The following is a 50961-nucleotide window of genomic DNA, read 5'->3' on the forward strand; positions in this document are numbered from 1 at the left end:
GGACAGGGCCCGCGACCTTGCGGTGCGGGCCCTACCCGGTGGTGCGCGTCAGTGCTTAGGCGGGAACGATGTTCTCCGCCTGCGGGCCCTTCTGGCCCTGCGTGACGTCGAAGGAGACCTTCTGGCCTTCCTGGAGCTCACGGAAGCCCTGAGCGGCGATGTTCGAGTAGTGGGCGAAGACGTCAGCGCCGCCGCCGTCCTGCTCGATGAAGCCGAAGCCCTTTTCCGCGTTGAACCACTTCACGGTGCCAGTAGCCATGTGTGTCTCCTTTTAAGACAAGGCAGAACCGAAAACCGCACTGTGCGGAGTCCGCGTCGCCGCGATGAGCCCATCCGGAGATGACCGGCCAAACAAAAAATGCACCCACGGGTCGAGCCCGTCGAGTGCACACAAAGTTCATGGGTACCACAACTGCAACTGAGATCAAGATAGCACAGCCGGCGCCTCGGTGCAGGGATCCCGCGCTTCAGTCGGTCCTTCCTGAACGGGACTTGATGTGGGACTCTGGGCAGTGTCACCACCCCCCATCCTTACTGAGGCACTATGCGCTGCATCATCGCCGGCTTTCCCTTCGACCTGATGAAGAGCGAGGTGCTCGACAAGATGCAGGGCGTCAAGCCCGAGCCGGTCACTGGAGAGTGCGTGATCATCAGTCGCCGCACCTACCCCGTGAAACAGGTCGGCCAGATCCTCACCCGACAGGACCGGCGCGACTTCACCGCCGAGCAGATCACCCGGGCCATGACCCGACTCGGCTTCACCTGCCGCCCCGCGCCCGCCGCCGTCGTGCCCCCGGCCGCCTCGGCGCTCGGCCCGGACGAGCCCGAGGCAGCGATGCCGGGCAGCCAGCCCGTCTACAGCTGATCCCAGGCCCCGCGGCGCGCCGACAGGCGACTCGTCAGCCGGCGGTCCATCCCGGGATCGTCGGCAGCACCTTCTCGGCGACGCGGAACAACGCCGCGTCATCGGGCAGCACGTCGTCCTGGCGCCAGATGGCGACCTCGTAGGAGCCGCCGCCGTCCTTCGCGTCCTGGGCGACCACCAGATGGCGGGCGATGCCACCGGGGCCGGAGCTGGCCTTTCCGCCGCCACCGTCGAACGCGATGGCGAAGGTCCGGTCCGAGTAGAGAACAGCCGGATGGCCCAGGACCGTCCTGACCTGCGCAGTTCTGCCCAGAAGGGCAGCGAGCCGGGTGACCGGGAGCTGGTCGTAGGACGCCGAGACCTTCACGGAGTACGTCTCCAGCCGCACGTTGCCCTCCGGAGCGGCTGTCCTGACGCTCCCGGCAGGGGTGATCCATCCCCCGCCGCCCCAGGCGGTCTCCGCGTGGTCGGCCGGCGTTCCGAGCAGCGCCGGCAGGTCCGGACGGTTCAACGCCTCACACAGCCCTGCTCCGGAGACGTACTGCGGCGGAAGCGTCTGGTCCGCGGCGGAGCAGACGGCCGGACCCCGGTCGCCGGACGCGTCGGGGGCGGCTTCCACGGCCCGGATGCCACCCGCGACGACCGAGACCAGCACCACCGCTGCGACGGCCTGTGCGCCCGCGTTCATGCCCTGCTTGGATCCGGCGAAATCGTCGGCCATGTCCCCCACCCCGCTGTGCACGCCCGATGCGGGCTGGGGGATCCTAACCGGTGATCGTTTGGCGAGGAAGAGGTCTCACGCCGATGCTCACCGTCGAAGACAAGATCACCCTCCTTGCGCCCGACCGGCCGGGCACGGCGCACGTCATCGCGCCGGGTCGAACGTCTGCCGATACCGGTAGGGAGTGGTCCTGTTGATGCGCGTGAAGTGCACGCGCAGGCTCTGCGCCGACCCGAACCCGCAGCGTTCGGCGACGCGATCGACGGTGTCGTTCGTCGTCTCCAGCAAGTCGCGTGCCCGGGAGACGCGTTCGTGGACGAGCCACTGCAGCGGCGTGGTGCCGGTGCCGGCACGGAAGTGCCGCAGGAAGCTGCGTTTGCTCATCGCCGCCCGCACGGCCAGATCGTCGATCGTCAGGGGGCGGTGCAGCTGGGTGCGCGCCCAATCCAGCACCGGCGCAAGGCTCGTGGCCTCGCTGACCGGCACCGGCTGGTCGATGTACTGGGCCTGACCGCCTTCGCGGTGCGGTGAGATGACCATGCGGCGGGCGAGGGTGTTGGCGACGCGGCTGCCGTGGTCGAGGCGGACGAGGTGCAGGCACAGATCGAGGCCCGCGCACTCGCCCGCGGAGGTGAAGATCCCGTCGTCCTCGGTGTAGAGCACCTTCGGGTCCATGAGCACCGCCGGCCAACGCTGGGTCAGTTCGGCGGCGTGCATCCAGTGAGTGGTGGCGCGGCGGCCGTCCAGCAGGCCCGCGGCTGCCAGAGTGAACGCCCCGGTGCAGATCGAGGCGATCCTGGCCCCTCGCGCGTGGGCCCCGCGCAGCGCGTCGAGCAGTTCCGGCGGCGGATCGCCCTGCAGGTCGGCGCAGGCCGGGACGATCACGGTGTCGGCGCGCTCCAGTTCGGCGAGGCTCGCCCCGTCGAACGACAGGCCTTCCGCCGTGCGGACCGGGCCGTCGCCGACCATCGCGCACAGCGCCACGTCGTACCAGGGGACGGGAAAGTCCCGTCGGGCACGGCCGAACACCTCGAACGCGACAGCGGCTTCGAACACCGGGACGTTCGCGGTGAGCGGCACAACGACGCGATGGGGTTGCATGGCGCGAACCTAGCATCATGTGGCGTTCTTGCCACTGCCGCCGAGGGGCGCGCCGAGCCGAAAATGGTCACAGGCCAACCGGCCCGCAGGCCGTTCCATTTACCCCATGCCCAGGAGTTCCGCCATGACATCACATCCGACGGTCACCGTCTTCGGCGCTTACGGGCACACCGGGCGCTTCGTCGTCGCCGAGCTGATCCGCCGTGGCTGGACCCCCATCCTGTCCGGGCGCGACGCGGGGAAGCTGACGGACCTCGCCGCCTCGTACACGGGCCTGGAGATCCGGCCGGCGTCGATCGACGACCCGGAGTCCCTGGACCGCGCCCTCGTCGGCGCGACGGCCGTCATCAACGCCGCCGGCCCCTTCGCCGCCACGGCGGCGCCGGTGACCGATGCCGCGCTGCGGGCCAGGATCCCCTACCTGGACGTGGCCGCCGAGGTGGAGGTCGCCCTGTCCACCGTCGACCGGTATCCGGCGCTCGCGACCGCGGCGGGAATCGCGGTCGTTCCCGCGGCGGCATTCTACGGCGGGCTCGTCGACCTCCTCGCCACGGCGGCGATGGGTGACTGGGCCGCCGCGGACGAGGTGTCCATCGCCTACGCCCTCGACAGTTGGCTGCCCACGGCCGGCACCGTCGCCACCGGTCACGTCTCGGACGCGCGCCGGGACAGCAAGCGGCTGGTGTTCCGCCAGGGCAGGCTGGAACTGCGCTCCGACGACGCTCCGGTCACGGAATGGACGTTCCCCGAGCCGTTCGGACCGCAGCGCGTCCAGGCGGACTTCACCACCGCCGACAGCGTCACCCTTCCCCATCACCTGAAGGTCTCCGAGATCAGCAGCCATATGACGGTCGCCCCGCTGGAGGACCTGGGCGGCCCCCGCACGACGCCGCCCACCGGGATCCGGTCGGACCAGCAGTTCCTGGTCGAGGTCATCGTCCGGTCCGGGGACGAGCGGCGCCGCGCGGTCGCGCGCGGACAGGACATCTACGCGATCACCGCCCCCATCGTGGTGGAAGCGACGCGGCGCCTCCTGGAGAGCCCGACCCCGCCAGCCGGGGTCCTCACCGTCGGCCAGCTCTCCGACGCGGCGGACTTCCTGCGCTCACTCGGCTCCGAGCACTTCACGGTGGAGTTCTCGTAGCGCGGCGAGGGTGAACGTGAGGGCCCGTACGCGTGGAGCGGCCGGTGTGTCCCAGCCGTCCTGCAGAATCCAGGAAACGCGTCCGTTCTCACTTGGAGTTGTCGATGGCCGTTCGCCGTGTCGTGCCCAACGTTCGGTCGGAAGCCGTGCGGGAGAGCCGGGAGTTCTACGGTCTGCTGGGGTTCGAGGAGGTCATGAACCACGGTTGGATCATGACGCTCGCCTCCCCGTCCGCGCCGGCGGCGCAGATCAGCTTCATGGCCGACGACAAGACCGCACCGGTCACGCCCGACCTCAGCATCGAGGTGGACGACGTGGACGCGGTCCACGCGGCCCTGCGGGAGAGCGGCGCGGAGATCGTGCACCCGCTGCAGGACGAGGAGTGGGGAGTGCGCCGGTTCTTCGTCCGCGACCCCAACGGCCGGGTGGTCAACGTGCTGGGCCACCGCTGACGGCTCCAGCTGCGGTGGGCTCGGGGTCCAGGACCGGTACCCGCGGTCGACCCGTTCACCCACTCTTCGCCACGAGGTCGTCACCGGGGCCCCGGCGTGCACGAGTCCTTCGCCTAGCGTGCTCGGCGATCACCCGAAACGCGCCCCGCGGAGACGTCCATGTGCAGTCCGCTCCACCAGCCCGACGGCTCCCTCCCGGCCGGAGCCGGCCGCCGTACGTTCCTCCGTGCCACCGGCCTGGCCGGCGCCGCCGCGGCCGCGGCGGCCGGGGGGCTCGCCACCGGCACCACCACCGCCCATGCCCTGTCCGGGGCGCCCGGGGAGGCGACCCCGGACGAGGGTGCCGAGCGGCGTCCTGACCCCGACAGCCCCCGCTTCACCCTCGTCGTCATGCCGGACACCCAGTACCTCTTCGACGGCGCCAGCATCAATGCCGCGCCCGTCGAGGCGTCCCTGCGCTACATCCTCGATCACGGACGTGACGAGAACATCGCCTTCCTGTCCCACCTGGGCGATCTCACCGAGCACGGACTTCCGGAGGAGTTCGGGCCGCTGGGCAAGGCCTTCGAACTCCTCGACCGGCGGCGCGTCGGCTACAGCGTCCTGGCGGGCAACCACGACGTCGACTCCTCCACCGGCGACCAACGCGGTTCGACCCCCTACCTGGACACCTTCGGCCCGCGGCGCCTGCGGAAACTCCCCACCTTCGGCGGAGCGACGCCCGACGGGTACAACACGTACCACCTGTTCCGCGCCGCAGGCCGGGAGTGGCTGGTCCTCGCCCTCGACTGGCGGCCGTCCGCCGCCGGGCTGGCCTGGGCCCGGGACGTCATCAGGAAGCACCCGACGTCACCCGTCATCCTCACCACGCACGAGATCGTGTACGCCGACCGCGACGGTGACGAGGCCGAGTTCTCCGACCACGGCAAGCACTTGTGGGACGAGCTGATCGCCGGCAGCGACCAGATCTTCCTCACCCTCAACGGCCACTACTGGCCCGCCGCCCGCACCACGCGCAAGAACGCGGCGGGCCACGACGTGCATCTGCACCTCACCAACTACCAGAACCGCTACTACGGCGGCAGCGCGATGATCCGCCTCTACCGCTTCGACCTCGCCAGGAACACCATCGACGTGGAGACCGTCTCCCCGTGGATCCTCGGCCGCGCGGGCGAGGGACTCAACGAGCTGGAGCGCCGCGAGATCGAGCTGACCGGCCCGCAGGACGCCTTCTCCGTACCCCTCGACTTCGAGCAGCGCTTCGCCGGCTTCGCACCCGTCGCTCCGCGCCGCCCCCGCCCCGCCGCGCGGCTGCTGCTGCCCGGCACCGTCGCGTACTGGCGGTTCGACGGCCCGCACGGCGACGGCGCCGCGGCCGACCCCGCCCTGCGCGTCCCCGACCTGTCCGGTCTCGGCAACCACCTGATCAGGGGGCCGGTGGCGGGCTCCCCCGCGGAAGCCCTGCGCTGGTCCACCGATCACCACCCCGACCAGCCGGGCCACGGCAGCCTGTACTTCGACGGCGGCAAGCCCCCACTGCACGGCGGGTATCTGCAGACCGCCAAGGACGCCCCGCTCAACAGCAAGACCTTCCGCACGGGCTACACCGTCGAAGCCTTCCTGAAGCTTCCCGCCGACTGGGACGCCGGGCACCACGCCTGGGCGTCGATCCTCAGCCGACGCGGCACCCTCGGCGCGGCCGGAAGGACCACCGGCGACCCGCAGGAGTCCGTCGCCACCCTGTCGCTCTCCGACGGGCCGGGCCTCCAATGGGCCGCCGCGCCGCTCAACCAGAACAACCTGGTGACCAACTGGAGCCACGAGCTGCAGCGGGGCACGTGGTGGCACGTCGCCGTCGTCAACGACGGCCGGCACACCGCCCTCTATGTCGACGGCTGCCGGGTCGCCCGCAATCCCGCGACCCGCACCAACGGGCTCGCCACGCTCGGCCTGCCCTGGCTGCTCGGCGCCTACGAGTACGGGGGCGCCCTCGACCAGCTGATGCACGGCTGGATCGGCGACGTCAGGATCACCGAACGCGCCCTGCGCGTGGCCGACTTCATGAACGCCTGACGACCGTACCGACCGCACGGATCGCACGGACCCGCACCGCCGCTGAGAGCACCGCCGCCGACAGCACCACCCCTCAAGGAGACACCCCATGGCGCGACCGAACCAGCCCCTGCCGACCTGGGCGGACCCCGACGTACCGGTCGGCTCCCTCGACCCGCAGGGACTGTCGCGCCGCGGACTGCTGCGCAGCGCCGGCCTGTTCGGCGCGACCTTCGCCGGAGTCGGCCTGCTCGCCCCCACCCCGGCCGAGGCGCACACCGCCCACGGCGGCGACCCGGACCTCGCTTACCTCGTCGGCGACCACCACGTGCACTCGGTCTACAGCCACGACGCGAAGTACACCTTCTCCCAGCTGGCACGCGCCGCGTCCCGGTACGGTCTCGACTGGATGGTCCTCACCGAGCACAGCAACTTCGGGCACGCCCGGGCCGGCGGCGCCGAAGCCGAGCACCGCGAGATCCTCCAGGCCCGCCGCGACAACCGGCGCACGCTGATCTTCCAGGGCCTCGAGTGGTACATCCCCGGTGCCGAACACGCGACCGTCTTCTCTCCGCCGGGACGCCATGAGGTCGAGCTGCTGAAGCGCTTCGAGGAGGCGTACGACGGCAAACTCCTCGGGTACACCGCCGGTGCGCCGGGCCACCCCGACACCCCGCGCAACGAGGGCCACGCCGTCAAGGCCCTCCAGTGGCTCGACCAGCAGCGCCGCAGCGGCTACGTCGACGACGTCCTCGTCCTCGCCAACCACCCGCTGCGCCTGGGGATCGACTCCCCGCACGAGATGCGCGCCTGGCGCGACGCGGTGCCCGGGATCATGGTCGGCATGGAGGGCGCCCCGGGGGCCCAGGCCAGCGCCCTGCCCGGCTGGGGCGGGGCGACCAGCCGCCGCGGCGAGTACGTGAACTCCCCGTCCGAGCACTCCTGGCCCGGCTACCCGCGGGAGGCGTACCTGACGTACGGCGGCTTCGACTGGGCGACCGCGACGGTCGGCGGCCTCTGGGACGCGATGCTCGCCGAGGGCAAGCTCTTCTCCGTCACCTCCAACTCCGATGTCCACCGGGTCGCGTACGACACCTGGAAGAACGGCGACTGGCCGCCCGGCCAGAACTTCGACACCACCGGACGGCTCCCGGACCCGGTCGACACCACCGAGCCGCAGCCTGGCAGCGACTTCTGGCCCGGCCAGTTCAGCCGTACGCACGTCGGCGTCACCTGCTACGGCTACGGTCACGTGATGGCCGGCCTGCGGGCGGGCCGCGTCTGGGTCGACCACGGCCACCTCGTCGACGGCATCGACGTCCGCGTCGACACGGAGCACGGGACCGGCCGCGGAGTCACCCTCGGCGGCCGGCTGCGCGTGCGCCGCGGCGAGAAGCTCGTCCTCAAGGTCACCGTGACCACCGCCTCCCGCCCCACCCAGCGCGGCGAGGTGCCGCGCCTGGCCCACCTCGACGTGATCCGCGGCTCCGTCCGCGGCCCGGTCGTGGACCGCGACGCGTGGCGCGCACCCGACACCCGGGTCGTGCACACCGCGGACGTCTCGGGCCGCACCGGCCGCTTCACCCTGCGCATCCCGCTGGGCAGGGCCGAGGAGTCGTCCTACCTGCGGCTGCGCGGCAGCGACGGCAGGCGCAACGGGCCCGGCCTGCTGGGCGCGGCGATCGACCCGCACGGTCCCGTCACCCACGAGCCGGGCAACGGCGACCCGTGGCTGGACACCTGGCTCTACACCAACCCGGTCTTCGTGGACGTCGTGCGCTGACCGGGCGCCGTCAGCGGTGTCCGCCCCGCGCCGGGTCCTCCGGCGCGGTGTCGGCGCGCGTGTGGTCGGGGCGGCGCCGCAGCGAGGGAGAGCGTGCTTTCCGTCGGTGGCGGAGGGCGGCTCCGGCGCCCGGCGCCGCGGCCAGGATGATCGCGATGTGATCGGCGAAGTGCGGGCCCGGCAGTGGGATCTCGAAGTCGGGGTTGTCGACGTATCCGGCGGCGACGGCGCTGGGAACGTACTCCATCACGGCGGTCACGACCTCGGTCCTGGAGCGGTCGGCCGGGCTCAGCAGCCTGCCCAGGACACGCAGCACGGTCGGGGTGCTGGAGTCGAGGTCGAGGTTGTCGGCCGGATCCGCGTATCCGGGCAGGTTGACGGTCTCCGGCGCGGGCTGGGTGTCGATCCGGGTCTGCTCACCCCACCAGGCGGCGGCGTGGGTCTCCCCCAGGGCGAGGTGGTGCAGGTACAGGCAGTAGGAGGCGACGTCGTCCCCTGCCCCCGCGGCGTACTGCCACCAGAAGCGGGCGCCGTCCTCGGAGTCGGCCAGATGCAGGATGCAGCCCAGGACCCGCGCACCGCGCGGATCCGGCAGTTGCTCGGTGACGAAATCACTCAGCGACGTCGCGGCGGTCCGGGTCACGACGGTCTCGCAGAGCGTCCGCAGATCGTAGGCCGCGTCCCGCCCGGGATGGTTCCCGTCGAACGGGCTCGTCGACGGCCAGGACAGCACGTCCTGGGCACCGCCCGACGCGTGGCCGTCCTCGTACGTCACGACGTCACGCGGCACCCCGGGCTCCCTCATCAGCAGCGCACGGGCGAGGAGTTGATCGATCGACGTCATTGGGAAGCGCCTCCCGGGCGGTCGTGGAGGTTGAGGGTCTCGGTGAGCGTGCGTTTGGCGTGGCGCTCGTCGGAGCGCACCGAGGCCAGCGGGACGCCCAGCACCTCGGCCGCGGCGGTGGTGTCCATGCCGCACAGGTAGCGCAGGATCGTTACGTCCATCTGGTTGTCCGGCAGCCGGCTGACGGCGTCGAACAGCATCAGCGATTCGTCGATCTGGGCGAAGCGGGCCGCGGAGTCCGCGGCCCGCTCCTGGGCGAGGGTGGCGAAGGCGGCGGCGGCCAGCAGCGGATGGTGGTCGACGTGCGGGGTGCGCGCCATGACCCGGGCGCGCAGGAGCCTCCAGGCGAACCGCTGCACGTTGGAGCTCCCCAACGCGTCGTCCCAGCACAGCCACAGGACGTCGAAGGTCTCCAGCACCACGCAGGCGGCCCGCTCATCCGTGAGCAGCAGGGCTTTGGCGTACGAGGTGTAGGGGACCTGGTGGCCGGCGGTGAAGCCCTGGTGGTCCAGTGGCCGGACGTCGGGCCGTTTCGCGGGCGGAACCTCCGCTATGCAGCCCTCGATCCAGTCCTCCTTCTTCTGCGCCTCGCGCGCCGCCGCGGCCCACAGGCGCCGCATCGGACGGGCCGGTATGCCCAGCACGCGGATCACGCTGTAGGTGATCTCCCACCGCGGGTACAGTCCGGCGCCGCGCAGCAGCTCCGAGATCCGCGTCTTGGAGAATCCCGAGCGCTCCACCAGGTCGTCGAGGGTCAGGCCGCTGGTGAAGAGCCGGGTGCGCACCGGTTCGAGCCAGGCGCGGTGGGAGGTGCCGGCCTGCTCGGTGATCGCCTCCGGCTTCCTGCCGCGGCGGACAGGCGGCTCCCCCTCGGTCTGCTCGGGCGGAATCGCGTGCGGGCTCACCGGGCGACGCCTTCGTCCGGCCCTGCGGCAGCCCTGGGTCCCGCGGCGGTCGATTCGGGCTTTCCGCAGGTGGACGCATGGACGACCTGCTGCACCAGCAACCCGAGCGAGGGCACTAACGCGGCCACCGCGGCCACCTGTCCGAGGGCGGCCATGACCGCGCTCCACGAGCAGACCGACACCAACACGATGACGGTCAACACCTGCTTACTGGACATCGAGACCTTTCCCATTCCGACGACGGGGGGCATCCGGAAGGCCTCTTCGCGGCGGTGCTGACGCGCCGTCGAGGAGCCGGGACGCCAGCATGGTGGGCGGACCGACCGTTACGCCATGTGATCATGGGATTATGGAACAATGACCGCGCTTGTCCCGGCCGCCCGGCACCGTGTGCCGCCAAGGCGGGAGGAATGATGCCGTGTTGAGCGCTCTCGCGGGCCAACTTCCGTTATCTGCCCGCGCCCGCGGCGCCGGCGGCAGCCAATGGAAGACCGGACGCCTTTGGCGTCGGACCTTCCTTCCGGAAGGCCGTGCCGCCCCCGTGCTGAGCGACAAGGGGGGCCGCACACCGCTCCCGCCCCCTTCCCTGTCGGCGGGAGCGGTTCCGCGGGTGACCATCCGGCCGACGTATCGTGGCCGGAGGCGGTTGTCGATTCCGCCAGGAGCACCGCGCCCCGGGGTTCCACCCATCCACGGGCCGGGCAGGTCCGAATAGGAGGTACGGGGCACCCGCCCCGCGCCCCGACCAGGAGGTCCACGTGGCACAGGCACCGCCGTCGGCAGCGGTACTCATCCTGCACGGCGGTGGCGAGACGGGGCTCGGGCCGCCTCCGCGCGGCCTGCTCAACCTGCCCGCCGTACGGATGCGCCCGTTCACGAGGCGCCTCGCACGAGCCACCCGCGGTGCGACCAGCAGCCTTGGCGGGCCCGTGCTGCTCCGTACCACGCCTTACACCCACCGTGGCTGGAACGGCGCCCGCGAGGACCCGCTCCACGACGTCCTGCGCGCCCTCGACGCCCTCCGGAGCGAGGCCGGCGAGATACCGGTGGTGCTCCTGGGCCACTCCATGGGCGGCCGCGCCGCCCTGCGCGCGGCCGGTCACCCTCTGGTCACCGGAGTGGTCGGCCTCGCCCCGTGGTGCCCTGCGGGCGACCCGGTCACCCAACTCGCGGGCCGCGACGTGGTCCTGCTCCACGGCACCCGGGACCGGACGACCAGCCCCCGGGCCTCCCAGACCCTCACCGCCACGGCCCGTCGGGAGGGAGCTCGCAGCTGCCTCGTCACCATCGGGAACAGCGACCACGCGATGCTCCGCCGCGCACCGTCCTGGCACCGCCTGACAACCACCCTGGTCACCGGCCTCCTCGGTCTCGCACCCCTGCCGACCGGCGTCACGAAGGCTCTGGACCTACCCCTGGACGCCGAGGCCGCGGAGGGCACCGTGGACCTGGACCGATTGCGTGCCGTGGAAGACGCGGACACCTCACGCGACGCCACCGCGGCGCGGACCTAGGACGGGGCGACCGCCAGGAGCGACGAGCCCGCGGCGTGCCGCCAACCGACCGGCCCGCCAGGAGGGGACGTTCAGCCGACCTGGCCGTTGTCCTTCAAGCTGCCCCAGCCGTGCCAGCGGTCGATCTCGATCCACGCGCTGAACCGGCGGCGGTCCCGCGTGGGGTAGGGCTTGTCGAGATACTGCTGGGACAACCGGTCGATGTCGACCAGATCCTTGTCCTCGCGCACGTCGACGATGCGGCCGATGATGCTGATGTGGGTGTACCAGTTGCTCTCGTCGAGCACGGTCAGCGTCACCCGCGGATCGTTCCGTACATGCTCCAGACGCTTGCGGCCCTCATCCATGTTGACCAGCACCCGCCCCTCGTCCCAGAGGTACCAGGTAGCCGTCGACACGGGCTGACCATCCGAGCGCAGGGTCGTGACGACGGCCGGATTGGCCTTCGACAGCATCGCGACTGCCTCGTCGGGAAGCGGCGGTTTCGACATGGGACACCCTCCGTCACGCATTGTTGGTTGCCGGGGACGATCATCCTCCTGATCATCCGCACCGGGCCATCGCACGCGCGGCGCCACCGGGTTTTTTCATCGGCATGGCTCCGATCATGAGGATCACCCGAGGACGCCGGTCCCCGGGCTTGGCGAGCCCCCACCCGGAATCTACGCGGCCGCGTCGACAGGACTGCGGCGGGGACGTCCGGCCACGGTGGAATCCGCGGGGAAGGGCCCTGGCGCGAATCGATCTGAGTCGCCATCATGGAGATCGAGGGAACACCCCGGGGGCCGACGACGCGGACCGTCGAATCCGGGGCCGACGCCTACGCGTCAGAGTCCCGGAGAACGGATCCCTCTCATGGAGCTGATCCTCCTCACCGTGAACAGTGTCCTTGGCGTCCTCGCCGCCGCTCTGGCCTTGACCAGGGAAATCGTCCGCGCGCGACGCCGCGCGGTCGCGGCAGTCCCGCCTCCGGCGGCCTGTGGCTGCGCCGGCGGGACGAACGCGACAGCGGGCGGCAGGTCGCGCACCGGTGCCTGACCCGCGGAAAGCCGGGCGGCTCAGGGCCGGTCGGTCCGGCTCAGGAGGAATCGGATGAGCCGGAGGTTCCCGTCGCCGATGGAAGGGGCGGCGTGGAGCAGGGCGAGGAGGGTCTGCCGCTGTTCGTCCGAGAGTCGGGCGCGGCCTGCCGCGGCGGACCCGACCCACACGCGGATGTCCCGCCGCGCTGCGACGGCCAGATCGGGGTCGGCGTCGTGGAGCAGCCTCAGGTCGATTTCGAGTCGCTCCCAGGTACCGGTGGCCCGAAGGATCCGGGCCGCCCGAGCCCGGAGCGGGGCCGGGCGCCCGGGTGCCAGCAGGTCGTCGAGACGGCTCCGGGGGACGGTATCGGCCTCCGCCTCCAGCAGGGTTGCGGCCGTCCGCACGACTCTGGGGGCCGGGTCGTGCTCCATGAGGGTCAGGAGTTCCGCAGTGGTGACCGCGGCGGGCCGCATCGCGCCGAGCGCCCGGACGACGGCGGCCCGGACCCCGGGTCGCTGATGCGTCAGGTGCGGGCGCAACAGATCAGCGGCCGGGGGGACACCGACGTCACCCGATTCCGCCAGGCCGGCAACCGCACCGGGTGTGATCTCGACGGCCGGGCGCACGAGGCGGGCACGGCAGATCGGCGCGGGGTCCTGGCCGCTGCTGCGCAGAACCCAGCGCGCGATCTCACGCACTTGCTTGGAGCGGTCCGCGGTGAACGGTTCGGCCAGGTCAGGGCGCTGGGCGCGGCGCAGCACGGTAACGGTGACGGCCCGCACCGCCGAGACCCGCGAGGCCAGCAATCGACGGAGCACGGCCTCGGCTTGGGGAGTTGCCGGTATATCGGCTCCGGACGGGACGAGGGTCCCGAGGAGGTGTTCTGCCGCGGACCGAGCCACGACGACATCGGGGTCCGAGGCGGCGAGCCTCAGCAGCTGCGGCATGTCGCAGCGGTCTACGTCGACCGCCGCGCTCAGTGCGCGCCGCCGGACCCGATGGTCGGGGTCCGCGAACAGTCCCCGCCACAGTTCCGGAGGCGCACCGGCAAGGTGGCCGGCCACGATACGGACCGCGTCCTCGCCGCGCCGGCGTTGCTCGCAGGACCACGCCATGGCCGCCGCTCGCGGGAGCTCCGCAGGACCGGAGCGTGCCAGCACGTCGGCGAGCGCCACCCGGGCGGCAGCCCGCACCGGCGCGGCCCAGTCCGAGCAGCGCACAACGAGCAGCGGGATCGCGGCGGGCTCCCCGACGGGGAGCTCCCCGCTCGCGAGCGCGCGCTGGCGGATCCGTCCGTCAGCGGCGCAGACGGCCAGCGCCCATTTCCAGCCCGGCAGCAACTCCTGCGGCGCCGGCGACCCCACCGCAGACGCGGTGACACGCGACAGCGACTGATCAATACCTCGGGCGTGCTCGTCGAAGGCACTCCACCAGTGCGGCCCTGTCGCGGAGAACTCGGTACTGTCAGCCAGTTCGTTCAGCGCCCGAACCAGTTCGGCGCCGCGGTCCGCCGTGAGGTACCCCGGCCGGCCGAGCAGGTGCAGCACCACCGTCGATCGAGCGGTCGCCGTTGGGGCAGTCATGGGAGGTCTCCTCGCACCGGTACGCCGACGGTCGGCGACACGGCGAACGACCCCGACCCTACCGACCTCTTGAACGGCCTCACCAGCGCTTTAACGGAGCAGGCGACAAACCGGCAGGCGTGCTCGGTGGTCAGGGGGTGAGGGTGATGCCGGCCGTGATCGGGAGGTGGTCGCTGCCGGTGCCGGGGAGGGTTCGGACGGTGGTGACGGATGCTGAGCGGGTCATGATCTGGTCGATCCGGGAGACGGGGAAGGCCGCCGGCCAGCTGAAGGCGAGATCGCGTGGCGGCAGGGTCATCCACGAGGTGACGGGGTCCAGTCCGCGATCGTCCACGGTTCCGTTGAAGTCACCCAGCAGGATCACCCTGTCCGCCTTCTCGGCGGCGAGAGCCGCGCCCAGCAGTTCGGCGCTCTCGTCCCGGTAGGCGCAGTCGAAGCCCGTCGGACGGACGCGGACCGAAGGCAGATGGGCGACGTAGACGGCGATCTCGCCCCATGGCGTCCGCGCGCCGGCCCGCAACCCGCGGCTCCATGCCTCGTCGATCCCCTGGGGCTTGATGTCCACCAACCGGGCTGCGGTGAGGGGGTACTTCGACCAGAGACCGACGGTTCCCTGCACCACGTGATATGGGTAGGCCGCTGCCAGAGCCCGTTCGTAGCGCGGCAGCGCGGAGGGTGTCAGCTCCTCCAAGGCGATGAGTTCCGGCCCGGCGTCCATCAGCGCTCGCGCCGTGCCGGCCGGGTCGGCGTTCTCGTCACTGACGTTGTGCTGGAGCACCGTGATGTCCGGTGCGCCGCGGTCCTCGGGAAGGAACACCCCGCCGAACAGGTGCGTCCAGGCCGCCATCGGGAGCAGGAGGGCCACCAGCGCGGTGGCCGAGCGGCGCAGCAGGGCCGGCAGGAGAAGCACCGGAACGGCCAGACCGAGCCAGGGCAGGAATGCCTCGAGCAGACTGCCCAGGTGAGCGACGGTGTCGGGTACGACGGCGTGGAAGGCCAGCAGGCCGGAGGTCAGTACGGCGAGCGCTGCGAGAACCCGCCCGCGGGCCCAGGTCGACCGGCCCTTGGCATCCGTGTCCCATCGCCACCCCCCGGCCGGCCGCAGCCGCCGCAGGGTTGTCGCGGTCCTCGACTCCGGCGCCCCACTGCTGTTCGCCCGTTCCACCTTGTCCCATCCCCGGTGCGGACATGCCGTTCGCTCCCCGATCAGCGCCGCGGCTCGACCCTATCGCCCGGGTGATCGCAGGAGCGCGGGTAGGCCCGGGGCCGGCTGCACGCGCGTCTCACGCCGACCGCGGCGCCGTGATCCGCTTCTCGAACCAGTGGTCGGCGTAGGGCTCGGCATTGAAGGCGGTGACCTCGTCGTAGCCGCAGGAGTGGTACAGGCCGATCGCTGCGCGCAGAGCCTTGTTGGTGTCCAGGCGCAGCACGTCGCGCCCGTGTTGAACGGCCCGCGCCTCCAGTTCGGACAGGAATCGGCGGCCGACGCCGAGCCTGCGGGCCTGCGGAGCCACCCACATCCGTTTGATCTCGGCGGGGGCGTCGGACGGCAGCTTCAGGCCGGCGCAGCCGACGGGCTCGCCGTGCAGCCGCGCGACCAGGAACAGGCCGCGCGGCGGCCGGAGTTCGCCCGCGTCGGGCAGTAGGGTGCGCGCCGGGTCGAAGCCCGTGTCGAAGCGTTCCTGCAACTCGGTGAAGTAGGAGCGCAGACAGTGCTGGGCATCGGGGTGGTCCGGATCGACAACGGTCAGCGTGACGGTCGCGGCGGTCAGCAGCCGGTCGACCTCGCCCATGGCGGCGACCAGCCGGGCACGCTGGGCGGAGTTGAGGGGCTCCAGCAGGGAGCCGGCCAGCTCGTCACTGCGGGAATCGAGCAGGGCGCGCTCCGCGCGGCCCGCTGCGGTGGGCCGGACGGTGCGCACTCGCCGGTCGTCAGGCTGCGGCTCCACGCTCACCAGGCCGTCGGCCTCCAGCGAGCGCAGCAGCCGGCTGACGTACCCGGAGTCGAGCCCGAGGCGATCCCGCAGGCGCCGGACGTCCTGCCCCTGGTCGCCGATCTCCCAGAGGAGCCGCGCCTCGCCGATGGGCCGGTCGCGGCCCAGGTAGCGGTCGTGCAGTACTCCCACCCGCTCGGTGACGGTGCGGTTGAACCGCCGTACCTGCTCGATCTGCCCTTCGTCCATTCCCTGACTTTAGTCAGAGATTTATTGCCGTGCCAGCACTTCGCGCAGCCGGATCTCGAATCCGTCGGGGTCCTCGGCGAATCCGACGTGACCGCCGGGGAACATCGTCGGCTCGTCGCCGAGCGCCGAGGCCAGGGCGATCGAGGTGCGCTCGCACAACTGGCCACCCGACTCCTTTCCCAGGCCGATGAGGACCCGGCTCGACGTCGAGCGCAGAACGGCGAGGTCCGGGCGCCACCGGGTGGTCGGGCGCAGCATGTGCGCGAACTGGAAGTGGTCGTCCGCGATCCGTTGCGGCTCCCACTCGCCGCCGAACATGTGCTCGAACACGCCGTCGGGCAGGCGGATATTGGCCAGGGACATGAACTTTCGCCAAGCACCTGTCACGTCACCGGACAGGTGGGTGGCGATGATGTCCTCGGTCCGCGCGTGGATCTCCTCACGGTCCCCCAGCAGCTCGTTCAGCGGGGGTTCGTGGGCGATGACGGTGTGGACGAGTGCGGGGTGGGCCTGGACGAGGGCGAGCGCGCTGACCGCCCCGCCGCTGGAGCCCAGGACCGCGGCCGGCCCCGCGTCGAGGTGGAGCAGGAGCCGGGACAGGTCGTCAGCCCGCATCTGCGGGGTCGAGTCCTGGTCGGGGTCGTCGACCGGGCTGCGGTTGATACCCCGAGGGTCGGTGGTCAGCACAGTGTGGTCGACGGCGAGCCGCTCCGCGAGCGGCGCGAACGAATCGGCGTCCATCGGCGCGCCGACGAGCACCACCAGGGGCCCCTGGCCCCGTACCTCGTAGTGCAGACGGGCGTCGGGGACCCGGAGGGTCTCAACAGTGGCGGGGGCTGGGGGCGTCGGGTTCATGTGGGTCCTCCTGGTTGGCGGAACGCGGGGCTACCGCGCGTGCTCGCAGAAGGGAGACCTCCTTCCGGCGCAGAACTCATCGCTCCGAGGACCGGCAGGGCGCCCAGCGATGATTTCCGGCGGTCGGCACCGTCATAAGGATGGGAACGAGGACACTCGTAGGAGAGGCGACATGCGCACACTCGCGATCACCCAGAACATCACCGTCGACGGCTCGATCGACATGCTCACCGACTGGTTCGACCCGCAGGGCCACGGCTCGCTGGACATGGCCGACGTCCTGGAGGAGAGCCACCGGCAGGACCGTCAGGCCGACGCCCTGCTCCTGGGGAGGCGTACATTCGAGGACTTCCGTAGCTACTGGCCCCGGTTGGCCGATGACGCCACAGGTATCTCCGACTACCTCAACCGGGTGCAGAAGTACGTCGTGTCCTCCTCGCTCTCCGACCCGCAGTGGGCGAACTCCACCGTGCTGGCGGGCGACGCGATCAAGGAGGTGACCGCACTCAAGGCGCAGGAGGGCGGCAAGGACATCGTGCTCACCGGCAGCATCAGTCTGGCGCACACGCTGATCAGGGCGGGCCTAGTCGACGAGTACCGCCTCTTCGTCTACCCGACGGTCCAGGGCCGTGGCCGCCGGCTCTTCCCGGACGGATACGAAGTCCCCCGGCTGAAGCTCCTGGAGTCGAAGACGTTCCGCAGCGGGATCACCCTGCAGCGCTACGCCCCGGCCTGAACCGAAGCACGACGCGGCGGGAATCGACGGGGCCGACCTGGGTAGGCGGGTGAGTGCAACAACCGCACCGACCTTGGAGGAAACATGGGCACCGACGACAAGGCCGCGAACACCGCGGACAAGGCCAAGGGCAAGATCAAGGAAGTCGCGGGCAAGGCTGTCGGCAACGAGCGTCTCGAGGCCGAAGGCAGGGCCGAGCAGGCCAAGAGCGATGCCAAGCAGGCCGGCGAGCACATCAAGGACGCCTTCAAGCACTGACCCGCAACGCCGCACACTCCGGGGCCGCAGCCGTGAACGGTTGCGGCCCCGCGCGCTGTCCGCACCACCGCGCGGAGCGCCGGCGCCGGCGCCGTCCACAGCCGTACGGCGCCCGCTGATTGCCGCGATACGGTCGTGACATGGCTGATGTGCGGTTGACTCCTCCTTCATTCCTCGTGCTCGGCATCATCGACCAACTGGGCGAGGCCAGCCCGTACGACGTGAAGGTCGAGGCCGCGCGCACGGTCGCCCCGTTCTGGTCGATGCCCCACGCGCAGGTGTACGCCCAGTGCGACCGCCTGCTGGGAGCGGGCCTGTTGTCGGAGGTCCGCGACACCAACGCGCGGAACCGACGGGTGATGAAGGTGACCGCGGCCGGCAAGGCCGCGTTGGCGGAGTGGCTCGCCGACCCGGCTTTCGTGCCGGTCGAGGCGCGCGAGCGCGGCATCCTGAAACTGTGGTTCGGCGCCGAACCGGACGTCATCGCCCCGGTACAGCTCACCGAGCACCACCGCACCCTCGCGGAGTACGAGGAACTCAAGGAGAGCGTGGGCGATCTGCTCACGCGGGGGCAGCGCGAGGCGCTGGAGTTCGGGCTCCGCTACGAACGGATGATGGTCGACTTCTGGCAGTGGGTGGATCAGCGCGGATCGTGACGGCAGAGAGGTTGACCCCGGCGACGGGTCGCCTCTACCTTCTCGATAGTCCAGAACGGACTATCGAGGGTCGCGATCGAGGGAGCCGCCGTGCAGCGTCCGAGGAGCATCCCCTGGTCCCGCGTGGCCACGATCGCCCTCGTGGTCGTCTGCGTGGGCTACGCACCCGTCGCCATGACTGAGTTGTGGCCCTACGCGCGCCCGGGTGCCCCGTCGTTCGGGGAGTGGTTCCTGGCCCGCGTGGTGTCCGGGCGCTATGTCGCCGACGCGGTCGCGACCCGGGTCGGACCCTACGGGCGCGCCCTGCTGCCGATGGTCATCCACTCCGTCCTGGGCGGCGCGCTGATGCTGCTCGGGCCGGTCCAACTCCTCACGGCCGTAAGGCGACGCACCCGGCTGCACCGCGCCACGGGAGTGGTGTTCGCGGTGACGGTGTACGTCTCGATGACGGGCGCGGCGATCTACCTGGTCCGTACGGCGCCGGCCGACGCGTTCAGCGGGGCCGCGTTCTGGATCGACCTCACCACCATCCTGATCGGCACGGTGATGAGCGTGACGTTCGGTATCTTCGCCGCCGTCGGCAGGTTCCCCGACCTGCACCAGCGGTGGATGCTGCTGTGCTACGGCTACCTCATGACCGCGCCACTGCTGCGCTTCGAGTGGGGCGCGCTCCCGTGGTTCTTTCCGGGCCTCTCCATGGAGGAGATCAACCGGGTGGCGATCATGCACCTCGGTTCCCTGGTGGTCTTCGGCTCCCTGGTCGCCTCCCGGGCGATGGACCGCCGCACGTCGGTGATCGGGGTCACCGGGACCTGGGTCCCGGCGCCGGTGGTGGTGGCGGCGCACCTCGCCGGTGCGGCCGGCATGGTCTGGATCGTCAGGTCGTACCTGGGCTGGGGCGCGAACGGACACCGCCTTCTGGCGGCGTACCTGGTGCCGTATCTCGCGGCGTACGCGGTCATGTTCGTGCGCCAGCGCAACGCGGGCCGCAGCGGCGGGAACTGGGCCCGTGAGGAGTGGCGCGTGCATCTGGTCGGCCTGTGCCTGGCCCCCGCGTTCTCCGTCGCCGCGGCACTGCCCCTGGAGCACTACCTGGACCTCGATCGGCAGACCGCCCTGTCGGCGGGCGTGGGCATCGGCTGCGGTGTGCTGGCGTTCGCGGCGACCGCCGTGGTCAGTCTTCGCGTCATGTACGGCCGCGAGCTGGTCAAACGGCAGGGCTCGACCAGCGCCCGCAGCACACACCGCATCCCGTCGCCTGCCGCGCCGCCCACCCCGCACGTCGTGCAGAGCAGCCGAGAGACGATCTGAGACGGAGCGCAGATGACCGAGGCAATGGACCTCTCCGGACCCGCGGATCCCGCCGTCGCACCGGCGCGGGATGTCGGTGGCCGCGCGCTCACGCCGGCCGTGGTGATGCTGGCCGTCGCCGTGGCGGTCGTCAGCGTCCTGGTCGGCGCGCTCATGGCCGGGGTCAGCGTCGCAGGCCACGTGTTCGGGGCCTGGAAGTCACCCGAGGCGCTCACCCCCGGACTGCTCGGGGCGGCGATGCTCGGCGTGTCCCCCGGACTGCTGGTGATCGGCCGGGCCCGTGTCTGGGAAGAGGTGCGCACGCTCGTCCTCCCGCTGGCCGTCGTGCTCGTCGGCCTGCTCGCCGTGAGCCTCCGCAACGCGGACGATCTGCAGGTCGCCAAGGGCGGCTCGGTGATCCTCGTCCTGTTCAGCCTCGGCTGGATCGCCGTCCTCGGCGTGCTCGCCACGGCCGCGATCGTCTGCGTCGGCCGGCAGTACACGAAGCCGGCCCTGCCGGCGCGGAAGCGGATCGCGCCACTGCCGGGCTGGTCGAAGCCGCTTCTGGCCGTCCTGGGATCCTCATGGCTCGGCATCGGCGCGGGCCTGCTCGCCAGGCCGCACTTCTGGGCCGACTTCGTACCGTGGACGGTCAGCCGCTCCGACGCGCAGGCAGTCGGCGTCTGGGCCCTCGCGCTCGGCGTCGGGGTCCTCGGCGCGCTGGCCGAGGACGACCTGCACCGGCTCCGCCCCGCGCTGCTCGCCGTTCCCGGCGTCGCCCTCGCCGCAGCCGTCGTGCTGGCAGTCCACGCGTCGGACGTCGACTGGACGTCAGGACCCGGCCTCTCCCTGTCCGTCATGATCGGCGGCCTGCTGGTGACCGGCGCGACCGGCACCCGGCTCCTGTCCGGCGGCCCGGCCGCTCGGCGCGGCGACGTCGAAACGACCGTCGTGGAAGGCTCCGACCGGAGCTGAGTCAGGTCGGTCCGCACCGCCCGGCCCGCCCCCGCCTGCCGCATACGGGCCAAGGGGCGTGCGTCAGGCCCCGGCGATGCCGGGGCCCGTTCCCCACCAGGGCGGTCGCTCGCCCCACGAGGGGATCATTGGGGACGTCGGCGCAGCTTCTCGTTGAGCGCCAGCGCCTCTTCGAGTTGGTCCTCCAGCGCCACGATGCGGCACGCCGTCTCGATCGTGGTGCCCTGGTCGACCAGCTCTCGGGCACGCGCGGCGATGCGCAACTGGTAGCGGGAGTAACGGCGGTGACCGCCCTCGGAGCGCAGCGGGGTGATCAGGCGTGCCTCGCCGATCGCCCGCAGGAACGCGGCATTGGTGCCGATCATCTCGGCGGCCCGGCCCATGGTGTAGGCCGGGTAGTCCTCATCGTCGAACCGGTCCGCAGCGGTCGCGGGGGTCTGCTCACTCATCTCGCCTCTTCGTGTCTGACGGTCATACGGCCTCCAAGAAACGCATGGAGGGGCCCCGGGAGCCGAACTCGGCTTCCGGGGCCCCAAAGGGCGGTTCAACACCATCTACATCTACCGGCGTACAAGCGCCGGTCCTGCCGTATCCGCACGACCGCGCCGGGGGAACGCGGGGTGCGGGGATCGTGAATGCCTGACCGGGGACCACCTTCCAATCCGGGGCCTTGCGAGTGCCCACACGATTTCGTCGTGCGGGCGATCCTGATGGCGTTGCTCCGTACCTTCCTGCTCGAATCCGGACATCGGGCTCTGCTGAACTGCTGGTACTCCAGAAACTGCGATCCTGCGCGGCGACTCCTTGCGAGCCGCCGGACCCGGCCATCAAGCCTGCGGCCTTCCGCACTCACCGGCCGCCGGATTCCATCGCCGTGTCTGCTTGCCGAGCGGCAGTTCGTTTTTGCCGCTCCGTGCTGACCTTGTGGCTACACCAGGAACAGTACCTACCCGCAGAAGCGAATGTCTACCGCACACGCGACAGATTTACCCGTCGGCCAAAACCAGGCATCCTGCCCCTGTCCCATGGGTGCGTCGCGCGGCGGCGGCCGGTACCGCCCGGGGCCGCGGAGGTCCGCGTACCGCCGGTCAGCCGAGGGGGCCGGTGTCCTGCCCGGGGCCCGGTTGGATGTCGAAGATCTGGTCCAGACCCAGGAGCCGCAGGATCCGGACAGTGGCCGCCGGGACCGCCGCCAGCGTGATGTCGGCGCCCTGTTCACAGGCCTGGTTGCGTGCCGCGATCAGCGCGGTGATGCCGCTGGAGTCGCAGAAGGTCAGGCCGCCGAGATCCACCACCAGCAGTTGACCGCGCTGAAGGACGATGAGGCCGACAGCGCTGCGGAACCGGCCGGCGCTGGCGTGGTCGAGATCGCCGGCCACCGCCAGGACCGCACCCTTCGGCGTGCCGTGGGTGGCGAGATTCATGTCCGTCATCGCGCGGCGCCCCCGTGGGTCGCGGCGACGGGAGCGCCGAGGGCGAGCAGGGCGGTGTCGTCGTCCAGGCCGTCGCCGAAGCTCTTCAGCAGGCCCGTCAGGGCGGTGATGGTCTGCTGGGCGCCGGCCGGGGCCAGGGTCCGGACAAAGGCGTGCAGGGCGTCCTCGCTGTAGCGGGGGCCGTGGGCGGTCCGTGCCTCGGTCAGGCCGTCGGTGTAGAGCAGCAGCGTGTCACCCGGATGCAGGACCGTGGTGGCCAGGGTGAAATTCGGGTGCGGCATGACACCGACCAGCATGCCCCCGGGAGTGGGCAGATAGTGCGCGGTGCCGTCGGCGCGCAACAGGAGCGCCGGCGGGTGTCCGCCACTGGCCAACGTGATGTGGAGAGCGCCATCGTGCGAGGTGAGGGTGCCGGCGATGGTGGTGCAGTAGCGGGGGTCGTCGCCCGGGTAGCCCGCGAGCATGGCGGCGTTGAGGGTGACCAGGGCCTGGGCCGGGTCATCGGCGTGCAGAGACGCGGCACGCAGCGTGTAGCGGATCAGCGAGGTGACCGCGGCCGCCTCGGGCCCCTTGCCGCAGACGTCGCCGAGGAAGAAACCCCAGCGGTCGTCGCCGAGCGCGAACAGGTCGTAGAAATCGCCGCCGAGCTCATCGACGGAGGCGGTGTGGTAATACGCGGCGGCCTCCACCCCCGGCACCCGCGGGAGAGCCGGCGGGAGGAGGCTGTTCTGCAGGATGGCCAGGACCTGATGCAGACGCATCCGCTCGTCCTCGGCGACCCGGTGGGCCTGCTCGGCCTCCTTACGGGCGCGCAGCAGCTCCTGCTCGTAGGCGCGGCGGTCGCGGGCGTCGAACACCGTGGTGCGGATCAGCAGCGGCTCCATGTCCGTACCGGTTTTGACCACCGAGGTGACCAGCACGGGCAGGCGGCTGCCGTCGGCGGCCTTGAGCTCCAGGGCGATTCCGGAGACCTGGCCCTGCATCGCGAGCAGCGGAGCGAAATGCGTCTCGTGATAGAGCTTGCCGCCCACCGTCAGCAGATCCGAGAAGCGCTTGCGGCCGACCAGCTGAGCGCGCGTGTGGCCGAGCCAGCCGAGCAGTGTGGCGTTGACCTTGGCGATCCGGCCGTCGAGCAATGTCGACAGATACCCGCAGGGTGCGTTGTCGTACAGGTCCTCGATGCTGTCTTCCAGGAGAGCCGAGAACTCCGCGTGCTCCGCGTCCTCCGCGTCCCGGTCCTTGCCGCCCCCGTCCTTGCCGTTGTCGTCGGACGAGCCGCCGGACTCGTCGTCCGTCTCGCACATCATCGGGCGGCGCCGGCGAACGCCACGATCTCCCGGGCGGTGGCCTCGGGGGCACTGAGCTGCGGGCAGTGCCCGGTCGCCTCCAGCGTCACCAGCCGGCTGCCGGGGATCGCGGCGTGCACGAACGCGCCGACCTCACGCGGGGCGATGGCGTCCTGCGCACACTCCAGCACCAGGGTGGGCACGCGGACCGAGGCCAGCTCGGCACGGGAGTCCGACAGGAACGTGGTGCGCGCGAAGACCGCGGCCATGCCCGGATCGGTGGCGCAGAAGCTGTTGGTCAGCTCCTGGCCGAGCTCGGGCCGGTCCGGGTTGCCCATGATCACCGGCGCCATCGCCGCCGACCAGCCCAGATAGTTGCTGTCCAGCGATTCCAGCAGTTCCTCGATGTCAGCGGCGCTGAATCCCCCGACGTAGCCTGTCCCGGGGTCGTCGATGTAGCAGGGCGAGGGCGTCACCATCACCAGCTTGGCGAACCGCTGCGGCTCTCGGGCTACGGCGAGCACGCCGACCATCGCGCTGACCGAGTGCCCCACGAACACCACGTCGGACAGATCCAGCTGCTCGCAGACGCCCAGCACGTCGGTCGCGTAGCCGTCCAGGGAGGCGTAGCGCTTCTCGTCCCAGGCCGACAGGTCCGATCGCCCCGAGCCGACGTAGTCGAACATCACCACCTGGAAACGCTCGGCCAGGACCGGTGCCACCAGACGCCACATGTTCTGGTCGCAGCCGAACCCGTGCGCCAGCATGATCACCGGTCCGCCCGGCTGCCCCGTGACCGTCACGTTGTTCCTACCGACCGCGTCCATGCGGAACATCCTTTCACGGGGGGTCGTACCGGCAACCGCCGCAGGTCGTACACAGCGCGGGGACCCAGGGGGAACGGGCCCTGCGCCCAGGCGGGGTGCCCGGGCGACACGTCGAGAGCGCCACGGGGACGGAGCGGCTCTCGCCGCGCGGCCCGGGCAGGGCGTCACCGACGGCCGGGCCGAGGCGACTCCCGCCGTCGCCTTCCTTCGGTTTCCGTCCCGCTGCCATCGTGCCGCTCGTGTGTGCGGACGCGGTTACGCCGGATGGGTGACGCCGAGGGACGCCACGCGCTCCGTCCCGCCGACAACGAAGAGTCGGCGGGACGGAGCGCAACGTCTCGGCGGAACATCCCTCAGGGGCGCTGGGGCCCGTAGTACACCTCGACCTGCTCGTGGTAGCCCGAGTCGCCGGTGTGCTTGTCCTTGTCGAACTCCGGAGCGTTCTTGATCTCGTCCTTGTCGCGGGCGACGTAGATCTTCCGCTCCGCGACATCGATGGCCTGAATCGTCCCGGCCGGCAGGAGAACGTGCTTGCCGAAGATCCACACTCCGGTGTCCACAACGATGTAAGCGGCGCTGACGTCGTCGGAGTGCTTGTCGACCTTGCCGATGCTTCCGTTGGTCGCCTCGACCGTGAACCCGGTCAGGTCCGTGCCGGCCTGGTGACCCGCCGTTGCCAGGTATCCCCACATGCTGTCAGTCACAAAGAACCCTTCCGTCGTCGCGCGGTGGCGCGAGGGCCCTTCCGAACAGTTCGGTGGGCCGTGCTCGAACAGCGCCTGCCCTGTGGTCCGACAGCCCACACGCATCCGATGTGCGGTGGGTCGACGTGGTCGCCGCCACGTACCGCTGATGGGATCAGACCGTGCCGAACCAGGATTCGGCCAAGGAGTCCAGCGTCTCCTCGGGCGGTGCCGGCAGCTCTCGCAAGTACCAGGGCAGGTTGCTGTAGACGTGCAGGAGTGTGTACGCCATCAGTTCGCGGGGCGGGAACGTACGACCGTAGGCAGCGGCGATCCGGCCGAGGAGCCGCGGATCGCCGCGGGAGACGAACAGGCCGACGGCGACGAATTCGTAGGCGCGGTCGCCGAGCATGGCGGGCTCGAAGTCGAAGAGACCGCTCAGCGTCCACCGGCCGGGATCCACCAGCAAGTGCTCCCGCATGAATTCGGTGTGCAGCAGCACCCGCTCCGGTTCGCCGGCCAACGGGATCGAGTCGAGGAAGTCCGGTATCTGCTCCGCCCAGAGCTCGGGCAGTTTGCGCTCGCGCTGGCGCGCCACCGTCGTCGCCCGTTGCCCCGCGAGAAACGCACTCCAGCTGTGCGGCCCGAGCACACCGCGCAAGGGCCCGGCATCGAGCGCGTGCAGAGCCGCGAGCGCGGCGCCGACCTCACTCGCCAGGCGGTCCCGGTCGGCCCCTGGCGCACGGGGCCAGATCCCGGCCAACCCCTGGCCGGGAAGTTGTGTCATCAGAACGTAGCGCCACCCGTTCTCGTACTCGCCGTCGGCGTGGACCTCCGGGGTGGCCACGGGCAGTTTGCCCCGCAGGTGCCGCAGTACGTGCGCCTCCGTGCGGCCGTCGTCGGCGGAGAGGGCGGGATACAGCTTGAGCACGTGCCGGTCACCGACCGCGTAGACGGGAACCGAGCCCTCGGGATAGCGCCGCAGGGACCGCCCGGCCAGGCCCAGCCGGGCGGCCAGATGCTCAACGCCGGGCCGCAGGATCGCTTCGTCACCGACGACGACATCCCACTCCTCCTGGGTGCGCACCGGGGGCAGCATGGAGCGAAGCCTACTGAGGCCGTGATCGTCCGCGCGATTGCTTTTTCCCGGCCCGGAGGGAAGGCCGGGGGAAAAGTGATCAGACGATGGCGGAACCGTCCGCCCCGGATCACACTGATCTCGCACATCCCGCTGTCCGCATACGCCTTCACGGTCCGGGTAGACGACGGGCCACTGCAGGAAGCAGCCAGGGAGATCGCATGACCGCCCACCCCAGCCGGACCCCGCGTCCCGGCCCCCGTGCCGGCGAGATCGTCGGCGGCCGCTACCGCCTGGACGAACTGCTGGGCGCCGGCGGGACCGCGGATGTCTTCCAGGGCACCGATCTGCAACTGCCGCGCGAGGTCGCGATCAAGGTGTTCCGACCCGGAGCCACGGCGGCGACTGCGGACGGCTTCTGCAAGGAGGCGCTGCTGCTGGGACGGCTCGCGCACCCCGCTCTCGTCCCGGTCTACGACATGGGGCGGGACGAGGGCGGCGCCTACGTGGTGATGCACCTGATCAAGGGCGTCACCTTGCGCGACCGCTTAGCCGACGGCCCTCTCAGCGGCGAGCGCGTGGCACGTCTGGGCGTCCGCCTGGCCTCCGCACTGGCGCATGTGCACGCCGCGGGCATCATCCACCACGACGTGAAACCCTCCAACATCCTGATCGGCCCCGACGACGCCCCCTATCTGGCGGACTTCGGACTGTCCCGTCTCGTCGACGAACCCACGCGGGCCGAGCCGGGCACGGTCGTCGGCACCATCCCCTATATCTCCCCCGAGCAGGTTCTCGGCAAGCGCTCCGGGCCCGCCAGTGACATCTACGGCCTGGGCCTGGTGCTGCTCGAAGCCCTCAAGGGGGAACGGGAGTACCAGGGCTGTCCTCCCGAGGTGGGAACCGCCCGCCTGCTGCGGCCTCCGGAGATAACCCGGTGTGTGCCCGCACCGCTGGCATCCGTCATCGAAGCGATGACCCACAACGATCCCGACGCCCGGCCCGACGCCACGGGATGTGCCCGGCTCCTCGAGGACGCCGCCGCCTCGGGCCTCCCCGGTACGGCGGGCGAAGCAGCCACCCTGCCGGTGGGCGCGACCGCCGTCGGCGGCGCCCACTTCGACTCCGATCACACCGCTTCTCCCCCGCAGTCAGCAGGACTCGCGCCCCGGCGACGGCGCGTTCTGGTCGCGGCGATGACCGCCGGTGTTCTCCTGGGTGCAGCGGGAGCCACCCTGGCTGCCCTTGACGACCGGCCCGCCTCCCCCGACGCCGCTGTCCAGCACCCGCCTCCCAGTAGCAGTGCTCCCGCCCTGCCGTCGACGCCACCGTCGCACGGCGCGGCCGGTGCCCCGGCCCCCGCAGCTGCACCGGCGCAGGCCACGCGGGAGGCGCCGGCTTCCCAGCAGGCGGAAGCCTCCGCCGATGCGACCGGGAACGGGCACGGGAAGGGCAAGACCAAGGGGAAGGCCCACGGCAAGGGCGGCAAACCCTCCGACTAGCGCCGCCGCCGGCGCCTCGGCATCCTCCGATCCGTCCGGGCGATCCATCCGGGCCAGCGGGACGCCGACCTGGTTTTGACCCAGCACGCTCGGGCAGGCGTGCCAACGAAAAGGTTGTACAAATCGGTAGAAATGGATGTGAGAGCAGATGAAGGTCGCCTTCCTCGTGGCTCCTGAGGGCATCGAACAGGTCGAGCTGACCGAGCCGTGGCAGGCCGTCACCGCCGCTGGTGCCACCGCCCGGCTGATCTCCACCCGGAGCGGGCAGGTCCAGGCGTTCAACCACCTCGACAAGGCCGACACCTTCCCCGTCGACGAGGCCGTCGCGGACGCCTCGGTCGACGACTACGACGGACTGGTGCTGCCCGGCGGGGTCGCCAACCCGGACGCGCTGCGACTGGACGAGGGAGCCGTGCGGTTCGTCAAGGCGTTCTTCGACGCGGGCAAGTCGGTCGCCGCGATCTGCCACGCCCCGTGGACGCTGATCGAGGCAGGAGTCGTGGAAGGCGCACCCTCACCTCCTGGCCGAGCCTGCGCACCGACCTCACCAACGCGGGCGCCACCTGGGTCGACGAGCAGGTCAAGGTGTGCACCGGCGGTCCCAACACCCTGGTCACCAGCCGCAAGCCGGACGACCTCAAGGCCTTCAACGAGACGTTCCTGTCGGTGTTCGCCGGAACGGAGTGAGGGGGCGGCACCCCGGGGGTTTGCCTCCGGCCGCGCGGGTTACGCGAGCACCCTCATGATCCGCCGCACGTCGAAGGCCGCCGAAGGCCGATAGGAGCCGCTCCATGAGCGCAACGGTTTCGGACCACCTGCTCGCCCGGCTGCGGGAGTGGGGTGTCGAGCAGGTCTTCGCCTATCCGGGTGACGGCATCAACGGCCTGCTCGCGGCCTGGGGCAGGGCGGACGACAACCCGCGGTTCATCCAGGCGCGGCACGAGGAGATGGCCGCCTTCCAGGCCGTCGGCTACGCGAAGTTCTCCGGCAAGGTCGGGGTCTGCTGCGCCACGTCGGGGCCCGGCGCGATCCACCTGCTCAACGGCCTGTACGACGCCAAACTCGACCACGTCCCCGTGGTGGCCATCGTCGGCCAGACCCATCGCAGCGCCATGGGCGGCTCCTATCAGCAGGAAGTCGACTTGCATTCCCTGTTCAAGGACGTGGCCTCCGACTTCCTCGAGACGGTCACCGTCCCCGAACAGCTCCCCAACGTCCTGGACCGGGCGATCCGCACCGCCTACGCGCGCCGGGCGCCCACCGCCGTCATCATCCCGGCCGATGTGCAGGAACTGGAGTACGCGGCGCCGACCCACGATTTCAAGATGGTGCCCTCCAGTCTCGGGGTGAGCGAATGGTCCGCGATTCCCGCCGCCGGAGCCCTCGAGAAAGCCGCGGACGTGCTCAACGCCGGGGAAAAGGTGGCGATCCTGATCGGGCAGGGCGCGGCCGGCGCCCGTGCCGAGGTCGAGCAGATCGCGGACGTGCTGGGCGCCGGTGTGGCCAAGGCCCTGCTCGGCAAGGACGCGCTGTCGGACGAACTCCCCCACGTCACCGGCGCGATCGGGCTGCTCGGCACCCGCCCGTCGTACGAACTCATGCGGGACTGCGACACGCTGCTGACCATCGGCTCCAACTTCCCGTACTCGCAGTTCCTGCCGGAGTTCGGTGCCGCGCGGGCCGTGCAGATCGACATCGACCCGCACATGATCGGGCTCCGCTACCCGTACGAGGTCAATCTCGTCGGCGACGCGCGCCACACCCTGGAGCGGCTGCTGCCGATGCTGCGGCGCAAGGAGTCGCGCGGCTGGCAGGACCAGGTGCGGTCGAACGTGGAGCGGTGGCACGGCGTCATGGAGCGCCGCGCCGCGGTCTCCGCAGACCCCATCAACCCCGAGTACGTGGCCCGCGCACTGGACCCTCTGCTGCCGGACAACGCCATCATCACCTGCGACTCCGGCTCGGTCGCCAACTGGTACGCCCGCCACCTGCGGATGCGCGGAACCATGCGCGCCTCGCTGTCCGGCACCCTGGCGACCATGGGCTGCGGCGTGCCGTACGCGATCGGCGCGAAGTTCGCGCACCCGGACCGGCCGGTGATCGCGCTGGTCGGTGACGGTGCGATGCAGATGAACGGCATGGCGGAACTGATCACCGCGGCGAAGTACCGCGACGAGTGGCAGGACCCGCGCCTGGTCATCGCCGTGTGGAACAACCAGGACCTCAATCAGGTGAGCTGGGAGATGCGGGCCATGGGCGGCGCCCCGCAGTTCCTGCCCTCCCAGTCCCTGCCGGACGTGCCCTACGCGGAATTCGCCACGTCCCTCGGCCTGACCGGGATCCGGGTGGAGAGGCCGGAGGATGTCACCGCCGCCTGGGACGCCGCTCTGACCGCCCCTGGTCCCGCGGTGGTGGAGTTCCGTACGGATCCCGCCGTGCCGCCGATCCCGCCGCACGCCACCTGGGAGCAGATGGAGGCGACGGCCGCCGCCGTCCTCAGGGGGACAGCGATCGCGCCGGCATGATCAAGCAAGGAGTCAAGGCGAAGATCCAGGAGTTCCTCCCCGGCAACCGCAAGAAGGCGGGCGAACCCGAATGACCGCGTCGGCGGACCGTACGCGGACGCGCAGGAGGACGACCAGGGGTCGAACGGGTGACGGAACCCGGCAGGCGTTAGCCGGCGGCTACGGCGGGAACCCGGAACCGCATGGTGAAAATCGGCTACACGATGATGACCGAGCAGGCCGGTCCGGTCGCGCTCGTCGAGCACGTCGTCCGGGCGGAGGAGGTGGGTTTTGACTTCTCCGTCATCTCGGACCACTACTCCCCGTGGCTCGACTCGCAGGGGCACGCCCCGTACGCATGGAGCGTGCTGGGAGCGGCAGCCCAGGCCACCTCGCGCATCCCGCTGATGACGTATGTGACCTGTCCGACGATGCGTTACCACCCCGCGGTGATCGCCCAGAAGGCCGCGACGATGCAGCTGCTGTCGCGGGGCCGGTTCCGGCTCGGTCTCGGATCGGGCGAGAACCTGAACGAGCACGTCGTCGGCGGCGGCTGGCCGACCGCCGGTGTGCGGCAGGAAATGCTCGCCGAAGCCGTGGGCATCATCCGCGCCCTGTTCACCGGCGAGTACGTCAACCACCACGGCACGCACTTCGACGTCGAGGGCGCCAAACTGTGGGACCTCCCCGACCGGCCGCCGCCCATCGGCATCGCCGTGTCGGGCTCCCGGTCGTGCGCCCTCGCGGGCGATCTCGCCGACCTGGTGATCGCCACCGAACCCGAGGCGGAGCTGCTGGAGGCCTTCGACCGCAGCGGGGGGACGGGCAAGCCGCGGGTGGGCCAGCTCCCCGTCTGCTACGACCCCGACCGCGACGCGGCGATCGCCCGCGCCCACGACCAGTTCCGCTGGTTCGGGGGCGGCTGGAAGGTCAACGCCGACCTGCCGGGCACCAGCGGATTCGCGGGAGCCACCCAGTTCGTCCGACCCGACGACGTCGCGGGAGCCATCCCGTGCGGGGACGACGTGTCGGCGTTCGTCGAGGCGGTTCGCCCCTATGCGGAGGCCGGCTTCACCGAGGTCGCCCTGGTCCAGATCGGGGGCGAACAGCAGCTGCCGTTCCTGGAATGGGCCGAGAGCACGCTGCTGCCGGCGCTGCGGGAGCTGTGATGCGGTGTCCTGGGCATCCGGATTTCCGGATGCCCAGGTATCCGGCTCCGCCACCCCGTATGGATCACGGAACTTCGGGCACGCGTGACTACACGGCATTGAGCGGGCCCGATCGGCGAGCCCGCCGCCCGCGACACGCATCGGAGGAATTCCCTTGAACTGGCGACACCGTGCGGCCTGTCGTGACGAGGACCCCGAACTGTTCTTTCCCGTCGGCAGCACCGGCCCGTCCCTTCTGCAGATCCAGCAGGCGAAGGCGGTCTGCCACGGCTGCCCTGTGCGCGAGGCCTGTCTGAGCTGGGCCCTGGAGGCCGGTCAGGACGCTGGCGTCTGGGGCGGTATGAGCGAGGACGAGCGGCGTGCGGCCAAGCGCCGGGCGGCCCGGGGCCGCGCCGCCGCCGGCAGAACCACGACCTGACCGCCGCGGCGCCCGTCCTCCGGCGCGCCCGCCGACTCGTCGGTGATCGACGCCCGGGCCGGCGGCTCCGATCAGTAGTCCTTCAGCACGAGACCGTTGACCGCCTGGCCGATGTCCTGGACCTCGGTGTCGGCGACGGCCTCCCCCTGAGCGGCGCCGGTCTCGGCCGCCATGCGGGCCTTGTTGGTGAGGGCGAGCCGCTGGTTGTCCGCCACATAACCGCGCAGAGCATCCTGATAGGCGGGGTAGGCGATCCGGTGGTCGCCACCGGCGGCCTTCAACTCGCCCGCCAGCACGTACGCGCCGACCATGGCCATGCTGGTGCCCTGCCCGGACAGGGGCGAGCCGCAGTAACCGGCGTCGCCGATCAGGGCCACCCGCCCGCGCCACCACTGCTCCAGGTGGATCTGGCTCATCGAGTCGAAGTGGAAGTCCGGCGCGTCCCACATGTACTGCAGGGCCCGGGGAAACTCCCATCCGACGTCGACCAGACGGTCGTGGACCAGCTTCTTCTGCGCCTCGATGTCGCGGAAGTCGTAGTCGACCGGCTCGGGCGTCTCGAATCCCACGAAGACCCGGATCTCGGTGTTGCCGCGGGCGGTCATGATCGCGCCGCCTGCGGCGCCGCCCTGGTACCAGACCTGCCAGCGGTCCAGCTCCAGGTAGTTGGGGGCGGTGAAGACCGACAGGTAGGTGCCGAGGTGGGTGATGCAGTCTGCCTCCGGGCCGAAGGCCAGCCGCCGCGTGTTGGAGTGCAGCCCGTCGGCGCCCACCACCAGGTCGAAGGTGCGCGCAGGCCCGTTCTCAAAGCTGACATGGAGGCCCTGCGCATCCTCGGAGAGCGCGGCAATGGAGTCGTCGAAGAGGTACTCGACGCGGTCGGCGGTGCTCCGGAACAGCACCTGGCACAGGTCGTCGCGGAGGATCTCGACGTCCGCAGTGCCGAAGTCGCCACCGCTGATGGTGCCTTCGGTACTGCGGTAGAGCTCCTTTCCGGTGGCGTCGACCACCGACATGCCGCGCATGTCGGTGGCCGACGCGCGCAGTTCGTCCAGCACGCCCATCCGCTCGGCAACGTCCAGCGCCGGGCCGCGCACGTCGACGGCCTGTCCGCCGGGGCGGAAGGCAGGGGCGCGTTCGACGACGGTCACCTCGAAGCCGTACTCGGCCAGCCAGTACGCGAGGGCCGGCCCACCGATGCTGGCACCGGAGATGAGGACCGTGTTGTTCTGCATCGTGTGCTCCCTTGCAGGTGCCGCACGGGCCGTCCCCGTGCGCTGCCAAGAGAGTCCCGGAGGCCGCGCACCGCGCGCTGACCGCTCACTGACCACGGCCTACGGGCACGGCCTCGACCGACCCGCCGCCGGCCACCGATCCGATGCGATCCGCCGCGATCCCGTTACCGGGCGGTGTTGAAGGTCCACACCGCGCGGGTTCCCGGCCCGACGGTGAGGGTCGAGTGGCCGATCCGTTCCTCGTGCCGGAACAGGACGGGGCGGTTGAGCGACATCTCGACCTGCCGCAGGCCCACCTGATCGCGGGCCACGGCGTCGAGTCGGATCGTGGTGCCGCCGCCCTGGGCGACGACGCCACCGCCCGTAACGGGGTGCACGCGGAACCCGCCGGCCTTCAGCAGCGGAACCGTGGCGGCCAGGTCGCGCTGGGTGACCGCGAGACGGATGGTGGTCACATCACGCATCAGGTGATCGCGGTAGTCGTCGGACAGGTAGCGTTCCCGGCCGACGTCACCGGGGTAGCGCGCCGGCTCGGTCTTGCCGCGGGGGTCGGCGAAGTACTCCGGACGGTATTCCATCCCCCAAGCACCGAAGGTGTCGTACTGCTCGGTGGTGAACACGGCGTCGAACCACGGCACCGGGACCCCGTCGCCGAAGTCACGCGTCTGGCCGAACTCGACCGGGTTCGGGGTTCCCTGCTCCTTCAAGCGCTTGATCACCGCCGCCAGGTCGCCCGCCCGCTCGACCGAGACTCCCATCCCGGCGGAGCCGAACCCGGAGTCCTGACCGGGCAGGTCGCCGACCCCGAACAGCTCGAGATAGGTCTGGCGGCCCATCAGATAGCGTCCGGTCCAGATCTGTCCGCCGGCGCCCGTCGTGGTGCGCACCTGGAAGTTGGCGAAGTTCCGCAGGTAGTCCGAGTGCTCGATGGCATCGGCCGTCTCCCGGTCGAGGACGCCGTACGCGTGGTTGTAGAAGAGCAACTGCCGCTCGGACGGAGGTCGGCTGTCCCCCGCCCACGCGGTACCCACACCCCCCTGGACCAACCCGGTGAGAACCACGACGAGGACCATGACCATGCGCAGCGTTCGGCGAAGGAGCATATGGATGATCGTAGAACGCACAGGAGCGCGGTGGTTGTCGGTTCCAGCAATCCCCGAGCGCGTTCGCGACGCCCCGGCGCGGGCCGCGCCGACCCGTGCTCAGGGGCGTTGTGCGCCGGACAGCACCACCTCCAGTACCCCGGCGGTCTCCGGATGGAGACCGACCAGTGCCGCGCCCGACAGCTCCGGACCGGCGCTCCCCCACGCCTCGTCGCATCCCAGGAGGCTCGCCACCGCGTTGCACGTCGCGGGGTGCGCGGCGAGCAGGGTGCAACCGCGGTTCGCGTCCGTGCGGCGCGCCGGCAGCGCCGCTTCCGCTCCTTGCTCCGCCCGCCACGGCGGCACCCACGCGTCCAACGCCGCCAGCCGTCCGGGGAAGACCCTTCCGGCCTCGCGGATCAGCAGGGGTGCCAGTTCGGCGCCGCCTGCTCGCAGGGTGGTGATCAAGGTCGGCAGCCAGGGCAGGAGCACCGGGTCCGGCAACCGGCCGAACGCGTTCGACACGGCCTCCACGACGAAGTCGGTGAGGCCCGGTACGGGCTCCAACGCGTGCACGAAGCCACTGAGGTACCGCGGATACGCGGGCACCACCATGGGGTTGCCCAGCAGTTCGTCGCACCTCGCCCGAAGGTCCGCGCGACTCAGGTGCCCGAGCTGTACCTGGGCCGCCCACAGCAGTGCCGTCCTGGACGGATCCCGGGGATGTGACTGGGCGACCGCCAGCTCCAGCTGGGTCCTGTCACAGCCCAGGGACAGTGCCAGACTCTCCATGCTGAACAGGAACCCCAGCATCGCCGCCACCTGACGGACCGTGGCATCGTCGTCGGTGAACACCGTCGGCAGCAGGGTGCAGTAGTGCGCGTATCCGGTCTTGACGAAGGACTCGATCCACGGCGGCAGGACCGGCTCACTGGTGCGGTAGTACGCCAGCAGCCGCCTCACCCGGCGCAGGACCTCCGGTGCGCCGTCCGCGGTGCGTTCGGCCGACAGCAGCTCCAGGGCGCGAGTGCCCAGCTCGTCGGCGATCCGGCGGCTCCGCAGGTACAAGGTCGCGTCCTCGACCGCCTCCAGGACGGTCGCCGCGGTGGCCTGCGGACCGTACGCCGTCCGGCGCAGACGCTGCTCCAGGACCTGTTCGATGCTGACGCCCTCGTAGCCGAGTTCGATGAGCGCCCGCTGGTGGGTGCCCAGCGCCACGTCCCAGGACTCCTGGATCGGCCGTTCCCCCAGCTTCCGCTCACCCATGATCGGCCGCGCGGCACCGTGCGGCATCAGGTAGCGCAGCATCCACAGCAGGTCGGAGCACCGCTCCAGCTCCGGCTGGGAGACGACGTCCAGCAGGGCCCGTTGCACCCCGCGCTGCTGCAGCTTGAGGTTCAAGGGCGCGAGCCGATCGTGCACGTCGCGGGCCAGCGGGGGCAGCGCGTCGTAGCCGACCTGGCCGATCCGGTCGCCGCCCATCATGATCTCCACGAGGCGGCGGACATCCCGTCGGCCGGGCACGGAGTCCTTCTCGATGCAGGTGACGGCCGCGTCCTGGAAGTCGTACGGCGTGGGCCGGGTCCGGTCGCGCATTCCGGCGAGGAGGATCGACGTCTCGAACACCGCGATGGCGTCGGCGGTGGAGGCGAGATAGCCGTTGCGGCGTGCGGCGCGCACGATCTCCACCGACCAGCCGAGCAGTTCCGCCTCGTCCAGCCGGTCCAGGACGGGCGGCTGCCGCAGAAATCCGGTGAGCTTGTCCGAGGGAGGGACCGCCGCCGCGGGGGCCCCGGCCGCGGGCTTCTTCGCCTTCGAGGGCGTACCCACCTGTCCGGTCAGGCGGTACGGCTGCACGCGGGTGCGTTTGAGGTTCTTCGCCCAGACCGTCGAGGCGATCGACACCGAGCCGGCGGCCAGGCCGAACTGGGCCTCGATCGCCGCGTGGCTGGACGGGATCAGGCCGTGCAGCCACTTGGTGGCGGTGCGCGGGCTGATCTCGAAGGTGTCGGTGCCGTGGACGCCGAACTCCGCGACGCGGCTGGCCGCGTGGAAGGCGCCGCAGACGTAGAGGCAGTCGGCGGGGTCGGCGCCGGTCGCGGCCAGGTGCTCGCGCATCCTGGTCCACATGAAGCGCTCGCGGTCCTCGTCCACGCGCACCCGGTCGGCGTCGCCCGGCGCGAGCCGCCGGAAGAGGCTGCCGATCAGGAGCATGACCTGACGGTAGGTGTCGTGGTCGCTGTCACCGAGGGGCAGTTCGACGTACTGGTGCCACCACTCGGACCAGTGCCGTACCCGGCCGTGGCGCAGCAGATGTTCCTCCAGTTCGGCGAAGCGGGGCCGCAGGTCGCCGATCTCGACGCCCACGGCGTCGCCGTGCAGTACGGCTTCCTCCTCGGCGGGCGGCGCGTCCGCCGCTCCTGGAGCAGTGTCCGTCGCGCCCGGGTGGGTCCCGCGCGTGTCCCACTGGAAGACGTGGTCGGAGGAACGGTCGACGAGGACCAGTTCGACGCCCGGTGTGTCCAGTGCGTAGGCGATCGCCTGGTACTCGGCCGAGGCCTCGGTGATCGGTGCGACCACGGACAGCGGGGACCAGTCGGCCGGGAAGCCGTCGACCTCGGTCGCGAACGACTGGACCGCCACCGGGAGCCTGCAGTTGCGCAGTTCGGTCAGCAGCGGCGCCATGTCCTCGCACAGTTCCAGGTACACGACCTTCGGCTGCTTCTCGCGCAGGCGGCGGGCCATCGCGATGGCCGAGGCAGGTGAGTGGTGACAGACGGGGAAGATCTCCAGCGGCTCGCGGACGGCGCGGTCGACGTCGTCGACGATGCCGAGGAGGATGCCCTCGAGCGCGCCGGGTCCGTCGGCGAGCGCCGCGGCCGTCTCCCGCAGCTGCGTGCGCAGTCCCTCGAACGTTCCCTCGTGCGCGCCGCTCATGACAGGGTGGCGATCGCGTCGCGGCCGCCCTCCAGGAACTCCGGCCAGGAGCCGCCCTCTTCCTTGCTGCGCGGTTCGACCACACCGTGCAGGTACTTGTTGAGGATCGCCAGGTCCTCGGGCTCCCGCCGGGCCAGCGAACCGACGAGCGAGGAGGCCAGCGTGTGGGCGGTCAGGGCCCGCTCGCCGAAGAAGTTGCTGTGCAGGATCGCGTCCTCGAGCACACCGATCTGTTCGGCGGTCGACAACGCGGACTCCAGCTTCTCGTCGTCGCTGCCGGCCGCGGCCGCGGAGGCACGCAGGTCGGCGAAGCTCTGCAGCAGCACGTCCAGCAGCGTCGGCGGCACGTCCAGCTCGAGCTGGTGGCGTTGCAGCAGCTCCTCGGTGCGGAACCGGACGATCTCCGCCTCGCTCTTCCGGTTCGTCATCACCGGGATCCGGACGAAGTTGAAGCGGCGTTTGAGCGCGGAGGACAGGTCGTTGACACCGCGGTCGCGGCTGTTGGCGGTGGCGATGATCGAGAAGCCGGGCTTGGCGAAGACGATGTTGTCGCTGTCGAGTTCGGGAACCGAGATGTACTTCTCCGACAGGATCGAGATCAGCGCGTCCTGGACATCACTGGTGGAACGCGTGAGTTCCTCGAAGCGGCCGATCGCGCCCGTTTCCATCGCGGTCATGATCGGTGAGGGGATCATCGACTGCCGTGACTGGCCCTTGGCGATGACCATGGACACGTTCCACGAGTACTTGATGTGGTCCTCGGTGGTGCCGGCCGTACCCTGCACCACCAGCGTGGAGTTCCGGCATATGGCGGTGGACAGCAGTTCGGCCAGCCAGCTCTTGCCGGTGCCGGGGTCGCCGATGAGCAGCAGCCCGCGGTCGGAGGCCAGCGTGACGATGGAGCGCTCGACGAAGCTGCGGTCGCCGAACCACTTCTGCGTGATCTCCCGGTCCAGGTTGTCGGAGCGCTCGGAGCCCAGGATGAACAGGCGGACCATCTTCGGGGACAGCCGCCAGGAGAAAGGCTTCGGGTTGTCGTCGACGGACTCCAGCCAGTCCAGCTCCTCGGCATACTTGATCTCGGCGGGGGCGCGCAACAGGTCGGACATGTGAGGGCCTTTCTAAGCGAGGAACGTCTTGAGTTCGTGGACGAGCTTGCGGATGTGGCCGGAGACCACCGGGGTACCGAGGGCTTTGAAGCGCTCCCGGAACCAGGGGTTGACCTCCTGGCGGCCGGAACTGGTCACCGAACCGACCGGGATGAACTTCACGCCCGAACGGTGCACCGCCTCGATGCCCTCGAACAGCGGCTGGGAGCGGCCGAACTCGTAGAAGTCGGAGATCCACACCATCACGGTGTTCCGCGGTTCCGTGATCTTCGGACGGGCCATGGCCATCGCGACGGGGCCGTCGTTGCCGCCCCCGAGGTTGGTGCGGAGCAGCGTTTCGAACGGGTCGTGCACCCACGGAGTGAGATCGATGGCCCGCGTGTCGTACGCGATCAGATGCACGTCCACCTTCGGCAGCCCCGCGAAGATCGACGCCAGGATGGTGCAGTTCACCATCGAGTCGAGCATCGAACCCGACTGGTCCACGACCACGATCAGCCGCTGGGGTGTCGTCCTGCGGGCGGTGTGCCGGTAGAAGAGGCGGTCGACGTACAGCCGCTCGTCCTCCGGGCTCCAGTTGGTGAGGTTCTTCCAGATCGTGCGGTCGAGGTCGAGGTTGCGAAAGACCCGCTTGGGCGGGACCGAGCGGTCCAGGGCACCGACCGTGGCCTTCTCCACCTGGGTGCGCAGCACCTCGGCTACCTCGTCCACGAAGCGGCGGATCAGCGACTTGGCGTTGGCCAGGGCCACGCCCGACAGGTTGTTCTTGTCGCGCAGCAGCTGTTCGATCAGCGACATGCTCGGCGTCAGCTGCGCGGCCAGCTTGGGGTCGGCCAGCACTTCCCGCAGATGCATCCGCTTGACGAGGTCGGCCTCGATGGCGCCGAGTTCCGGGCCGATCGCCGGAATCAACCGGCTGAGATCGGGGGTCGGGCCGGAGCCGGCAACCGTCGGGCCGGCTCCCCGTCCCGCCGCCTTCGCACCGGCGCGCCCGCCGCGCAGCTCGCCGGGCCGGCAGCCGAGCGCACGCTCCAGCCAGCCCGCGTCGGACTGCCAGCGTGTCAGCTGCCCCGCGGTGACGGTGCCGGAGCCGGAGGCGAAGACGTTGAGCAGCACCTTGGAGACCAGCGCCGCACGCCGCACCTCGGCGGCGCGGTCGCGTGCTCCCTCGGCGTCCGGCTCGGGGGCCATCAGACCATCGAACTCGGAGGCCAGCTCCGGGTGGCGCTGCACGACCGAATCGATGGAGGCCTGCGGATCCAGCAACGCGGACGGCAGACCGATGTCCTCGACGACCGCCAGGCTCGCCGATTCCAGCGTGGCCTGCTCCTCACCGTCGAAAAGGCGGGCGAGAAGCCGCCAGTACAGGACCTGCCGGCGGTTGTCATCGGCATCGGCCCCGGAGTGGTGCGGGTTCGGGTGCTCGGTCGCCGGTCCGCTGCCGGCAGTCGGTCCGGTCGGGTGCTCCGTCATTTGCGCAGCAACCTTCCGGCCCGCTCCCGCAGCACGGCGACGGCGTCGGTGGCGGCCTTCTCGGCCTTGACGCCGGTCTTGTCGGTCGTTCCTCCGGCCCAGCCCCCGGCGTGGACCGCGACGGCCTTCTTCCGCACGGTCGCCTCGACCGCCAGGGGCTGCACGCGATACGTCCCGGCGTCCCAGCGCAGCAGTCCGATGCAGGCGCCGGACGCCGCCACGGCGTCAGGGGTGAGTGGTCCGGCGGCAGGGATACGGTCGGTGTCGACGGTGAGGGGATGTCCGGCCACGGTGAACGTCAGCGCGTCGTCGTCGCGTTGAACGGTGTATCCCTCCAGGAACACGGGGACGGCGATGCGCGCCGGGTGCCGGTCCATCGGCGCGGTCGCCGGGTCGGTGGCGGTGGGCAGGGCGACGCGGGCCGTGGCGAAGGCGTCGGCGGGCCCGGACGGGCGGGCGTGCTCGTCGTCCCAGATGAGGTCCCCCTCGGCGGTGACCGGCATGTCGGTGAGGTCCATGGACCGGCCGTCGCTGACCGCTGCCAGGAGGGACATGTGCGGACGGAGCAGTTGCCACAGGCCGGCTCCGAGGACCGTGTCGGGCTTCGGAGCCGACACGCCGGCCCGCAGCAGGCGCGGCGCAGTGCCGTCCGCCGGCTCGAACACCGCGTGCACCTGCGCCTGGACGGCGGTCGCGTGCTCCTGCACGTCGATGCCGAGGGGCAGGAGGCGGCCGGTGGCCGTCCCGGTCACCTGCGGCTCTGCCACGCCCGGCAGCGTCAGCAGCATCGCGCGCGCCCACAGGTCGCCCCAGCGGCGTGCCGGGACGCGTTCCAGCGCTGAGCCCGGGCAGGACGCGGCGAGTTCGGCGGCGAAGCCGTCGAGGAGCGTGGCCGGACGGCGCAGCGCCGGGTCGGGAAGCATCGCCGAGACGACGTGCGCCGCTCCGGAGACCAGGTCGTGGTCGATGCCCTGCCACCCGGCGCGGGCCAGGTCGGACAGCCAGGAGCGGGCGGCGGCGAGGAGGTTCGGTGCCGGCCGGCCGTCGGGCACCGGGACGGTCCCCTCTTCGCGGGGTCGTCCGCACACCTCCGCGACGCGGGCGGTCAGTGCGTCATGGACGGAGCCGAGCAGTGCCGTACGGGCGGCGGCCAGGGCCACGAGGTGGTCCTCGCTCGCGGATCCGGCCGCCGTCTTCTCGGCCGCCTCGGCGACCCTGCCGGCCAGCGGCGTCCCCGCGACGGCGTCGGCGAGCGCCGTCAGACCGGCGGCCTGGGCCGGTTGGGGACGGAGCAGACCGGCGATGAGAACCCGGTCGAAGGCGTCGACGGCCGTCAGGGCCTCGTCGAGCCCGGCGATGTCCTCGCCGAGCAGGTCGGCGCGCATCACGCCACCTGCCGGGTCGGCGGGAACCACTGCATCTCCGGCAGCGGCGCGGTGGTCGGGGTGAGTTCCAGATAGGCCAGGTGGCGCAGGAACCGGCTGAAGACGGGCGCCGCGGCCTTGGTGTCACTTTGCGGCGGACGTACGGCGGTCATCGCGGCGATGACGGTCGCCGCGCTCAGCTCTCCGTCCGCGGTCTCGACCCGCAGGTAGCGGGCGACGCGCGGGGCGCCGTACTGCAGCACCGCCTCGTTGATCAGCGCCTGGATGTGGTTGCAGAACGAGCCGCGGGCGCCTCCGCACGGCCGGTTGTTGTTGGTGCTGCAAGCGAACGCGTAAGTGCCGGCCGCGACCGACGAGACGTAGACCCGCTCGATGTCCGATCCGCTGGACACGACCCCCTGCAGACGTCCGTCGGCCAACTCGACGAACGGCACCTTCGCGAGCTTGCGCGGCCGCGAGGGCGCCGTCACCCGCGCCGTGCTCGACCTCTCCCAATCCGACAACGCACCGTCTCCTATGCACCAGAAGGCCCTCCGCGCCACACCGGCGGGATGCGTCTGAACATAGTGGCGATCACTGACAACGCTGATCGCGGAGGCGGCGGGCCCCAAGTGCGGGAGGGAGCGGCGGCGTTCACGGCGGCGCGCAGGCGCGGGCTCCCCTCAGCCGATCGAGGTCGCTCGGTCGAGGGTCAGTCGATCGAGAGCTCCCCCATCGCGCTCCAGCCGTCCGCGTCTTCGATCGTGGTGCTCACGATGTCGGGGGTACGGCGCAACAGGGGTCGCATCCGCTCCAGTGCCGCCCGGAAGTGGTCGGAGTTCACATGTGCTGCGCCAGCGTCGTTCTGGAACGCCTCGACCAGGACGTACGTGTCGGGCTCCTCGATACTGCGGGACCACTCGAACCACAGGTTGCCGGGTTCCGCGCGGGTGGCGGTGGTGAAGGCGTCGACATACGTCAGCCACTCGTCCGCGTACTCGGACTTCACCGGAAACTTGACGACAATAAAGATCATTCGCTGATTCTAGGCCCTTGCGAACATCTCGTGCCGGGACACGCCTTCGCGAATTGTGCCGGTCCATCTCGGATACGGCGAGCGCCCACCTGCTTTCAGCAGATCATGCCACAACTCAACCGGCTGACAAGGGCGTTGTGTGAAGGCGAGGAGCCGGGGAAGGCGCATTCCATCAGCCTATCGAAGGAGGCGCCGACGATGGCCGCCACACATGACTCCCGGACCGCCGCCGCCTACGGTCAGCCCGCCGGCGGTCCGGCCCGTAATGGCTTCGGAATTGCCGCTCTCGTCCTGGGTATCTTGTCCGTTCTCATGTTCTGGCTGTGGTTCGCAGCCATTCCGATGGCGGTCATCGCCATTGTTCTCGGCATTCTGGGCCGGCGCCGCGCCAATCGCGGCGAGGCCACGAACAAGGGCATGGCCACCGCGGGCACCGTGCTGGGTGCGGTCTCGATCGTACTGCTCGCCGTTCTCATGGCCGCCGGCGTGGCCATCCTGAACTCCGACAGCGGCAAGGACCTGCAGTCGTGCCTGGACAAGGCCCAGACACAGTCACAGAAGCAGCAGTGCCAGCAGGACTTCTCCGACGACCTCAGTAACTGACGACCGATCCGGCACGAGGGTCGGCTCCCCGGTGTGCCCGGGGAACCGGCCCTTCCCGGCGTATCGATGGGACGGAACGGCCCGGAAAAGGTGTCGCTCATGCTCTGGATGAACCGGTACGCGCACCGGGACGGCACCGTGACCCGGCGCTACTGGCGCCGCAAGGAGGGGACCGGCAACGGCGCGTTCCTCCTGCTGCTGGCCATCGTGGCCTTCGCGATGCTCCACCACAACGCGGCAAGCTCCGCGAGCCAACCGGGAACGACGCCCCGGCCGCGGTCGACAGCGGTGTACCCGGTCGACTCCCCCGCCGGCCGCACGGTGCCCAATGTGCGGCCGGAACCCAGCGTCTCCTATCCCATCCCCTGGGATCGGAAGAAATGACCGCCCGGATCCGCCGCGACCATCCGAAGCGCTCGCGCTCCCCCGTGCGTCACGGTCCCGTGGGGAGAACGGTCGAGGAGGACGGCGCCGCGGACGGCCTGCCGGGGACCGGCCCGTTCCTCTCGTCCTTCTTCCAGGGGCCGACCCCGAGCTTCCCCGTCGTGCCGAGGTCGAGCTCGGGAATCACCGTCACCGGTGCGGCACCGGGCTTGGCCCACACCCTGACGTAGGGGGCGTTCACCGAATCCCCGACGCCGAGCTCCACGGTGTTGCGCCAGATCAGACTGCTGTAGGCGCTCTCGCCCGGCTGCAGGACCAGCGGCTGGGGCACGCCGTCGGCTCCGGAACTCGTGGTGATGGCGCTGCCGCCGTGAAGGACCTTCACACTGCCCACGGGTTGGTGGTCCTCATCGGCGATCTGCAGCTGCGGGTAGCCGTTGAGCCGATAGGTCTGTGTGCCGCAGTTGCGCAGATGGAGCCCGACGGCGCGCAGTCCCATGGCGGCGTCGCCCCGGTCGACGTAGATACTCACTCCCGATGGTGGACAGGACGCTCCCGCCGGGGACATCTCATCGACGGGGACGCTCCTGACCTTGCTGATCCGCAGGCCCGACCTGCCGCCGCCATCGCTGCTTCCCCCGCTATTGCCGCCGCCTTTGCCGCTGCTGCCACCGTCGCCGAGCATCGCTGAGGTGGAAAAGTCGACGACGAAGACGCGCTTCACGGTCCGCCCCGGCCCAAGGGCCGCGACCGTCTGCTCCGCGACCGTCGATCCCGTGGCGGAACCCGACCGCACATCAAAAGCGATCGTGTACGTCATAGCCACGGTTCCGTGATTGGTGACACCGAACTCGACGCACGCGGGGTGACCTTCGCGGAATCCCGTGATCCTGACTCCACCCTTCTCCAGGCCGGAAGGGTAGCCGGGCAGCGCCAGATCCGTGGGCTCGGCCCACGCCCCGGAGGTCCGCGCCCCGCAGGAGGACGTGCTGGACGCGTCCGCGGCATCGGACGCCCCCGCCCGTGGAGAGCCATCGTTCGGTGACGTACCCCTCTGCGAACCACAAGCCGTGAGCACGAGGGCGCCGGCGACGGCGACGGGAAGAGTCAGGGAGATGCTGCGCATACGCCGAGTCGATCAGGCCGCACCCCCGCCGGCCATGACGGGAGTCACAACAGCGGTAACAGGACTGGCACAAAGATAGGGTGTGCGGCTTGTCCCTGTTCGGGTGAGCTCGTATGAAAGGCAGTCAGCCCATGGCGCCCTACCCGCCGATCGAACCCTACGACCACGGCCTGCTCACCACCGACGACGGAAACCTTGTCCACTGGGAGGTCTGCGGCAACCCCGACGGCAAACCGGCCCTGGTCGTCCACGGCGGTCCCGGTTCGGGGAGTTCGACCGGCCGCCGCAGCTCCTTCGACCCGGAGCGGTACCGCATTATCCTCTTCGACCAGCGCGGATGCGGCCGAAGCACACCTCACGCCAGTGATCCGGCCGCCGACATGAACCTCAACACCACCGAGCACCTCCTGGCCGACATGGAGCGGTTGCGCGAGCACCTCGGTATCGAGCGGTGGCTGCTGTTCGGCAGCTCGTGGGGGTCCACGCTCAGCCTCGCGTACGCCGAACGGCACCCGGAACGGGTCTCGGAGATCGTCCTCGTCGCCGTCACCACGTCACGCCGTACCGAGATCGACTGGCTCTACCGCGGCGCGGGCCGCTTCTTCCCCGAGGCCTTCGAGCGATTTCGCGACGGGGTGGCCGCAGCGGACCGGGACGGCGACCTCGTCGGAGCGTACGCGCGCCTCATGAACCACCCCGACCTGGACGTACGCGCCAAAGCCGCGGTCGAGTGGTGCGCCTGGGAGGACGCGGTGCTGTCCGCGGAGCCGCAGGGCGCGGCCAACCCCTACGGCGACAGGCCGCCCCTGGCCATGCTGGCCTTCGTGCGGATCTGCGCCCACTACTTCGCTCACGGGGCCTGGTTGGACGACGGCCAGTTGATCCGCGACTCGGGACGCCTGGCCGGTATCCCCGGGGTCCTGATTCACGGCCGCCTCGACATGAGCGGACCGCCGGACACCGCGTGGGAACTCAGCCGTGCCTGGCCCGGCGCGGAGCTGAAGGTCATCGACGACTCCGGCCACAAGGGCAGCGCCACGATGAGCGCGGCCGTGTACGAGGCGTTCGAGCGGTTCGCGCCACGATGAGCCCCGCCGGCCTGGCCGCCCCGGCGAAGCCGCTCAGTAGTGCACCGGGAGGGAGAGCAAACCGCGGGCACGCATCGAGGGCCGCCGCCGCAATGTGTCCGGCGGGACGTCAAGGGCGAGGCGGGGGAAGCGGTCGAGCAGGGCGATGAGAGCGATCTCGGTCTCCAGCCGTGCCAGGGGCGCGCCGAGGCAGTAGTGGATGCCGTGTCCGAGGGCCAGGTGGCCGGTGGCATCGCGGGCGATGTCGACGTGGTCGGGATCGGTGAACTGGCCGGGATCGCGGTTGGCGGCGGCCAGGGACAGCAGGACCGTCTCCCCGGCCGGGATCGTGACACCGCCGATCGTGATGTCCTCCCGGGGGAAGCGACGGATCGCCAGCGGCGCGGGTCCGTCGTACCGGGCGAGTTCCGCGACCGCGGCACCCATCCGGCTCGGGTCCGCGCGTAGCGCCTCGAGTTGCTCGGGGGCGGTGAGCAGGGCCAACGTGGCGTTGCCGATGAGGTGGATGGTGTTCTCGTATCCGGCGAACAGGATGAGGAAGACCAGGGACATCAGCTCGTCCTCACTGAGCCGGTCCTCGCCCTCCTCGCCCGGGTGGTCCTGGCGGTGGTTCTCGTCCCGGGCGGCGATCATCGCGGAGAGCAGGTCATCCGCCGGATGCTTCCGCTTGTCGGCGATCAGGTGGGTGAAGTACCCCAGCATGTTCCCGATCGCCTCCCGCGCGCCGGAGGGGCGGGCGGGGTCCGGAGTGATGAGGGCGTCGGTCCAGGACCGGAAGTCCTGACGGTCCGCGGAGGCCACCCCGAGCAGGTCGCAGATGACCGTGATCGGCAGCGGGGCCGCGTAGCCGGCGATCAGATCGGCGCGGCCGTGCGGGGCGAGGGCGTCGAGCAGGTCGTCGGCGATCCGCCGGATCGGAGCGCGCAGTTCCTCGATACGGCGGGGCGTGAAGGCCTGCGAGACCAGACGCCGGATACGGGTGTGGTCCGGCGGGTCCATGTTCAGCAGGTTCGCGTCCAACGCGGGCGGCAGAGCGAGCCCTTGGTAGCCGCCGGGGCGTGCGTTGCGCTTGTCCAGAGCGAGCCGCGGATCGGCCAATGCGCGGCGCACATCGGCGTAGCGGGTGATCAGCCATGCCGGCAGTCCGTCCGTTCCGGTGATCCGGTGGACGGGGCCGGCCTCGCGCAGCCGCGCGTACACGGTGTGCGGATCGTCGATCAGCTCGGCGGGGTCAAAGGCCGGTGCGGCGCCGGATGTTGAGGTGGTCATGGCCTCACCCTAGGTTCACCGTGAGCTCACCCGCGCTCCTGCCGGCCGGCCTCCACCAGGCCCGTCTCGTAGGCGGCGATCACTGCTTGGGCTCGGTCGCGGACGCTGAGTTTGTCGAAGATGCTGGTGATGTAGTTCTTGACGGTGGAGACCGTGATGTCCAGTGCGCGGGCGATCTCGGCGTTGTCGAGGCCGGTGGCGATCAGGCGCCACACCTCGACCTCGCGGGGTGTGAGGTCGCTGAGAGCAAGGGGAGGGCGTTGTGGACGCTGTGGGGCTCTGACGTAAGTGGAGATGAGCCGGGTGAGCAGTCGGGGCGCGACGGTGGCCTCCCCCGCGTGGACGATGTGGATCGCCGCGACGAGTTCCTCCGGGGAGATGTCCTTGGGCAGGAATCCGTAAGCGCCGGCGCGGAGCGCGCCGACGACGTACTCGTCCATGTCGAAGGTGCTCAGGGCCAGCACACGGCACTCGGGGAGCGTGCCGGCGAGCTGCTGGGTCGCCTGGACGCCGTCGAGGACGGGCATGCGGATGTCCATCACGACGACGTCCGGCCGGAACCGGTGGGCGAGGGCGACGGCCTGTTCGCCGTTCTCGGCCTCGGCCACCACCTCGAACGCCGGATTGGGTGCGAGGATCAGTGCCAGGCCGCGCCGTACCAGCGGCTGGTCGTCGGCGATCAGCACCCTGATCTTCGGCGGAACGCCGCTCATCGGAGGAGTTCCGCCCGGTCGGCCGGTCCCAGGGGCAGGCTGGCCGCCACCCGGAATCCGCCGCCGTCGAGTCCGCCGGTCTCCAGGGTGCCGCCCTGCAGGGCGACGCGTTCCCGCATGCCGATCAGACCGTAGCCGGTCCGGGCGGCCGCTGCCGACTCCAGCGCCCCCACGGGCACCAGCGCGCCCGCGCCGTCGTCCAGGACCTCGACGTCGATCCGGTCGGGGAGGTACGTCAGCTGCACCGATGCGCGGGCCCGGCCGGCATGTTTGCGGGCGTTGGTGAGCGCTTCCTGCACGACCCGGAACACGGTGAGTCCGACGGTCGGCGGCAGTTCCCGCTCCTGGCCGCAGACGCGGAACTCGGTGGGCAGACCCGCCAGCCGGGACTCGGTGACGATGCGGTCGATGTCGCCGGCTCCTGGCTGGGGAGCGTGTGGCGCGAGCTCCGGTTCGTCGCCGGCGCGCAGCACGTCGAGCAGCTGGCGCATCTCCCCCAGGGCCATCCGCCCGGAGGACTCCAGGATGAGCAGCGCGTCCCGTGCGGCGTCGGGGTTGCCCGCGAGGTTGGCCCGTGCTCCGCCGGCCATGAGCTGCATGGTGGTGATGTGGTGGGCCACGATGTCGTGCAGTTCCCGGGCGATGCGGCGGCGTTCGTCGGCCACCGCACGGTCGGCCAGCAACCTGCGGGTCGCCGCGACCTCCTGCTGCCAGCGCTTGACCACAATCGCCGTGATGACGACGATCAGGACGGCCAGGACGTTGGCGAAGACGTCCGTCCTCGATATGGTGCGCCCGGAACTCTGGCTCAGCAGTGTCAGGGCCACCGTCGCGAGGGACACCGCCGCCGTCACCGCGGCGGAGTCGACCCGGGCAGCCGAGTACAGACCGACCGTGATGACCGCGCCGAAGTGGCTCGACTGCGCCGAGGCCAGGTTCAACGCCGATGTGAGCGCCAGTACGGCGATGAAGGCCGGCACCGGGTGGCTACGGCGGGCCAGCAGCGGCAGGGCCGACAGGACGACGAGGATGACTCCGAAGGCCGTGACGGAACCGCCGTCGGTCTGGCTGCCGAGCATGTAACCGACAAGGTCCACGACCGCGGCACCGACGGTCAGGAGCCCGTCGTTGCGCGTCCACGGCAGCGCACCGGACGTCAGTGGCGCGGTGTACCGGCGCGTTCGCACAGTCCCTCTCCCTCCTCTCGGCCCTCCGGGTCCACCCGGGCGCGGCCCGACCACTTGCCGTGATCCATTCTCGCATCGGGCCCGCGCCTGGACAGTGTCCCTACGGCTGATCTTCGACCAGGACCACGGTCCTGGTCGGGGGCCCTTGCCGGACCTCGGGCCCCCGACGCTGTTCATCCTGTGCTCGGACGCCCTCCACAGCCCCCGCGTGATGGTCTGGAAACCGGCCGGGAGCCCCCGGTAACGCAGTCCAATCGCCGGAGGACAACAGTGATCCGCGCCCTGACCGGATACTCCACCAGAAACCCGTGGAAGGTCATCGCCGTCTGGGCGGTGCTGGGAATCGTTATGACCGCTGTGAGTTCCGCGTTGATCTATCGCGTCACGCAGAACCAGACCGGGGATTTCCTGCCCAAGACCTACGACTCGGCCGCCGCGCTGGAAATCGCCGAGGACCGGTTCGGCGTGAAACCCGACGCCAATACGGTCACCGTGCTGGTCGCCCGACCCGATGGCAAGGCCCTGACCGCCGCGGACCGGCGGCGGATCGGCGCCGAGGCCGAGAAGCTGGGCCGACACCGGGTCACCATGCCCGAGCCCGACGACGGCGGACCGTCCTTCCTGCTCAAGGACTACTCGCAGACACCGCGGGTCGCTCCGGCCATGACGGCGCCCGACCTGAGTTTCGAGCTGCTCTCCGCGGAACTGGTCGGAAACGCCTCGGATCCCGGAATGCAGGACCTCTACCGCGCCTTCCGGGATGCCGCCCGCGCGCAGTTCACCGACGCGGGAATGCGCACCGGATTCACCGGCGGTCTGGCCGACACCGTGGACACCACCGCCGCCGGGGAGACCGCCTCGAAGATCACGTCGATGCTCGTCATCGGGCTGATCGTGCTGCTCAACGTGCTGGTGTTCCGCAGCGTTCTCGCGGCCCTGCTCCCCCTCCTGGCGGTCGTCTTCATCGGCGGTGTGGCGTCGGGCGCCGTGGTCGGCGCCGCGATGCTCACCGGCATCAAACTCGACCCGGGCACCCCCTCCCTGATCAGCGTGGTCCTGCTCGGCATCGGCACCGACTACCTGCTGTTCCTGCTGTTCCGCTTCCGCGAGCGACTGCGGGCGCAGCCGGAGCAGCATGCCCGTACGGTGGCCGGTGAGGTGTCGGGCCGGGTGGGTAACGCGATCACCTCGGCGGCGCTGACGATCGTCGCCGCCTTCGCCACCCTCGGCATCGCGTCCTTCGGGCAGTTCCGCGTGCTGGGTCCGGCCATCGCCGTCTCGGTCCTGGTCATGCTGCTGGGCAGTCTCACCTTGATGCCGGCCATGCTGGCGGCTGCCGGGCGCAAGATGTTCTGGCCCTCGCGGGCCCTCAAGCGCGAGCCCCGCGCGGGCTCTGCCGGCCGCTTGGGTGACCTCGTCGCACGACGGCCGCTGATGATGCTCGTCGCCTCGGTCGCCCTGCTGGGCGCGCTGGCCGCCGGACTGGTCGGGATCCGTATGGACTACGCCGTGAGTTCGGGAGGCCCGCGCACGGCGGCCGCGACGACCGCCACCGAGATCTCTCAAGCCCTGCCGGCCGGTGTGTCGGACCCGACGAGTGTCTTCGTGACCGCCAAGGACGGCGGCACCCTGGCCGCGGACCGGCTCGACGGTTTGTCCCGGGCGCTCACCCAGGTCAAGGGGGTGGGCCAGGTCGGCAGAACCACCTTGAACGATGATCATCGTGCGGCACGGATCGACCTCTATCTGACAGCGGATCCGCAGACCCAGCAGGCCCGGGATCTGGTATCCGGGCCGCTGCGGGACGCGGTCGCCGCCCACACTCCCGCCGGTACGACCGCACACGTGGGCGGAACGGCAGCGATATTCGCCGACATATCGACCGCTGTCGACCACGATCTGAAGATCGTCTTCCCCGTCGCGGCCGTGCTGATCTCCTTGATTCTGCTCGTCCTGCTGCGGAGCCTGCTCGCGCCGATGATCCTCATGCTCTCCGTCGGTCTCGGTTTCGCTGCCACCCTCGGCGCCTCCACGCTGCTGTTCCAGCACCTGCTGGACAAGCCGGGCGTCAACTTCACCCTTCCCCTCGTGCTGTTCCTGTTCGTCGTCGCCCTCGGCACCGACTACAACATCCTGATCAGTGACCGCATACGGGAGGAGATGGAGCGGCCGGGACCGGCCCGGGCGGCCGTGGCCCGCGCCGTACGACACACCACCCCGGCCATCGCGACCGCGGGCCTGGTCCTGGCCGGCTCCTTCGCCAGTCTCGCCGCCACACCGGCCAGCCGGCAGGTCGGTTTCGCAACAGCTCTGGGCATCATGCTCTCCGCGTTCGTCCTGTCGATCGTGCTGGTGCCCGCGCTGGCCGCGCTGCTCGGCCGGAGCATCTGGTGGCCGATCCGCCCTGGCCGGCACACCGGCCGTTCCCCGCAGCACCGTGCGGACATGCCGACGCAGGAGCGTGACCGGGTGTCGTCCTACTGACCCGCCCGTCGTGTCCCCGCACACCGGCGGGGAC

The 50961-nt window shown here is 70.7% G+C and carries 47 protein-coding genes and 2 pseudogenes; 20 read left to right on the top strand and 29 right to left on the bottom strand.

Going from position 1 to position 50961, the window contains the following annotated elements; all coding sequences use genetic code 11:
- Nucleotides 1–55 precede the first annotated feature (55 nt).
- Nucleotides 56–259, bottom strand: coding sequence for a cold-shock protein (locus O3X23_RS21050; RefSeq protein ID WP_034275260.1), 204 nt, complete (start codon nt 257–259; stop codon nt 56–58).
- Between the two features lie 285 nt (nt 260–544).
- Between O3X23_RS21050 and O3X23_RS21055 the strand changes: the two genes are divergently transcribed.
- Nucleotides 545–865 (top strand): SCO5918 family protein, encoded by a 321-nt coding sequence (locus tag O3X23_RS21055; protein WP_269273009.1) that lies wholly within the window; start codon nt 545–547, stop codon nt 863–865.
- Between the two features lie 34 nt (nt 866–899).
- Here O3X23_RS21055 and O3X23_RS21060 read toward each other — a convergent pair whose 3' ends face one another.
- Together O3X23_RS21060 and O3X23_RS21065 are read right to left on the bottom strand one after the other, a co-directional pair.
- Nucleotides 900–1586 carry a DUF6215 domain-containing protein gene (locus O3X23_RS21060; protein ID WP_269273010.1) on the bottom strand — a complete coding sequence of 229 codons (687 nt, stop codon included), beginning with the start codon at nt 1584–1586 and terminating at the stop codon, nt 900–902.
- A gap of 144 nt (nt 1587–1730) precedes the next feature.
- Nucleotides 1731–2687: a helix-turn-helix domain-containing protein gene (locus O3X23_RS21065; protein ID WP_269273011.1), complete on the bottom strand. Its 957-nt coding sequence runs from the start codon at nt 2685–2687 to the stop codon at nt 1731–1733.
- A 124-nt stretch (nt 2688–2811) separates the two neighbouring features.
- Here O3X23_RS21065 and O3X23_RS21070 point away from each other — a divergent pair, with 124 nt between their 5' ends.
- From O3X23_RS21070 to O3X23_RS21085, 4 genes are all read left to right on the top strand, one after another.
- Nucleotides 2812–3831, top strand: coding sequence for an NAD(P)H-binding protein (locus tag O3X23_RS21070; protein WP_269273012.1), 1020 nt, complete (start codon nt 2812–2814; stop codon nt 3829–3831).
- A gap of 104 nt (nt 3832–3935) precedes the next feature.
- A complete protein-coding gene (locus tag O3X23_RS21075; protein ID WP_269273013.1) occupies nt 3936–4283 on the top strand; it encodes a VOC family protein in 348 nt (115 codons plus the stop codon).
- Between the two features lie 159 nt (nt 4284–4442).
- Nucleotides 4443–6356 carry a LamG-like jellyroll fold domain-containing protein gene (locus O3X23_RS21080; protein WP_269273014.1) on the top strand — a complete coding sequence of 638 codons (1914 nt, stop codon included), beginning with the start codon at nt 4443–4445 and terminating at the stop codon, nt 6354–6356.
- An 88-nt stretch (nt 6357–6444) separates the two neighbouring features.
- The gene (locus O3X23_RS21085; RefSeq protein ID WP_269273015.1) at nt 6445–8118 is read left to right on the top strand and encodes a PHP domain-containing protein; all 1674 of its coding nucleotides are present in this window, start codon (nt 6445–6447) and stop codon (nt 8116–8118) included.
- A 10-nt stretch (nt 8119–8128) separates the two neighbouring features.
- Here the strand turns inward: O3X23_RS21085 and O3X23_RS21090 are convergent, their stop codons facing one another.
- From O3X23_RS21090 to O3X23_RS21100, 3 genes are read right to left on the bottom strand one after another with little or no spacing between them, the layout of a single operon-like run.
- Nucleotides 8129–8962, bottom strand: a complete 834-nt coding sequence (locus O3X23_RS21090) for a hypothetical protein (RefSeq protein ID WP_269273016.1) — start codon at nt 8960–8962, stop codon at nt 8129–8131.
- Entirely contained in the window at nt 8959–9867 is a 909-nt protein-coding gene (locus O3X23_RS21095) for a sigma-70 family RNA polymerase sigma factor (RefSeq protein WP_269273017.1), read from the bottom strand. The genes O3X23_RS21090 and O3X23_RS21095 overlap by 4 nt, the downstream gene beginning before the upstream one ends.
- Nucleotides 9864–10085, bottom strand: a complete 222-nt coding sequence (locus tag O3X23_RS21100; RefSeq protein ID WP_269273018.1) for a hypothetical protein — start codon at nt 10083–10085, stop codon at nt 9864–9866. The genes O3X23_RS21095 and O3X23_RS21100 overlap by 4 nt, the downstream gene beginning before the upstream one ends.
- Before the next feature lie 540 nt (nt 10086–10625).
- Here O3X23_RS21100 and O3X23_RS21105 point away from each other — a divergent pair.
- Complete coding sequence (locus O3X23_RS21105) at nt 10626–11381, top strand: alpha/beta hydrolase (protein ID WP_269273019.1); 756 nt, start codon at nt 10626–10628, stop codon at nt 11379–11381.
- Between the two features lie 71 nt (nt 11382–11452).
- On the opposite strand, the gene O3X23_RS21110 is transcribed toward O3X23_RS21105, so the two are convergent.
- The 5 genes from O3X23_RS21110 to O3X23_RS21130 form a co-directional block, all read right to left on the bottom strand.
- Nucleotides 11453–11872 carry a PPOX class F420-dependent oxidoreductase gene (locus tag O3X23_RS21110; RefSeq protein WP_269273020.1) on the bottom strand — a complete coding sequence of 140 codons (420 nt, stop codon included), beginning with the start codon at nt 11870–11872 and terminating at the stop codon, nt 11453–11455.
- Nucleotides 11873–12439: 567 nt separating this feature from the next.
- Nucleotides 12440–13984 carry a HEAT repeat domain-containing protein gene (locus tag O3X23_RS21115; RefSeq protein ID WP_269273021.1) on the bottom strand — a complete coding sequence of 515 codons (1545 nt, stop codon included), beginning with the start codon at nt 13982–13984 and terminating at the stop codon, nt 12440–12442.
- A 130-nt stretch (nt 13985–14114) separates the two neighbouring features.
- Nucleotides 14115–15089 (bottom strand): endonuclease/exonuclease/phosphatase family protein, encoded by a 975-nt coding sequence (locus tag O3X23_RS21120; protein WP_269273152.1) that lies wholly within the window; start codon nt 15087–15089, stop codon nt 14115–14117.
- 178 nt (nt 15090–15267) lie between these two features.
- A complete protein-coding gene (locus tag O3X23_RS21125) occupies nt 15268–16167 on the bottom strand; it encodes a bifunctional helix-turn-helix transcriptional regulator/GNAT family N-acetyltransferase (protein WP_269273022.1) in 900 nt (299 codons plus the stop codon).
- A 21-nt stretch (nt 16168–16188) separates the two neighbouring features.
- Nucleotides 16189–17022, bottom strand: coding sequence for an alpha/beta fold hydrolase (locus O3X23_RS21130; protein WP_269273023.1), 834 nt, complete (start codon nt 17020–17022; stop codon nt 16189–16191).
- A gap of 172 nt (nt 17023–17194) precedes the next feature.
- On the opposite strand from O3X23_RS21130, the gene O3X23_RS21135 reads away from it, so the two are divergent.
- The 5 genes from O3X23_RS21135 to O3X23_RS21155 all read left to right on the top strand — a co-directional run bounded on the left by O3X23_RS21135 (nt 17195) and on the right by O3X23_RS21155 (nt 20937).
- On the top strand, nt 17195–17758 hold the full coding sequence (locus O3X23_RS21135) for a dihydrofolate reductase family protein (protein ID WP_269273024.1): 564 nt from the start codon (nt 17195–17197) through the stop codon (nt 17756–17758).
- 84 nt (nt 17759–17842) lie between these two features.
- Nucleotides 17843–18016, top strand: coding sequence for a CsbD family protein (locus O3X23_RS21140; protein WP_269273025.1), 174 nt, complete (start codon nt 17843–17845; stop codon nt 18014–18016).
- Nucleotides 18017–18156: 140 nt separating this feature from the next.
- The gene (locus O3X23_RS21145; protein WP_269273026.1) at nt 18157–18672 is read left to right on the top strand and encodes a helix-turn-helix transcriptional regulator; all 516 of its coding nucleotides are present in this window, start codon (nt 18157–18159) and stop codon (nt 18670–18672) included.
- 90 nt (nt 18673–18762) lie between these two features.
- Nucleotides 18763–19983, top strand: coding sequence for a DUF2306 domain-containing protein (locus O3X23_RS21150; RefSeq protein ID WP_269273027.1), 1221 nt, complete (start codon nt 18763–18765; stop codon nt 19981–19983).
- A gap of 12 nt (nt 19984–19995) precedes the next feature.
- A complete protein-coding gene (locus tag O3X23_RS21155) occupies nt 19996–20937 on the top strand; it encodes a hypothetical protein (RefSeq protein ID WP_269273028.1) in 942 nt (313 codons plus the stop codon).
- 125 nt (nt 20938–21062) lie between these two features.
- Here the strand turns inward: O3X23_RS21155 and O3X23_RS21160 are convergent, their stop codons facing one another.
- The 6 genes from O3X23_RS21160 to O3X23_RS21185 all read right to left on the bottom strand — a co-directional run bounded on the left by O3X23_RS21160 (nt 21063) and on the right by O3X23_RS21185 (nt 26265).
- Entirely contained in the window at nt 21063–21386 is a 324-nt protein-coding gene (locus tag O3X23_RS21160; RefSeq protein ID WP_269273029.1) for a MerR family transcriptional regulator, read from the bottom strand.
- Nucleotides 21387–22025: 639 nt separating this feature from the next.
- Nucleotides 22026–22370 carry an STAS domain-containing protein gene (locus tag O3X23_RS21165; protein ID WP_269273030.1) on the bottom strand — a complete coding sequence of 115 codons (345 nt, stop codon included), beginning with the start codon at nt 22368–22370 and terminating at the stop codon, nt 22026–22028.
- Complete coding sequence (locus tag O3X23_RS21170; protein ID WP_269273031.1) at nt 22367–23677, bottom strand: PP2C family protein-serine/threonine phosphatase; 1311 nt, start codon at nt 23675–23677, stop codon at nt 22367–22369. The genes O3X23_RS21165 and O3X23_RS21170 overlap by 4 nt, the downstream gene beginning before the upstream one ends.
- A complete protein-coding gene (locus tag O3X23_RS21175; protein ID WP_269273032.1) occupies nt 23674–24483 on the bottom strand; it encodes an alpha/beta fold hydrolase in 810 nt (269 codons plus the stop codon). The genes O3X23_RS21170 and O3X23_RS21175 overlap by 4 nt, the downstream gene beginning before the upstream one ends.
- Before the next feature lie 353 nt (nt 24484–24836).
- The gene (locus O3X23_RS21180) at nt 24837–25187 is read right to left on the bottom strand and encodes a PRC-barrel domain-containing protein (protein ID WP_269273033.1); all 351 of its coding nucleotides are present in this window, start codon (nt 25185–25187) and stop codon (nt 24837–24839) included.
- A 154-nt stretch (nt 25188–25341) separates the two neighbouring features.
- The gene (locus O3X23_RS21185; RefSeq protein WP_269273034.1) at nt 25342–26265 is read right to left on the bottom strand and encodes an aminoglycoside phosphotransferase family protein; all 924 of its coding nucleotides are present in this window, start codon (nt 26263–26265) and stop codon (nt 25342–25344) included.
- A 200-nt stretch (nt 26266–26465) separates the two neighbouring features.
- On the opposite strand from O3X23_RS21185, the gene O3X23_RS21190 reads away from it, so the two are divergent.
- The 5 genes and pseudogenes from O3X23_RS21190 to O3X23_RS21210 all read left to right on the top strand — a co-directional run bounded on the left by O3X23_RS21190 (nt 26466) and on the right by O3X23_RS21210 (nt 31837).
- Nucleotides 26466–27746: a serine/threonine-protein kinase gene (locus O3X23_RS21190; protein ID WP_269273035.1), complete on the top strand. Its 1281-nt coding sequence runs from the start codon at nt 26466–26468 to the stop codon at nt 27744–27746.
- A 148-nt stretch (nt 27747–27894) separates the two neighbouring features.
- Nucleotides 27895–28433 (top strand): annotated as a pseudogene (locus tag O3X23_RS21195) (type 1 glutamine amidotransferase domain-containing protein).
- Nucleotides 28434–28537: 104 nt separating this feature from the next.
- A pseudogene (locus O3X23_RS21200) lies at nt 28538–30345 on the top strand (thiamine pyrophosphate-requiring protein).
- Between the two features lie 108 nt (nt 30346–30453).
- On the top strand, nt 30454–31419 hold the full coding sequence (locus O3X23_RS21205) for an LLM class F420-dependent oxidoreductase (protein ID WP_269273036.1): 966 nt from the start codon (nt 30454–30456) through the stop codon (nt 31417–31419).
- Nucleotides 31420–31573: 154 nt separating this feature from the next.
- Entirely contained in the window at nt 31574–31837 is a 264-nt protein-coding gene (locus O3X23_RS21210) for a WhiB family transcriptional regulator (RefSeq protein WP_269273037.1), read from the top strand.
- A gap of 71 nt (nt 31838–31908) precedes the next feature.
- Here O3X23_RS21210 and O3X23_RS21215 read toward each other — a convergent pair whose 3' ends face one another.
- The 8 genes from O3X23_RS21215 to O3X23_RS21250 form a co-directional block, all read right to left on the bottom strand.
- Nucleotides 31909–33072 carry an FAD-dependent monooxygenase gene (locus tag O3X23_RS21215; protein WP_269273038.1) on the bottom strand — a complete coding sequence of 388 codons (1164 nt, stop codon included), beginning with the start codon at nt 33070–33072 and terminating at the stop codon, nt 31909–31911.
- A 164-nt stretch (nt 33073–33236) separates the two neighbouring features.
- Entirely contained in the window at nt 33237–34151 is a 915-nt protein-coding gene (locus O3X23_RS21220; RefSeq protein ID WP_269273153.1) for a DUF5829 family protein, read from the bottom strand.
- Between the two features lie 123 nt (nt 34152–34274).
- Nucleotides 34275–37091, bottom strand: a complete 2817-nt coding sequence (locus tag O3X23_RS21225; protein ID WP_269273039.1) for a DUF5682 family protein — start codon at nt 37089–37091, stop codon at nt 34275–34277.
- A complete protein-coding gene (locus tag O3X23_RS21230; protein WP_269273040.1) occupies nt 37088–38200 on the bottom strand; it encodes an ATP-binding protein in 1113 nt (370 codons plus the stop codon). The genes O3X23_RS21225 and O3X23_RS21230 overlap by 4 nt, the downstream gene beginning before the upstream one ends.
- A 12-nt stretch (nt 38201–38212) precedes the next feature.
- Nucleotides 38213–39673 (bottom strand): VWA domain-containing protein, encoded by a 1461-nt coding sequence (locus tag O3X23_RS21235; protein ID WP_269273041.1) that lies wholly within the window; start codon nt 39671–39673, stop codon nt 38213–38215.
- Nucleotides 39670–41058: a hypothetical protein gene (locus O3X23_RS21240; protein ID WP_269273042.1), complete on the bottom strand. Its 1389-nt coding sequence runs from the start codon at nt 41056–41058 to the stop codon at nt 39670–39672. Before O3X23_RS21240 ends, O3X23_RS21235 begins: the two co-directional genes overlap by 4 nt.
- Nucleotides 41058–41561 carry a hypothetical protein gene (locus O3X23_RS21245; RefSeq protein WP_269273043.1) on the bottom strand — a complete coding sequence of 168 codons (504 nt, stop codon included), beginning with the start codon at nt 41559–41561 and terminating at the stop codon, nt 41058–41060. The genes O3X23_RS21240 and O3X23_RS21245 overlap by 1 nt, the downstream gene beginning before the upstream one ends.
- A 188-nt stretch (nt 41562–41749) precedes the next feature.
- Nucleotides 41750–42073 carry a putative quinol monooxygenase gene (locus tag O3X23_RS21250; RefSeq protein ID WP_269273044.1) on the bottom strand — a complete coding sequence of 108 codons (324 nt, stop codon included), beginning with the start codon at nt 42071–42073 and terminating at the stop codon, nt 41750–41752.
- A 198-nt stretch (nt 42074–42271) separates the two neighbouring features.
- Here O3X23_RS21250 and O3X23_RS21255 point away from each other — a divergent pair, with 198 nt between their 5' ends.
- Entirely contained in the window at nt 42272–42676 is a 405-nt protein-coding gene (locus O3X23_RS21255) for a DUF4190 domain-containing protein (protein ID WP_269273045.1), read from the top strand.
- Between the two features lie 99 nt (nt 42677–42775).
- Nucleotides 42776–43060: a hypothetical protein gene (locus tag O3X23_RS21260; protein WP_269273046.1), complete on the top strand. Its 285-nt coding sequence runs from the start codon at nt 42776–42778 to the stop codon at nt 43058–43060.
- 49 nt (nt 43061–43109) lie between these two features.
- Here O3X23_RS21260 and O3X23_RS21265 read toward each other — a convergent pair whose 3' ends face one another.
- Complete coding sequence (locus O3X23_RS21265) at nt 43110–43880, bottom strand: DUF4232 domain-containing protein (RefSeq protein WP_331283927.1); 771 nt, start codon at nt 43878–43880, stop codon at nt 43110–43112.
- 419 nt (nt 43881–44299) lie between these two features.
- On the opposite strand from O3X23_RS21265, the gene pip reads away from it, so the two are divergent.
- Complete coding sequence (pip, locus tag O3X23_RS21270) at nt 44300–45274, top strand: prolyl aminopeptidase (RefSeq protein WP_269273048.1); 975 nt, start codon at nt 44300–44302, stop codon at nt 45272–45274.
- Nucleotides 45275–45307: 33 nt separating this feature from the next.
- On the opposite strand, the gene O3X23_RS21275 is transcribed toward pip, so the two are convergent.
- Genes O3X23_RS21275 through O3X23_RS21285 form a run of 3 tightly spaced genes read right to left on the bottom strand, consistent with a single transcriptional unit; the run spans nt 45308 to nt 48443 of the window.
- On the bottom strand, nt 45308–46543 hold the full coding sequence (locus O3X23_RS21275) for a cytochrome P450 family protein (RefSeq protein WP_269273049.1): 1236 nt from the start codon (nt 46541–46543) through the stop codon (nt 45308–45310).
- Between the two features lie 26 nt (nt 46544–46569).
- Nucleotides 46570–47256, bottom strand: coding sequence for a response regulator (locus O3X23_RS21280; protein ID WP_269273050.1), 687 nt, complete (start codon nt 47254–47256; stop codon nt 46570–46572).
- Nucleotides 47253–48443, bottom strand: a complete 1191-nt coding sequence (locus tag O3X23_RS21285) for a sensor histidine kinase (RefSeq protein WP_269273051.1) — start codon at nt 48441–48443, stop codon at nt 47253–47255. Before O3X23_RS21285 ends, O3X23_RS21280 begins: the two co-directional genes overlap by 4 nt.
- 270 nt (nt 48444–48713) lie before the next feature.
- Here O3X23_RS21285 and O3X23_RS21290 point away from each other — a divergent pair, with 270 nt between their 5' ends.
- The gene (locus tag O3X23_RS21290; protein ID WP_269273052.1) at nt 48714–50927 is read left to right on the top strand and encodes an MMPL family transporter; all 2214 of its coding nucleotides are present in this window, start codon (nt 48714–48716) and stop codon (nt 50925–50927) included.
- Nucleotides 50928–50961 lie beyond the last annotated feature (34 nt).

Source organism: Streptomyces sp. H39-S7, from assembly GCF_027158205.1.
Lineage (GTDB): Bacteria > Actinomycetota > Actinomycetes > Streptomycetales > Streptomycetaceae > Actinacidiphila.

What these genes read in the sequence shown, in the direction of transcription:
- O3X23_RS21085 (WP_269273015.1), top strand. Translation starts at nt 6,445, where the DNA reads ATGGCGCGACCGAACCAGCCCCTGCCGACCTGGGCGGACCCCGACGTA.
- O3X23_RS21070 (WP_269273012.1), top strand. Translation starts at nt 2,812, where the DNA reads ATGACATCACATCCGACGGTCACCGTCTTCGGCGCTTACGGGCACACC.
- O3X23_RS21125 (WP_269273022.1), bottom strand. Translation starts at nt 16,167, where the DNA reads ATGGACGAAGGGCAGATCGAGCAGGTACGGCGGTTCAACCGCACCGTC.
- O3X23_RS21175 (WP_269273032.1), bottom strand. Translation starts at nt 24,483, where the DNA reads ATGGACGCGGTCGGTAGGAACAACGTGACGGTCACGGGGCAGCCGGGC.
- O3X23_RS21090 (WP_269273016.1), bottom strand. Translation starts at nt 8,962, where the DNA reads ATGACGTCGATCGATCAACTCCTCGCCCGTGCGCTGCTGATGAGGGAG.
- O3X23_RS21140 (WP_269273025.1), top strand. Translation starts at nt 17,843, where the DNA reads ATGGGCACCGACGACAAGGCCGCGAACACCGCGGACAAGGCCAAGGGC.
- O3X23_RS21110 (WP_269273020.1), bottom strand. Translation starts at nt 11,872, where the DNA reads ATGTCGAAACCGCCGCTTCCCGACGAGGCAGTCGCGATGCTGTCGAAG.
- O3X23_RS21190 (WP_269273035.1), top strand. Translation starts at nt 26,466, where the DNA reads ATGACCGCCCACCCCAGCCGGACCCCGCGTCCCGGCCCCCGTGCCGGC.
- O3X23_RS21075 (WP_269273013.1), top strand. Translation starts at nt 3,936, where the DNA reads ATGGCCGTTCGCCGTGTCGTGCCCAACGTTCGGTCGGAAGCCGTGCGG.
- O3X23_RS21230 (WP_269273040.1), bottom strand. Translation starts at nt 38,200, where the DNA reads ATGTCCGACCTGTTGCGCGCCCCCGCCGAGATCAAGTATGCCGAGGAG.
- O3X23_RS21205 (WP_269273036.1), top strand. Translation starts at nt 30,454, where the DNA reads ATGGTGAAAATCGGCTACACGATGATGACCGAGCAGGCCGGTCCGGTC.
- O3X23_RS21275 (WP_269273049.1), bottom strand. Translation starts at nt 46,543, where the DNA reads ATGACCACCTCAACATCCGGCGCCGCACCGGCCTTTGACCCCGCCGAG.
- O3X23_RS21215 (WP_269273038.1), bottom strand. Translation starts at nt 33,072, where the DNA reads ATGCAGAACAACACGGTCCTCATCTCCGGTGCCAGCATCGGTGGGCCG.
- O3X23_RS21100 (WP_269273018.1), bottom strand. Translation starts at nt 10,085, where the DNA reads ATGTCCAGTAAGCAGGTGTTGACCGTCATCGTGTTGGTGTCGGTCTGC.
- O3X23_RS21235 (WP_269273041.1), bottom strand. Translation starts at nt 39,673, where the DNA reads ATGACGGAGCACCCGACCGGACCGACTGCCGGCAGCGGACCGGCGACC.
- O3X23_RS21050 (WP_034275260.1), bottom strand. Translation starts at nt 259, where the DNA reads ATGGCTACTGGCACCGTGAAGTGGTTCAACGCGGAAAAGGGCTTCGGC.
- O3X23_RS21160 (WP_269273029.1), bottom strand. Translation starts at nt 21,386, where the DNA reads ATGAGTGAGCAGACCCCCGCGACCGCTGCGGACCGGTTCGACGATGAG.
- O3X23_RS21265 (WP_331283927.1), bottom strand. Translation starts at nt 43,880, where the DNA reads ATGACGTACACGATCGCTTTTGATGTGCGGTCGGGTTCCGCCACGGGA.
- O3X23_RS21065 (WP_269273011.1), bottom strand. Translation starts at nt 2,687, where the DNA reads ATGCAACCCCATCGCGTCGTTGTGCCGCTCACCGCGAACGTCCCGGTG.
- O3X23_RS21145 (WP_269273026.1), top strand. Translation starts at nt 18,157, where the DNA reads ATGGCTGATGTGCGGTTGACTCCTCCTTCATTCCTCGTGCTCGGCATC.
- pip (WP_269273048.1), top strand. Translation starts at nt 44,300, where the DNA reads ATGAAAGGCAGTCAGCCCATGGCGCCCTACCCGCCGATCGAACCCTAC.
- O3X23_RS21165 (WP_269273030.1), bottom strand. Translation starts at nt 22,370, where the DNA reads ATGACGGACATGAATCTCGCCACCCACGGCACGCCGAAGGGTGCGGTC.
- O3X23_RS21055 (WP_269273009.1), top strand. Translation starts at nt 545, where the DNA reads ATGCGCTGCATCATCGCCGGCTTTCCCTTCGACCTGATGAAGAGCGAG.
- O3X23_RS21260 (WP_269273046.1), top strand. Translation starts at nt 42,776, where the DNA reads ATGCTCTGGATGAACCGGTACGCGCACCGGGACGGCACCGTGACCCGG.
- O3X23_RS21135 (WP_269273024.1), top strand. Translation starts at nt 17,195, where the DNA reads ATGCGCACACTCGCGATCACCCAGAACATCACCGTCGACGGCTCGATC.
- O3X23_RS21280 (WP_269273050.1), bottom strand. Translation starts at nt 47,256, where the DNA reads ATGAGCGGCGTTCCGCCGAAGATCAGGGTGCTGATCGCCGACGACCAG.
- O3X23_RS21255 (WP_269273045.1), top strand. Translation starts at nt 42,272, where the DNA reads ATGGCCGCCACACATGACTCCCGGACCGCCGCCGCCTACGGTCAGCCC.
- O3X23_RS21185 (WP_269273034.1), bottom strand. Translation starts at nt 26,265, where the DNA reads ATGCTGCCCCCGGTGCGCACCCAGGAGGAGTGGGATGTCGTCGTCGGT.
- O3X23_RS21225 (WP_269273039.1), bottom strand. Translation starts at nt 37,091, where the DNA reads ATGAGCGGCGCGCACGAGGGAACGTTCGAGGGACTGCGCACGCAGCTG.
- O3X23_RS21250 (WP_269273044.1), bottom strand. Translation starts at nt 42,073, where the DNA reads ATGATCTTTATTGTCGTCAAGTTTCCGGTGAAGTCCGAGTACGCGGAC.
- O3X23_RS21155 (WP_269273028.1), top strand. Translation starts at nt 19,996, where the DNA reads ATGACCGAGGCAATGGACCTCTCCGGACCCGCGGATCCCGCCGTCGCA.
- O3X23_RS21060 (WP_269273010.1), bottom strand. Translation starts at nt 1,586, where the DNA reads ATGGCCGACGATTTCGCCGGATCCAAGCAGGGCATGAACGCGGGCGCA.
- O3X23_RS21170 (WP_269273031.1), bottom strand. Translation starts at nt 23,677, where the DNA reads ATGATGTGCGAGACGGACGACGAGTCCGGCGGCTCGTCCGACGACAAC.
- O3X23_RS21115 (WP_269273021.1), bottom strand. Translation starts at nt 13,984, where the DNA reads ATGACTGCCCCAACGGCGACCGCTCGATCGACGGTGGTGCTGCACCTG.
- O3X23_RS21130 (WP_269273023.1), bottom strand. Translation starts at nt 17,022, where the DNA reads ATGAACCCGACGCCCCCAGCCCCCGCCACTGTTGAGACCCTCCGGGTC.
- O3X23_RS21240 (WP_269273042.1), bottom strand. Translation starts at nt 41,058, where the DNA reads ATGCGCGCCGACCTGCTCGGCGAGGACATCGCCGGGCTCGACGAGGCC.
- O3X23_RS21080 (WP_269273014.1), top strand. Translation starts at nt 4,443, where the DNA reads ATGTGCAGTCCGCTCCACCAGCCCGACGGCTCCCTCCCGGCCGGAGCC.
- O3X23_RS21220 (WP_269273153.1), bottom strand. Translation starts at nt 34,151, where the DNA reads ATGGTCATGGTCCTCGTCGTGGTTCTCACCGGGTTGGTCCAGGGGGGT.